Here is a 57,671-nt window from a genome sequence, read left to right on the forward strand (position 1 = left end):
ACGAGCAGTAGACGTTCACCTTGCCGGTCCGGGAATCGATATCCCCCGCCCGGGAGTTGAGCAGCGCATTCTGCGAGTGGAAATTCTTGCTCCCCGCCCAGATCCCAAACCACGCCCGCGGTGATTCACCAATCAAAATGGTATTCGACAGGCCATCTGTCACATCCCGCAGGCGAATGGGGGAACTCGCCAGCTGCATCGGACCCCGAGACCCGCTGGTTCCGTCGCCGTAAGTATCGGCGCAGTTGAAACTCCCGCTCGGTGTCGGATCGCACCGCAGCCCCCCTTCCCCGTAATTGCCCCCATAGTCATTCCGGGCATACAGCACGGTCGACTCGGTTGCGGCTGCCGGGGCGGTTCCCTCCGGCTTCAACTGCCCCGCTTCCGGATTGGAGGGACAAGAGAAGACCGGAATATTGGTCTGCGCGAGCTTCAGATTGTCGGGATGGGTGTACCACTGACCAAGGTTGAACTGATTATAAATCGCCTGCTGATCCAGATACGGGAGCAACGCGGTGGCCCAGCTGACTCGCCGGCGCACGTTGTACGCTGTCGGCAGAGGCGCCGCAGCGAGCCCGTTTCCGCCGTTGACCAGCTCCTCGTAGGTACTGCTGTAGTTGTGAACCGCCAGCCCGATCTGCCGCATGTTATTCCGGCATTGGGCACGTCGGGCCGCCTCTCGAGCCTGTTGAACAGCGGGCAGCAGCATGGCGATCAGGACGGCGATGATCGAAATCACCACCAGCAACTCGATCAGGGTGAATCCGCGCGCAGGGCGCACTTTGAAGAGACAGCGCATGAAGGAAGATCCTTTTTTCCGCTGCGAACGCATCGGCAGCGGAAAAGCATGCGCGCAGTCACCGTGCGCGGACACATACTTTCCAGGGACGCTGAGGGCCGAGCATCACAGGGAGATCCCCTCAGGCCGTGTTCTGGCTTGCGAATCAAGCAGCCCCGGACGCCTTCCCACGAATCTGAATTCGCAGTGGCATGTTGTCCGGAGACCTCTTCGCTTACAGCGGCGGTCCCGCGCCGGATTTTCACCGGCTTCCTGTTCAATCCATATTCTGGATCAAACGCCCGAGGGGGCAAGCCGCACACCTTACCGAAGCGCCGGCCCGCCAGCAATCGCCCTCAACGCGAATTACTCAACCTCTCATACCGGCAGCATTTGCGTCTTCAGCAAATCAGCTGCGTGTGTGACTTCGTGCCGAACTCACGTCGTAACCACTGACCTGATCACCCATTGACAGGATTTCGGTTTTTTTCTTGACAGCGGTCTTCCCCGGCCTGCAGGAAGTCGCTCGTTCTCCATTGACCCATTCCGACTGATCGCGAACAATCCCCCGTTGACGATTCATACCGACGCAAAGGCACTCATTCATGTTTGAGCTCAACTCTCGCCAGCACTCTCCGGTCGTGCCGCAGAATTCCGATTATCAGCGGACCCGGCAAATGACCGTCGGCGATCTGCTGCTGGAAAACCGGATCATCTTCCTCGACGGTCCGATCTACGACAACAACGCCAACGTCATTGTGATGAAGTTGCTGTACCTGCAATCTGAAAACCGACATCAGGACATTCACCTGTATGTGAACTCACCGGGTGGGTCGGTCACAGCGACACTGGCGATTTATGACACCATGCAGTTCCTGGAATGCCCGGTCGCCACGTACTGCGTCGGGCTGGCTGCCAGCGGCGGGGCGGTTCTCGTCGCCGGGGGAGCCAAAGGAAAGCGGTTCATCCTGCCGCACGCCAAAATGATGATCCACCAGCCGTACGGCCAGGTGGGTGGTCAGGTTTCGGATATCGAAATCCAGGCTCAGGAAATTCTCGAAACACGGAATGTGCTGAACCGGATTCTGGCCGCCCACACCGGTCAGACCGAAGAGCGCATTGCCAAGGACACGGAACGCGACCGCTACATGTCACCGCTGCAGGCCAAGGAATATGGCCTGGTTGACGAAATCGTCGTCCCCAAGAAGAAGGGGGCAGCCGTGGCGGCTGAAGCGACTGAAGCCTCGGAAAAGAAGAAGTAATTCCAGAGACAGCCCACGTCAGCGCGTCGAACATCCAATCCACCGCCTATCTGCGAGCGATCAGTCATGTCCAATCTTGTTCCATTTGTCGTTGAGAAGTCCGGGCGCGAAGAACGCGCGATGGATATCTACAGCCGGCTGCTGAAAGACCGCATCATTTTCCTGGGCTCCCAGGTGAATGATCAGGTCGCCAACCTGCTGGTCGCCCAGCTGCTGTATCTGCAGTTTGAGGACCCAAAATCTGACATCCACATGTACATCAACTCTCCCGGCGGATCCGTCACCGCGGGATTGGCGATTTACGACACCATGCAGTACATCACCTGCGACGTGGCGACCTATTGCCTGGGTCAGGCAGCCAGCATGGGAGCCCTGCTCCTCACCGCGGGTGCCGCCGGCAAGCGGTATTCTCTGCCGAACAGCCGGATCATGATCCACCAGCCGCTCGCTGGCATGGAAGGAACAGCACAGGATCTGGAAATTCACGCCAAAGAAGTGATCAAAATGAAGCGCAAGCTGAATGAGATCATGTTAAAGCACACGGGCCAGACGCTCGATAAAATCGAAAGAGATACCGATCGGGACAACTTCATGGCGCCCGAAGAGGCGAAAGAATACGGTCTCGTCGATCAGATTCTCGAACGGCTCCCTCACCCGCCGACCGGTGGCTGAAGCGGCAAACAGCCGTCTTAACCTGTTGTCATCATGACATTAACGCGAACATGGATGTTCCAGCTACGGACGGTTCTCATCACCGGGATGGGGACCGTCCTGCTCGGCATTCCGAGTGGCTGTGCTTCGCGCGGCAACGTCGAAGTCCTCGAAGCACAGCTCCGTTCGCAGGAATCGGTCATCCACCACTTCGAGCGTGAAGTCGAACGTCTGCAGGCAGAACTGGCCACTTCCCGCCGGGAAATCGATATCGTCCGCAGCGAAGTGGCTCTGGCTGGACACGCTGTCACCGAGGAGACCAGTCGCAGCCTCGCCCGCGTCGTGGGACTGGAGTTCAATACCCTGCTGACTGCTGCCCAGGACCGGGATGGCTCCGGAGCCGACGAGCGACTGTATGCTGTGGTTTATCCGCACGACAACGACGGCGAGATCGTCAAACTGTCGGGAGAGCTGGAGGTCGAATTGCTCGACCTGTCACGCAGCGGCCAGAAGACCATCGGACACTGGTCCTTCTCAACAGAAGAGACGCGGCGGCTGTGGCATGCCGGCTTCCTGATCTCGGGGTACGAACTCGATCTCCCCTGGGAACAGCCTCCATCCGGTTCAAAAGTGCTGCTGCTCGCCCGCCTGAAAACACCTGACGGCCGGAGCTTTGAAGCGACTCACACCGTCAAGGTCAACGTTCCTGGGCCGGAAGCCCCTCTCGTCGATGCCCAGCAGCGGAGCGGACCGTTGTCAAAAGTGAACGTTTCCCAGACCCGGTTTGAGGAAATTCCGCAGTCACGACTGGTACCCGATCTGACTCCGGCAGAGCTGCAGAAGGCGGATTCCCAGCCGGTCCCGCCACCGCGGATTCAGGAGGCGCGCCCCGCCGAGCACTCGGTTGCTCCCGCCCCCAAGCCATTCCCTTCCCGGCAGACCTCCGACAAGTGGACCGACGAGACCATTCCGCAGTGGCGCTAGAGCAGGTTGCTCTTTGCAGTCCCCCGCAGCCTGCGTTTCGTCGAGCGAAATGCTCATCTCCGCGTGGCGAGGTTGGGGAAATCAAAATGGCAAACTGCTCGGGTTGATTGCTCGCGGAACGGGGCGATGCAAAATGCGCCTTGCAGACCGATGCGAAACCCTCATCTGTGTTACAGGGCTCAGCCACGCTGCTGCCGCAGCGCTGACCGGGCTTCCTGATAGGCCCGTCGTCGCTCAGAATTGACAGCCAGAGTCACCTCGGCGCTGCTGAGTTTCATCTCTTTCGCATACCCATCGAGCAGTTTCCGCTCGTTCGGCGTGATCGTCCCATCAGACAGGACCGCTGCCGCCAGTTGCTGCAGGTATTGTCTTGCCTGATGAGAGCCGGCGGGGACAGGCAATTCGCAGTCTTGATGAACCGCTTGCGCAATGAGTTCGTCGACTTGATGCTGGCTCATGTTGCGGCGGGCACCGAGTTCATAGAGCGCTTTGCGTTCCGACTCGTGGAACTGTCCGTCGGCGAGCATCACCTTCGCCAGCACTCCCAACGAGATTCCAGCGTCCCGTGTGGGCGACAGATCGGCATTCGCCCCACCCGGCACGATTGACTGGGGGGCCGACCGCGCGAACGCCAGATTCGGATCGTACCGCTGCACGTCATTCAAGACCCAGTCATAGTCGCCGGTGGTCAGGACTGCACCGCAATAGACACAGGCTCCTTCCAGATTCACGCTGACAGGCGCTCCGCAGTTGCCGCACCCCGCGGAGGAGAATGTCGCGGCCGGGGCCGATTGCGCGGACTTGCTGCGGACGAGCGAATACACCTGCGTGTAGATCGTCTTGCCCCGGTACTCTTCCACGCGTTCTCCCTGTTTGTGCATCAGAGCGCCCGACCATCTGACCATGACCCGAAGCGTATCGAGCGAATCGGTGACCGCCGGTTGAATATCGATGGTCTCCACGGTGCCGACGGCCGGGTCTTTCCAGAAGCGGACCACTTTCTGATCGACCACGGGAGTCTGCTGACGAAACGATGGCGTCACAACCGGGTCGGAGTATTTTGAGTCGTGATAAAACTCCGCTGCGCGGAGTCTCCAGAAGATCACCGACACCCGGTCCTCCACATGCTGGAGACTGAAACCGGGATCTCGTTCCATCAGAACGGTGCTTCCGGGAAGTGCACTCTGCGCAGTCGGCACAACCCATTCCTGCTCCTGCGTAATCTCCCCCAGGACCCAATCGAACTCACCGGAGTTCACTTGGGCCCCGCAGGCAGGACACTTCGCGGTATCGACAACGTTCAGCTGTGCACCGCAGCGGGGACAGTTCCCTTCGATTGCCCCGGCACTCGCCAGCGACTTCGCTCCGGGTCGTCGATAGAACGACCAATACTCGACGAACGGACCGCTGTTTTCCGTCCCCGGGACCCTTCGCCCCGATTGCAGTTCTGCGTTGTAGTCGGTCGCAGAAGCTCTCACCCGCACGTGGATCGCCTGAAACTGTCCATCCACAAACAGCGCGACCGGTTCTTTGTCGTGCACGCTCACCTCGGTAACGACATTGCGAATTCCCTCGGCACGCTGCATCCCGATCTGCAGTTGAAACCGCTCGTGAATGCCATCACTGATGAAGGGACGAACCTGCTGCAGATTCTGCTCACTCCAGGCAGACTGGATCGCCACGAACGCGGCCTCAACCCGCTTGAGGAAGGAATCCAGGGAGAACGTCGGATCGGTCTGCACTATGGCAGCGACGGCAGCCTCGCGCTGCAGATCGGTCTGCCGTTTGATTCCCTGTCGAATCGTGCGGGCAACATGCTGCCGCTGTCCCGACGTAATGACACGATAGAAAATCCACGCCATTCCCAGCAGCAGTGGAATGCCGATCACCGGGTAACGGAAGCAAAACCGCAGAAAGAAAAAGATGACATCGGGAGAGCCGTCTGAACCGTTGCGATGGCTGGGATAACCTCCTCCCCCACCGCGGAAGCTTCCGCCGCCGCCGCCCCCTCCTCCTCCGCCGCCGCCGCTGCCTCCACCGTAACTTCCGCCTCCTCCCGCACGACCAAAGGCCTCTCCCGCCGGCCAGCACAGGATCGCCAGCAACAGCAGCAGCGAAAGCACGGACACCACGCGCAGCCTGACATGTCGCGAGCTCTGCAGAAGGCTGCGACAGAAGCGGACAAAACGCGACATCAGACCTCCGGTGTCATGCTTCGTTCGGGGGAAGGAGCCAGTCGGTGCAGCGGCTATCCACCCTGATCCTGCGAGTCACCGAGGAAGCATGATCACCCCCTCGGTGAATTGCCACCAGGGCCAGACAGCGGGTGAACTGACTGGGCAACCGCAGGCTCAGACCCGACGAAGGAACGTGATCCGTCCCGGCTCGACCCATTCCACGACGATGATGTTCCCGTCCTTGTCGAAGGCGGCATCGTGGGGATGCACGAACTTTCCCGCTTCCCACTGATCGGGACGAAGGCGAATCTTCCCTTCCGGATGGGAGTTCGAGAGCACATTCGTCGTCCATTCCTCATCCAGTCCGAGATTGGCCACGATGTGATTCTGGCCGTCGAGGAGGATGACTCGGGCATGCAGGTCGGGCAGCAGCAGCAGGTCTCCCTGAATATCAATCGCAGCGGGAAAGCTGATGCCGTAGACGTAGGTGACGGGGATTTCATGCCCCGAGGCGTCGGCGAGGGTTCCGGTCGTCCCATGTTTTTCCCGGTCAGCTTCCTTCACCCCCTGGAGAATCCGGGTCGGCTTGCCATCGAGTGTGAAGTATTGCAGGCGAGAGTTGGCCCGATCCGCCACGACCAGTTCCGGCTCTCCGGTTCCACGGGTATCCAGCCACTGACCATGCGGAGTTCGCATCTGCCCCGCTTTGGCTCCCGTTCCTCCCCACGTGCGAATCCACTTGCCATCGTTCGTGTACTGATGCATGTAGCTGGAGCCGTAGCCGTCGCCGATGTACACGTCCTGTTGCGGTCCGAAACAGACATTCGTCGGCTTAAAGCGATGTTTCGCGTCATAGACGCCCGGTTCCTTGGGAGCCTCGACGCGCCAGACGATGTCCCCTTTGGTGTCACACTTGGTGACATGCAGGTTCTGCGTGTCACACAGATACAGATACTCCTTGCCGTTCTCCTCGCGGAGATCGATGCCGTGCCCTCCCCCGGCATACTCTGCACCGAATGAGCGAACGAACTTCCCGTTGGGCTCGAACACGACCACGCAGTCGCACGGAGCCTTGGCGTCACCCCGGTGCTTGATGTAGACCAGACCATCCCGATCGAAGGTCACCCCATGTGTGGTGTTCCATTGAATGGAGTCGGGGACTTCTCCCCAACCGTGGTGACATTCATATTTGTAGTCCCCTTCCCCGATGATGACCGGCTTCGTGCCGGCCTTGTCGGTCGCGCCGACGATCGCGGGTGCAACACCGGCTGCAAACAACGAAGCGCCCGTCACTTTCAGAAATTCACGTCGCGAGGATGTGTGTTTCATGGCTGCCACTGCTCGAGGTTGGGAGAGAAAGCTGAAGGAGGGACCGCGCTGCGGAACCAGTGCATCGACACTAATTGATTCGTCATCAATTTTCATCCGGCAGGTATCACAGGGAGAATATCCGAGGAGGAATGCTGAGGTGAAGCCCGCGGCCGTAGTGGAAGTCCAGCGGGCGGGGGTTTGCAGCGGCCGACCCGGCATTCCCTGAAAACTCGATTGCCGATCGGGGGAGCGGTCGATAAAATGCACGATTCCACCGTTGGCGGCTTTGTCGAAAGTCGTTGGCCACACAAGGTTTTTGAATTAAGCGGTCGACTCATGCAAGACGGCATTCACCCCAAGTATCACCCGGTCGTGTTCTACGACATCGGCGCAGACTACAAATTTTTGACCCGTTCCACGATGTCTTCCAAAGAGACCATCAAGTGGGAAGACGGCAATGAATACCCGCTGATCACCGTTGATATCAGCTCCGCTTCTCACCCGTTCTACACGGGGAAGATGAAATACGTCGACGCCGCCGGACGCGTGGAAAAGTTCCAGAAGAAGTACGGCTGGGCCAAAAAAGCCGAAGGCTAGCCCGTTCCAATTTGAATCGCACCAGGACGCATCCCAGATCGGGGTGCGTCCTGTTGTATTGTGGATTGGTCTTATTTCCCGATGCCTGTTCTCCAGCACCTCCCCCGCCCTTCCGCTTCGCCGGGGATTTCTGATCACTGCTGAAGCCGGCATTCCGAACGCAGGTGCAGCATGTTCCCCAGTCTGGAAACAAAGCTCAAACGATTTGAAGACCTGGAGTTACAACTCCAGGACCCGGTCATTCTCAGCAACTCCGGTCGGGTTGTGGAAATCCAGCGGGAATATGGTGGCCTGCGCAAAGTGGCCACCGCCGTCCGCACCTTCAAGCAGCTGGAGGCGGACATCGCCGCAGCTCAGGAGATGATGGAACTCGAATCCGATCCCGAAACCCGGGCCTACGCCAAAAGCGAACTCAAGGAGCTGGAAGCCCAGCGAGATGTGCTGCAGCACGAACTCGAAGACATCGTGACGGCCGGAGACTCGATCACGCGCGGCGGGTTGATCATGGAAATCCGTGCCGGCACCGGGGGTGAAGAAGCCGCGCTGTTCGCAGGCGACCTCTACAACATGTACACCCGCTACGTCGAAAAACAGGGCTGGAAGACGGAGCTCATGGAATCGTATCCCTCTGAAATGGGAGGGTTTAAGGAAATCATTTTCTCCGTGACGGGGGAAGGGGCGTTCCATCAGCTGCAGTTCGAAAGCGGCGGCCACCGGGTGCAGCGGGTCCCGGAAACGGAGGCTCAAGGACGCGTGCATACCAGCGCTGCCACGGTGGCTGTGCTTCCCGAAGCGAGCGAAGTGGAAATCGAGATCCGCGATGAAGACCTGCGGATCGACACCATGCGGGCGGGCGGCCCCGGCGGACAGAAGGTCAACAAGACCGAGAGTGCGGTGCGGATCACACACATCCCCACCGGTGTCGTGGTGAAGTGTCAGGATGAAAAGAGCCAGCACAAGAATAAAGCCAAAGCCATGCGCGTGCTCCGCGGCCGCATCATGGAGGCCCGGGAACGGCAGGCAGCCGATGAGCGGGCGACGCAGCGGCGAACTCTCATCGGCTCGGGGGATCGCAGCGAGAGGATTCGCACCTATAATTTTCCGCAGGGTCGTTGTACCGACCACCGCATCGGGTTGACGCTGTACAAGCTCGATCAGATCATGATGGGCGAGCTCGACGAACTGGTTGACGCGCTGGTCGAGTTCGATCGTCAGGAACGACTCAAAGGGGGAGTCGTCTAGAGCAGGTTGCTCCCCCGCGCGGGGGTAACAGTCATTCAAGGAGGATGTTCATGTGGCCCAGCCAGCCGTGACGACCGAAGAACCATGGACAGTCCGCCGGATCCTCGACTGGACGATCCAATTCCTGAAAGACAAGGGGAGCGACACCCCCCGTCTGGATGCGGAGGTCCTGTTGGCGCACGCCCGCCAATGCCAGCGGATTCAGCTCTACACCCAGTTCGATGAACCGCTCACCGATGCCCAGCGGGCCACCATGCGGGAACTGGTGAAACGACGGGGCGCCGCCGAACCGGTCGCGTATCTGGTGGGCCATCGCGAGTTCTTCAGCCTTGATTTCATCGTCAGGCGCGGTGTCCTGATTCCACGTCCCGACACCGAGGTGCTGGTGCTGACGGCTCTTGATCTCGCCCGGGGCAACAACGTTGCAAAGATTCTCGACATCGCCACCGGGACCGCCTGTGTGCCGATTGCCATCGCGAAGAACCTGCCGCCTGTCTCGCTGCAGGCGGTCGAGATCGACCCGACCGCTCACGAAGTGGCGGCGGCAAACATCGAAAAACATGGACTGACCGAACGCATTCAATTGCATCAGGGAGATCTGTTCGCTCCTCTTGATCCATCGGACCGCTTTGGCATCATCACGAGCAATCCCCCTTATGTCGCTTCGCGGGAAATTGCGGAGCTGGCCCCGGATATCCGCAACCACGAACCCCATCTGGCACTCGATGGTGGGGAAGATGGACTCGAGATTGTGCGGCGATTGATTCATGCAGCCCCCGCACATCTTGCTGAGAACGGGTGGCTGCTCATTGAACTAAGCCCGGAACAGGCCGAAGCAGGCTGCGAGCTGCTACGGCAGCGAGGCTTCACCGCGGTTTCTGTCAAGAACGATTTATCAGGGCAGGCCCGAGTGGTCTTGGGGAGATGGCCCGGCGTGCGGTAAAGTGCTTTCCGCGAGCCAACGCGGCTGCCCCTCGCGGAGGGCTCCCGAAGATCTCGAATCAGAGAGACTCTGATCAATCGCAGCGACGAACGGATTCGCGCATGGACATGTTCACCATTCAGGGAGGAAAAGCGCTGCACGGGACCGCCGTGGTCAGCGGCTCAAAGAATGCTGCCCTGCCGATCATGGCGGCAGCTCTGGCGGCCGAAGGTCGAACGGTTCTCGACAACGTTCCCGATCTGGTCGACGTGCGGACGCTCAGTTCCTTGCTGCGGAATCTGGGTATGCAGGTTCAGAGCCACGGATCGCGGCTGGAACTGGAGGTTCACGATGACCGGCCGGACACAGCGGAATACGATCTGGTGCGCAGGATGCGGGCCAGTGTCTGCGTCCTGGGTCCGCTCCTGGCCCAGCGCGGCCGGGCGTGTGTTTCGCTCCCCGGCGGCTGTAATATCGGGTGTCGTCCGATCGATCTGCACCTGAAGGGGCTGGCTGCGCTCGGCGCGGAAATTGACGTGCGACATGGCTATGTGCATGCTCAGGCGAAACAGTTGCGGGGCGCGCGGATCAACCTGTCCGGCCCCTTCGGCAGCACCGTGACCGGGACCTGCAACGTGATGAGCGCGGCCGCGCTGGCGCGGGGAACGACCCTAATCGACGGCGCTGCCAGGGAACCCGAAGTGGTCGCGCTGGCCGACTTCCTCAACCAGATGGGAGCGCAAATCAGCGGACAGGGAACGGGCCAGATCGTCATCCATGGCGTGTCGTCCCTGCGGGCCGTGCATCACACCATTATTCCCGACCGCATCGAAGCGGCGACGCTTATGATCGCCGCCGCCATCACGCGCGGATCGATCACGCTGACGGGGGTTCGGCTCGACCATCTCGAATCGGTTCTCGACCTGCTACAGGAAATCGGCGTGCAGGTCCGGTTCATTTCCTCTCAGCAGCAATCCACCTCCATCGCCCAGATTTCAGTAGCGGACAACCTTCGACCGGTGCGATTTACCGCCGTTCCCTATCCGGGAATCCCGACGGACCTTCAGGCGCAGCTGATCGCCCTGCTCTGCACGGTGCCGGGGGAAAGCCATGTTCGCGATACCGTGTTCCCCGAACGCTTCATGCATGTTGCTGAATTGCGTCGCATGGGGGCACAGATCGAGCAGCAACTGGCCGAAGCCCGCATGACAGGTGTGTCCCGACTGACGGGAGCGAACGTGATGGCCTCCGACCTGCGGGCGAGCGCCGCGCTCGTGCTCGCCGGACTGGCAGCAGCCGGCACAACGACCATCCGCCGCATCTATCATCTCGACCGTGGCTATGAACAGCTTGAACGCAAGCTGAGTCAACTGGGAGCGACTGTACAGCGAGTCCATGATGAACCGCTCAGCCGCATCGCTCCGGCTGCCTGAACACCCCGCCACGGATTCACACGCCACAGGGGACTCTTCGCTTCCCGCTTCTGGTACGGTCACAGGCTGCTATTCCCAACCGCTTTTTTCGCTTTAAGATGAGTGGAGAAGGTTCGCTCGAACAAGTTTCGGAACCTGACGACTCTCGACGGCTTCGCCATCGACGTAGAAAACCAGACGTCACAATCGACGTTTTGATTTGCTGAAGCGGTTCGGGCCAGCCTTCTCCAGTCCCGCGTCTGCCGATCAGGGGGGAAAGTTCTTTCCACCGCTGATCAGCAAATCTTGTCCAATTGAATCGTCCGCGTGCTCTCGCAAAGGACCATTTGATGACGGGTCGAACGCTTCGGTTGCTCCTGGGAGCCGGGAGTTGCCTGCTCTGGCCGACGGTCTCTTCCGCCGGCGAAGCGGATCTGCGAATTGCTCCCATTCGCGAGTATCCGTTCGAGTGGTGGCTGCTGTTTGCTGGAATGTTGATCAGTGGCGGAGGGTTGGCCTTCGGCTACTGGATGTCGCAACGACTGGCGCGGTTGCCGGTGCATTCTTCGATGCTGGCAATCTCGGAGCTGATCTACTCCACCTGCAAAACCTATCTGCTGACGCAGGGAAAGTTCCTCCTCCTGCTGGAAGTGCTGATCGGCGGAGTCATGGTCTATTACTTCCGGGTCCTCTCGGGCATGCCGTTTGTCGATGTCCTGACCATTCTGCTGTTCAGCCTCATCGGAATTCTGGGGAGCTACGGCGTCGCCTGGTTCGGAATCCGCATCAACACCCTGGCCAATAGCCGGGCCGCATTCGCCGTGCTGCGCGGGTTCCCCTACCCCGCTTCCGAGATTCCCCTGCAGGCAGGAATCGCCATTGGCACGGTCCTGATCAGTGTCGAACTGCTGCTGATGCTGGGAGTGCTCCTGTTTCTGCCCAGCCATCTCGCCGGCCCCTGCTTTATCGGTTTCGCCATTGGAGAGTCCCTGGGAGCTTCCGTCCTGCGGATCGCGGGAGGCATCTTCACCAAGATCGCTGACATCGGCGCCGATCTGATGAAAATCGTCTTTGGAATCGAGGAGGACGACGTTCGCAATCCGGGCGTCATCGCCGATTGCACCGGAGACAACGCGGGGGACTCAGTCGGCCCGACTGCCGATGGTTTTGAGACCTACGGAGTGACGGGCGTGGCCCTGATTTCATTTATCACGCTGGCGATTCAGTCCGGCCAGGGAACAGAAGCAGCCAACCATGCCCTGCAGGTCCAGCTGCTGACCTGGATCTTTGCTCTCCGCGTGCTGATGGTGATTACCTCCGTGGGGGCCTATTGGCTGAATCAGGCCTGGACGGCTTCCACGTCGGCGAACAGCCGTCTCATGAATTTCGAAGCACCGCTGGAACGGCTGGTCTGGCTGACGTCGGCGGTCTCGATTGTGCTGACCTACGCGGCTTCGTGGTTTTTGCTCCGGGATCTGGATGGGAGTCATACGCTGTGGTGGAAGCTGGCGACGATCATCAGCTGCGGAACGCTGGCGGGCGCGGTGATCCCTGCACTGGTGCGGGCATTTACGTCGACGCAGTCTCGGCATGTGCGGGAAGTGGTCGAGTCGTCGCGGGAAGGGGGAGCCTCGCTGAACATTCTGTCCGGTCTGATTGCCGGCAACTTTTCGGCATTCTGGCTGGGGTTGGCGATTGTCGGGTTGATGGCTGTCGGCAACGCCTTCGCCTGGCAGGGCGCCCAGGAGCTGATGATCCGCCCCGAAGCGACCTCGGTCTTTGCCTTCGGCCTGATCGCCTTCGGCTTTCTCGGAATGGGACCGGTGACAATCGCTGTCGACTCCTACGGTCCTGTCACCGACAACGCTCAGTCGGTGTTCGAACTCTCCATGATCGAGAAACTTCCGGGCATCGAGCAGGAGTTGCAGCGGGACTTCGGATTCACTCCCCACTTCGCCGATGCCAAACACTTCCTCGAAGACAATGACGGTGCCGGCAACACCTTCAAAGCCACTGCCAAACCGGTGCTGATCGGGACGGCCGTGGTCGGATCCACCACGCTGGTCTTTGCGATCATCCTGATGCTCACCAACGGTCTGACCGAGGGGCTGCAGAATCTGTCGATCCTGCATGCCCCCTTTCTATTCGGCCTGATTCTGGGAGGAGCAGTCATCTACTGGTTTACGGGAGCCACGATGCAGGCGGTCTGCGCGGGAGCCTATCGCGCGGTGCAGTACATCAAGGCCAATATCCATCTCGATGCGAGCGACCGCGCTTCCGAAAGTGATACGCGGCGGGTGGTGGAGATCTGTACGCAATACGCCCAGTGGGGCATGCTCAACATCTTTCTCACGATTCTGTTTCTTACCCTCGCCTTCGCCTGTTTCGAAAACTTTCTGTTCATCGGCTATCTCGTTTCGCTGGCGATCTTCGGCCTGTATCAGGCGATCTTCATGGCGAATGCGGGAGGGGCCTGGGACAACGCCAAGAAGCTCGTGGAGGTCGAGCTGAAACAGAAAGGAACCCCGCTCCATGCCGCCACAGTCGTCGGGGATACTGTCGGCGACCCGTTCAAGGATACCTCGTCCGTCTCGCTGAATCCGGTCATCAAGTTCAGCACGCTCTTTGGTCTGCTGGCGCTGGAAGTGGCGATCCAGCTCTCCGCGCGGGGACAGGAGCAGATCCGGCAGTGCAGCGCGTGGGTGCTTCTGACCCTCGGACTCTACTTCCTGTACCGCTCGTTTTACTCGATGCGGATCCAGTCCATGAAATAGCCGGACAACCGATCTCGTCCCTAGAAAATGCTTTACGACGAGCAGGCGACCACTCACCCCCCGCCGCATCGGACCGCCAGGACAGCCCTCGGCGACGGATCAACGAACGATTATTCTCGACAACGGGGTGGGGCGGATCTAGAATCAGCAGGCTCAGCGCCTTCATAACCTCCCTGATTCATCGTGTCAGCGCCTTGTGCGTCGGCACTCCTGCCCGAAGTGAATCCATGGCGTTCCTCTCCAATCCCTCCCGAACGGGACGATCTCAGCGGTTGCTGAGCGCCGCTCTCGGTCTTGCCGCAGTGGCCTTCTGGACGGCGAACCACGCTTCCGCAGCGAACCGGGCCATCCCTCAGACGGCTGCCCCCGAGTCACTCAAACCGTTTCTCGACAGCCACTGCCTCGACTGCCATCAGGGGAAGAATGCCGAAGGGGGGCTCGACCTGCAGGCGCTCAGCCAGAACCTCGACAGCTCCGCCGCCGAACATCGCTGGATCCGTATTCTGGATCGTGTGCAGTCCGGCGAAATGCCTCCTCAAGACGCTGTCGCCCCGCCCGCTTCCGAACGTGAGGCCTTTGTCCGGACAGGGGGCGAATGGATTCGACAGGTCCAGCGGGCCCGAACCCGCGAGACGGGACGGGTGCATGCCCGCCGCCTGACTCGCAAACAGTTCGAACGCACAGTGCAGACCGTGCTGGGGATCGACATCCCTCTTGAACATCTGATTACAGCAGAACCGGATCAGACAGAGTTCTCAACGGTCGCAGCACATCAGCAGATGTCGCACTTCCACCTCGACCGGTACCTCGACGCCATCGATACCGCCCTGACGGAAGCCTTCGATCGGGCCCTGTCGCCCGATGTGAAACACGAAGTGACCTTCAAACCGGAACAGATCGCGCGCGATCCCAAGCTGAAGTTGCGGAACCGTTCTCCGGAGATGCGGGAAGGTCGGGCCATTGTCTGGAATTCCGGGCTGATTTATTACGGCCGCGTTCCCTGCACCACAGTGCAGGAGAGTGGGTGGTACCGAATCCGGTTTCAGGTTGGTGCGCTGAAGCCCCCCGAATCCGGAAGCGTCTGGGGAACCGTCAGCAGCGGACGCTGCGTCTCGAATGATCCACTGCTCAGCTGGATCGGCTACTTCGAAGCCTTCCCGGAACCCCGAATTCTGGAGTACGAGGCTTACCTGACCGAGCGCAGCATGCTGGAAATCCGGCCAGCGGACCGGGAGTTGAAGCGCGGCAAATTCAGCGGTGGCCAGGTCGGCGATGGTGAGGGAGAAGATCAGAATCTCGCCGGAATTGCGCTCGACTGGATCACCATGGAGCGGATCCACAAGGGGCCGGACAATGCGGGGCTCCGCAAACTGTTGTTCGATAACCTGCTGGTTGAGAAAGAGGATGGCCGCTTCCGGTTCTCCTCCCCGCAGCCGGAAGCGGACCTGCGACGACTGGTGCAGGAATTCGCCGAGAGAGCCTTCCGTCGTCCGATCAGTGAAAGCGAAGTCGCCCCCTATGTCTCACTGACACTCGCGGAATATCAGAAGAGCAAGCGATTTGGATCGGCACTGCAAACCGGTTACCGGGCGATTCTCTGTTCTCCCCGATTCCTGTATTTCACAGAGCAACCAGGAGAACTGGATGACTTCGCCATCGCCAACCGGCTGAGCTACATGCTGACCGGCAACGCGCCGGACAGCCAACTCATGAGCATGGCCAGCGCGGGAACACTGCATCGACCGGAAAATCTGCGAGCCCAAACCGATCGGCTCCTCGCGGGTGAATCGGGACGAACATTCATTCGTGACTTTGCTGACGAATGGCTGGACCTCGACCAGATGGATGTCAACGAGCCCGAGCCCCGCGTCTTCCTCGAATATGATCAGGTCATCCAAAAGTGCATGATCGATGAGACGATCTGCTATCTGGAGGACATGCTGCAGAACGACTTGAGCGTCTCGCATCTGATCGACTCGGATTTCACGTATCTCAACAGTCGCTTGGCCCGCTATTACCGGATCCCCGGCGTGACAGGTGACGCCATGCAGCGGGTCCCCCTTAAGCCGGAATACAATCGTGGCGGACTGCTGACGCACGGATCTGTGCTGCGGGTGACCTCCAATATGTCAGTCACCTCCCCAGTCCTGCGGGGGGTGTGGGTCTGTGAACGTCTGCTCGGCATCCCGATTCCTCCTCCCCCCAGTAATGTTCCGGCAATCGAACCGGATGTGCGGGGAGCCAAAACCATGCGGCAAATGCTGGAATTACATCGCTCGAACGCGGAGTGCGCCAGCTGCCACTCAAAAATCGACCCGCCGGGCTTTGCTCTGGAAAACTACGATTCCGCCGGACAATGGCGAGACTATTACGACAATCTCGTCGACGGAAAACGGAAACAGGGGGCGAAGGTCCATGCCGCGGATCAATTGGCGGATGGGCGAAAATTCCGTGACATCCGTGAATTTCGCTCGGTTGTGTCAGCTGATTTGAATAAACTTGCAGAGAACGTCGCAGAAAAACTGGTCGTGTACGGAACCGGCGCACCGATCTCGTATGTTGACCGGGACGAGATTCAACGCATCGCCCACCAGACCGCTGGTCAGGACTATGGGTTCCGCTCCGTCCTCCACGCTGTCGTTACGAGTCCGCTCTTCTTGAGCAAGTAATTGAAAGACCCGCCATGACTTCCCCAGTCCAGTTCAACTTTCAGAACAAGCTCAGCCGTCGTACAGTCCTCCGGGGAGCCGGTGTGGCTCTCGCGGTGCCGTGGCTGAGCGCCATGTCTCAGGCGTTTGGAGCCAGTTCCACACAGCGGGCGCCGCAGCGGTTCGTCTCCTTTTCGCTCAGCCTGGGGCTGCATGCCGAGTTCCTGAATCCGGAAGGAGAAGGTCGGAACTACAAGCCCTCCCGCTACCTGCAGTCGCTGCAGGACATTCGCGAGAAGTTCACGGTGGTCTCCGGGGCATCGCATCCCGATGTCGCGGGGGGCCACCGCGCAGAGGCCAGCATTCTGACCGCCGCTCCCATGAGCGCTTCGGCTCAGACCCGCAACACCATTTCGCTCGATCAGTATCTCGCCAAGCATCTGGGAACGGATACCCGCTTCCCTTCACTGGTGCTGGGCCTCAGCTCGGCGAGCCCGTCCTACACCGAGAACGGCTCGATGATCCCGGCCCTGACCTCGCCGTCTGCCCTGTTTACAAAACTGTTCGTCAACGAGAACAAGGAAGAACAGGCGCGACAGCTGCAGCGAGCCCGGGAAGGCCGGAGCATCATGGATCTCGTGGCGGAAGAAGCAGGCTCGCTGGAACGGAAACTCGGTGCCGGGGACCGTGATCGCCTCGATGCCTATTTCACCAGCGTCCGTGAACTGGAAAAGCGGATGATGGAATCTGAAGAGTGGGTCAGCCGGCCCAAGCCGAAAGTCGACGTCAAGAAGCCGGTCGACATCAATGACCCCAACGCCCTCATCGAACGTCAGCAGCTGATGAGTGACATGATTCATCTGGCCTTGTCGACCGACTCCACGCGGTACATGACCTTCCACATCGGGGGTGGGAACAGCAAACTTGACCTGCCGGGTGTGACGATGGCCTATCACGGTCTCAGCCACCACGGGATGGACGAAGAGAAACTCGAACAGCTCGCCATCGTGGAGCAGGCCATCATCAACTGCTGGGCCGATTTCCTGCGCAAGCTCGACAAGACTTCGGATCACGGTGGCTCCCTGCTCGACAACACCTCCGTGCTGCTGACGAGCAACCTGGGCAATGCCAGCAACCACAGCAACAAGAATATGCCCGTGCTTCTCGCCGGGGGTGGCTTCAAACACGGGCAGCATCTGGCCTTTAACAAGACCAGTAACTACGCTCTGCCCAAGTTGTTTGTCTCCGTGCTGCAGCAGAATGGGCTCGAAACCGATCAGTTCTCGACCACCAAGGGAACGATGACCGGACTCGAACCGGTCAAGGTCTGATCGCAGTCCATGTCGGTTCTTCCCGCGTATTCCGGTGCGGGAATGAACCGGCGGTGATCCGCCCGGGGACGCCCCGGTCTCAATGCATGCAGCGTCCATCCCGGCAGGTTCCCCACACCCTCCGCCAACCCAGTGAACATCACGACGCTGGGTTGACAGGGCCGCCAAAGAGTGGTTCAACTCGTCCGGACTGAGGCTGCGGCAGGTGACCGCTCCGCAATGTTCCAGAGGCGGCTTCCTCCCGGAAATCTCCAGTCCAAGAGGCGTCGCGACCGAAGATGTCGGGAGAGGGCTCCGCAGCTGACCCCGGCACTGTCCAGCAAACGACCTCGTCTCCCCCGCTCGTCCCTCTGAAAACAGGATTGACCATGTTCCGACTCGACCGGCGTAATTTCCTGCAGACGTCACTCGCCGGGCTGGCAGCCTGGAGTTCCGTGTCGTCCAGTCATCTGCTCTGGTCCGCAGAGTCGATCCACGACGGCTATTATCCGCTCCGGCCACACGATGCTCCCCCCGCCTTCAACGGGGGCAATCCGGATACCCTGTTCCTGACCTGGCAGCGCGATCCGACGACCACAATCGTAGCCACCTGGGTCGCGACAGAACTGCCGGAAGCCGATGCCATCATCCATGTCGCCAAGGTCGGGTCGACCAAGTGGAAGACCTTTAAAACCCGGCGGCGAAATTATCCGGTCCCGGGGCTGTTCGTCTTCAGTGCCGAGGCTGAGGGGCTTCGGCCGGGCACCCAGTATCTCCTGAAGATCGGCAGCGGAAGCGAAGAGCTGCGGTTCCAGACAATGCCGGACAAGCTGACCAACACCTTCCAGTTCATCTCCGGCGGGGACAGTGGACCCTCCCCGCTGGCAGAACTGAGCAATCGGGTGGCAGCCAGCCAGAATCCGATGTTCGTGCTGATGGCGGGGGACATCGCCTATGAGATCGCCAGCAACAAGGCAAAACCCTGGGCCAACCTCGAGTTCCTCAAGCACTACCGTCGGGATCTGATCGATTCCGACAAACGCCTGATCCCCATTGTCCCGGCCATCGGAAACCACGAAGTGATCAAGGTGGATGACATCGCCCGGGCCCCCTTCTTCACCGCGCTCTACGGAGATCTTTACGCCGAGAAGACCTATGCCACGCTCGACTTTGGGGATTATCTCAGCCTGATCCTTCTGGACACCGGACACATGGCCCCCATCGCCGGCGAACAGACCTCGTGGATGCAGCAACAGATCGCCGATCGCCAGGACCGACCGCACGTCATTGTCGCCCAGCATGTCCCTTCGTACCCGTCGTTCCGCACCCTCGAGGCGAGCGGAGTCGAAAGCCGCGAACACTGGGTCCCGCTGTTTGAGAAATACAACGTCGACATTGTTCTGGAGCACCACGATCACACCTTCAAACGCACGCATCCCCTGAAGGATGGGCTCGCCACCAAGGGTGGCCTGGTGTACCTCGGCGATGGCTCGTGGGGGGCACTGCGGGCTCTCAAGGAAGCGGAACTGCGGCCCTATCTGGCGACAGCATCGTCCAACAATCACGTCACTCTCCACCGGTTGGAAGGGGACAAACGCTTCCACATGGCCCTGACCCATTTCGGCCGGGTGGTCGACGTCTGCACCACCGAAAAGCGACCACGGCACCGCATGGGGCGGGGAGCTTAAGACAGCGTCAGAATCCGTTGAGAGGCGATTGCTCTTGCGGGTGCCCGCGCAGCAGGCGTTCGTCTGATGAAATGCAGACTTCCGCCTGGCGAGGAAGGGGGAATCAAAACTCCAACGGCCCGATCCGTTCAAGCGGCTGCAGGATTTCGACCTCTGCAGCCGCTTTCCCGTTGTGAAAGACTGGCACGTCGAACAGAGACTAATGCTCCTTCTTCTGCATTCCCGGCGAGACTTCTCTCCGACCGCCGCGGCGCGAGTCCTTCGTTTAATGGTCCGCTCCTTCCGGGCACTGAAGGACATCAAGGTCTCCCGTCACGTTTTTCATCCGCGTTGACTCAATCAGCGGAGAACGTCGAGAGTTGCATGGGCGAATCTTGACGCAACATGAACACTTTGTTCAAATGTGTTCATGTTAACCCATGAGCGACATCAGAAGATTCTGAAGTATCTGCAGAAGCGCCCGAGCACGAGCGTCCTCCAGCTGCAGGAGCAATTGGGGGTTTCCCGGTCCACTCTGCGGCGTGATCTGGTTGAGCTGGCGGAACAGGGAGAGATTGTCCGTGTGCATGGCGGTGTCGTGCATCGAGACTATCTCGCGGGCGAGCCCTCTTACGACCGGCGAGGTCGCGAAGCCCTGGCCGCCAAACGCCTGATTGCCGAAGCGGCTGCGAGCCTGGTTCCGCCGAACTCGACGGTTTATCTCGACGCCGGGAGCACCTGCGTGGAACTGGGTCGGCGACTCGCTCTGCGCGATGACCTGAAACTCTTCACGCATTCCGTGCGACTCCTGATGGAAATCCACGACGCGGCGGCACAGATCACCTGCGTCGGGGGAGAATACCGCGCTGTCAGCCAGGCACTGGTCGGGGGACTGGGGCTGAAGTGGCTGGATCAACTGCGCTGCCAGTTCGCCTTTCTGGGCGCTTCCGGGCTGAGTGTCGCAGATGGCGTCAGTACCACTGAGATCACCGAAGCGGGAATGAAACAGAAGATCATCGAACGCTGCGACAGCACGATCATTCTCGCCGACAGCCGGAAATGGGAAACACCGGCCGCGGTGCAGTTCGCTCCGTGGGAACAGGTGGACACGTTTATTACAGAAGAACTCGAGAACCGCAGTGCCCTCTCGACATTAAAGGACAGTGGCACGACCGTTTTGATTGCCCGCTGAATTGACCTTTTTTTACTTATTCGAATCGCAAGTCTACGCAATGAAATCTGCCCGTCTGCAACGCCTGTTTCACGCCAAATCCGGACGCCTTTTCGACGTCGCCATCGACCACGGGTTCTTCAACGAACTCCCCTTCCTCAGCGGATTGGAAGACATCTCCGCCGCCGTGCAGACTCTCGTCTCCGCCGAGCCGGATGCCATCCAGCTGACCGTGGGGCAGGCCCGCCACCTGCAGGCCATTCGCGGCCGCCAGAAGCCGTCGCTGGTGCTGCGAACCGATGTCGCCAACGTCTACGGCAAAGAGCTTCCCCGCTCGCTGTTCAGCCGGATGATCGAACAACCGGTCGTGCAGGCTCTGCGGCTCGATGCCGCCTGCGTGGTGGTCAACCTGTTTGCCATTCCGGGCGAACCGGAAGTTGCCGATCAGTGCATCCAGAACATTCTGAAGATCAAGCCCGACTGCGACGCGTTCGGCATGCCGCTGATGATCGAGCCGCTCGTTTTTCAGCCCAATGCGAAAGCGGGGGGGTATATGGTCGACGGCGATGTCAACAAGATTCTGCCGCTGGTCCGACAGGCGGTCGAACTGGGAGCCGACATCATCAAGGCCGACCCGACCGATGACCCGGGCGTTTACCACCGTGTTGTCCAGACCTGCGGTGATATCCCCGTGCTCGTTCGGGGAGGGGGCAAGGTCAGCGACGAAGAACTGCTGGCCCGCACCGTCGAAGTGATGCGTCAGGGGGCCGCCGGAATTGTTTACGGTCGCAATGTCATTCAACACCGTAACCCGGCCGGAATTACCCGGGCCCTGATGGCCATCGTTCACGACAACGCCAGTGCGGCCGAAGCAGCCCGCCTGATCCAGTAGTTCCGAGTTCCTTCTCCAATTTTCAGATTCCCCCACAAACTGGCCAGCGTGCCAGTGAGCAGTCCGGGAGAACCGGCCCCCACTTCGGGGTCAGTTCTTTCGGGCATGACTTTTCAGCCTCAGAAGCTCTGCTATGCAAACCCGTAAAGTTCTCCGGTTCGGAATCATCGGCTGTGGACTGATGGGACGCGAGTTCGCGTCCGCCGCCAGCCGCTGGTGTCATCTCCTCGAGATGAATGTGGAACCCAGAATCATCGCGGTCTGTGATCCCAATCCGCAGGCCACCGAATGGTTCCTCAAAAACGTCCCTTCCGTTCAGCGGGCGACCACCGCCTATAGCGAACTGCTGGACGACGATGAGATTGACGTCATCTACTGCGCCGTCCCGCATCACCTGCATGCCCAGATCTACTGCGACATCATCGCCGCAGGCAAGCATCTGCTGGGCGAGAAGCCGTTCGGGATTGACCAGGCAGCGAATCAGGAGATTCAGGCGGCCATCGCCGCTCATCCCAACGTGGTCGTGCGGTGTGCCTCGGAGATGCCGTTCTTTCCGGGTGCGTATCAGATTTCTCAGTGGATCGAGTCGGGACGATTCGGTCGCATCATTGAAGTTTCCAGCGGTTTCTGGCACTCCAGCGATCTGGATCCAAAGAAGCCGATCAACTGGAAGCGTATGAAAGAGTTCAACGGCGAGTACGGTTGCCTCGGCGATCTGGGAATGCATGCCCTGCACGTTCCCCTGCGATCGGGCTGGCAGCCGGCCAACGTCCGGGCCCTGCTTTCCAACATCATGACCGAGCGGCCGGGGAGCAATGGGCAGAATGTCCCCTGCGAAACCTGGGACAACGCCACGCTCGCCTGCGAGGTCGACACCGGCGAGCAGCAATTCCCCATGCTCATCTCCACCAAGCGGATCGCCCCCGGCCATGCGAACACCTGGTTTCTGGAAGTTTACGGGACCGAATTCAGCGCCCGCTTCTCAACTCAGTTCCCCAAGCAGCTCTGGTCACTCCCCTATCAGTCGGGGGGAGCCCAGTCGTGGCATGTGGTGGACGCTCCTCACAAGTCGGCCTACCCCGTGATCACCGGCGGCATCTTTGAATTCGGTTTCAGCGACTCCATCCTGCAGATGTGGGCTGCTTTCTGTGACGAGCTGCACAACGGCCGTGACGGGATGAGTCAGCGGTTCTACTGTGCCACGCCGGAAGAAGCAGCGCAGACCCATACGCTGTTTACCGCAGCCCTGGAATCGCAGGCCACAGCCTCCACGGTTTCCCTGAATGAAGGGGGAGTGGCAGCCAGTTGACATCAATGACTCTTCCCCTGGTCCCGCGAGGATGAGACTCGAACGAGGCGGGCACGACACACTCTCAGTGGGGGGAGGCATTGCACGAGAGCAGACAAGATTGACGAACCTCCCGCCACGAGCCGTGGCAATCGATCTCCGCGGAGCGGGGATTCAGACAAGACGCGCCGGTGGCCACAGGATGGTCGGAATCCGCGCGAGGCCCGTTTTCCGTTATCCGAAGCTTACGGAGTCGAATTTTGTCGGTGGTCCCTCCCCCGATCGTTGTCGCCGGCCACATCTGTCTGGATGTCATTCCGGAGTTTGCCCCGGGCGGCTCGTCGCAGGCTGCCGCCTTTCGCCCCGGTGATCTGATCCACGTCGGCCCGGCACTCACTGCAACAGGGGGTGCGGTGGCGAATACCGGTGTCGCTCTGCATCGGCTGGGCGTCCCGGTGCATTTGATTGCCCGCATCGGACAGGATCTGTTCGGCGACGAGATCCTCCGCCTGCTCAATGCCCAAAGCCCCACCCTGTCGCAGGGTCTGGTCCGACTCGCTGGAGAGACGACCAGCTACACCATTGTTCTGAGTCCGCCCGGGGTCGACCGGACCTTCCTGCATTGCCCCGGCTCAAACAACACATTCGGCCCGGAAGATGTCGAGGTCACCGACATCCGGCAGTCGAATCTCTTTCACTTCGGCTATCCTCCGTTGATGCGTCGCATGCATCAGGAGGAGGGGCGTCTGTTGGAAGAGTTGTTCCTCAAGGTCCGCGCAGCCGGTTTGACGGTTTCGCTGGACCTCTGCGTCGTCGATCCCCAGTCCGAGGCGGGCCGTTGCGATTGGCGACGACTGCTCGAGCGGGTCTTGCCCAGCGTCGATCTGTTCTGTCCCAGTGTCGACGAACTGCTGTTCATGCTCGATCGCCCCCGTTACGAGCAGATGCTCCAGCAGAGCGGCGGACGATTCCTGCACCATGTGGATCCTGACCTGCTGCGACAGTTGTCTGACGACTGCCTGCGACTGGGGGCGGCAGTGGTGCTGTTGAAGCTGGGAGATGCAGGCCTCTATCTGAGGACCAGCGCCGATCGTCACCGCTTCGATTCGATGGGCCGAGCGACGCCACGTGACCGGGAAGCATGGCTCAATCGCGAGCTGCATACACCCTGCTTCGAAGTCGATGTTGTCGGCACCACCGGTTCGGGTGACTGCACCATCGCCGGGTTTCTCGCGGCACTCCAGCGGGGAGAATCTCCGGAGCAGGCGATTGTCAGTGCCGTCGCGGTCGGAGCAGCCAGCGTGGAGGCGGCCGACGCCAACAGCGGCGTTCCCGCCTGGAATGTGCTCTCAGACCGCATCCAGCGCAACTGGCCCATGAAACCCTCCCGCTTGCAGAAATTACCGTCCACGCCTGTGGCGACAAGTCCCGGTTCCTGACCCCGCCCCACAGCACCTGCGTTGTCCTTCCATCGTTGCAGGATCCACCATGAAGCCCGCTGATCACCCGCTTCCTCCGCAGACGATTCTGAATTCACCGCCAGGTCGCGAACAGAGAACGGAGCCTCGATCGATGTCGCCGCTCTCATCACTGGTTGTCGTGCTGGCCCTCATCTGCTGCGGACAATGGGCCACTGCTGAGCCCGCGGCCCCATCGGGTTCGGCCGGTCCACTCACTCCGGCGGAGGCGCTGCAAAAGTTTGTCCTGCCCGCCGATTGCCGCATTGAACTGGTGGCTGCGGAACCGGACGTGATCGACCCCGTCGGCATGGCCTTCGGCCCCGATGGAAAGCTGTGGGTTGTCGAGTACTCCGATTATCCGAACGGCCCCGATCCCTCAGAACCGGGGCGTTCGCGCGTGCGGGTCCTGACGGACACGGATCGCGATGGCCGTTACGAGAATGCACAGCTGTTTGCCGACAAACTGCGATTCGCCAACGGTCTCCTTCCCTGGCGCGACGGCGTGCTGGTGACAACAGACGGCCGGGTCCTCTTCCTGCGCGATACCGATGGCGATGGACGCGCGGATGAGGAGCAGGTCTGGTTCGAAGGCTTCGCCCGCGAGAACCCGCAGCTCCGTTGCAGCTACCCCACCCTCGGACCCGACAACAAGATCTATATCGCCAACGGACTCCGGGGTGGAAAGATCGTCCCCGGTGCAACGAATCCGTGGGGACTCGATCCGTCGATGGAGCCCTTGTCGATTTCCGGCATGGATTTCCGCTTCGATCCCCTCACCGGCAAGTGCGAAGCCATTTCGGGCGTCGGTCAGTTCGGCCTGACCTTCGACGACTGGGGCAACCGGTTTGTGTGCGATAACCGCCACCCGTGCAAGCAGGTCGTGCTGGAAAACTCTGATTTGAAGTGGGTCCCCTGGCTGCGGACCGAACAGGTCTATTACGACGTCTCCCCCGCCGGTGAGCATTCGCGGCTGTATCCCTTGTCGAAGGCGTGGACAACATCGCTGTTGCATGCCAATCAGTTCACAGCGGCGTGTGGTCTGCTGATCTATCGCGGACAGGGATTGGGGAAGGATTACTACGGCAACAACTTCACCTGTGATCCGACCGGGAATCTGGTGCACCGGGACATCCTCGACCCCCGCGTCACAACGTTTTCATCGCATGTGGCTCACGACGGGCAGGAATTTCTGGCATCGCCCGATGAATGGTTCCGGCCCGTGGCCCTGGCACATGGTCCCGATGGGGCGCTTTACATCTGCGATATGTACCGCAAGGTGATCGAACATCCGGAGTTCATGACCAACAACATGAAGCAGCGTCCCGACCTGCTCGACGGAAACGACCGGGGACGCATCTGGCGGATCGTGGCCAAGGCCAATTCCGCAGGGTCCAAACCCGCTGCCCCGACCAATCTTGCCGACCTGTCGACGGCAGAACTGGTCGAACAACTCGGTCATGAGAACGCCTGGCATCGCGACACCGCCCAGCGCCTGCTACTGACCCGCAATGACCCGCAAGCGGTCGCGCCGCTGCAGAAGTTCGTCAGCACGGGAGCTTCGGGGGACCAGTTCGGCACGGCCGCCGCGCTCAGCCTGCTGCAAACGCAGGGGGCCTGCTCCTCCAGCATGATTCGCGCCGGGCTGAAGAATCCGGTCGGGGCTCGTCGCGCCCTCGATTTGAGCGTGCAGCAGGGAAGCTTCTCCAGCCAGTTCGAAGACAAAGAGGCCCTGCTACTCGGTGTGATCGCCGGACTTCTCGAGGGCAACACTCCCGCACGGCAGGATCCCCAGTTGCTGTCGCAACTCCTCCTGAAGACACGTTGGCAGAACTGGGCTCCCCTGAGTGACAACGACACTCCCGAGACCTCTCCTCGTCTCGCGATTCTCCAGGCGCTCGGGCAGTTTCAACACGAACCGTTCTTCCCCGCCAGTCTTGTGATCCACGCCGGCGACGATCTCGCCAGTCTGACGCAGACGATTTTCCTCGCGCAAAGCGGAAATCAGTACCCCCTGACCGCTCCGCCCAGTCTGGACTGTGTCCGCTTCTTCAGCGAGGCCCTCGCGCGCAAGAACGACTCCGCCGAAATCGGCAGCTATCTCGAGACCGTTTTCGCCGGCGAAGCTTCCCCCGGATTCACCGCAGAAAGTGCCGCGTTGACCGGACTGATGCGGGGCTGGCGACTGTCACCCGCCGAATTCCGAAAGCTCCTGACACAGGCCTCACCTGCGGTACGTGACCGACTCCAGACCGGTCTCGCGGAGTTGCAGGGACTCTTCTCCGCCGGGGGAGAAGACGCCCGCGAGCGGATTGCCGATCTTCAGCTGCTGCAGCTGGGCGATCCACAGCAGGTCATCCCCTTGTTGCAGAAACTCGTCCTCGATGGCGACAGCACGCTGACGCCGCAGGTCATTGAAGTATTGAGCTTCTGTGCGGCCCCCGCTTCCGACAAGGCACTGGTGGAACTGTTGACTGTTCCTTCGCCGCAATCCCGTCGTCAGGTCATCGCCAGTCTGGTGACTTCCCCTGCGCGGATCGGCTTACTGCTCAACGAACTCGAAGCCCAACGGATCTCGCCGCTCGAGATCGATGTCGGCGCTCAGAAACGCCTGGAGAACCAGAAAGATCGGGAGTTGAAAGCCCGTGCGAAGAAGCTGCTGACGGTGGCTGCTCCCGCGGACCGGGCGGAGGTGATTGCCCAGTACGAGAGCTGTTTGAATATTGCGGCGGACCCGCAGCGAGGGCGCCTCGTGTTCGAGAAGAACTGTTCCATGTGCCATCGGATCGGTGCGGTCGGCGTGAATGTCGGTCCCGACATCTCCGACTATCGAAACAAGCCTGACAGTTTTCTGCTGACGAATATTCTCGATCCCAACCGGGCCATCGACAACAACTACTTCAGCTACACGGTCTTCGATACCTCCGGACTGGTCCACACCGGTGTGCTGGGAAGCGAAACGGCAACTGCCATTACGCTCAAACAGCCTGAAGGCAAGATGGTCACCATTCCCCGTCAGGATATTGAAGAGCTCAAGAACAACGGCATTTCACTCATGCCCGCCAACTTCGAAAAAATCCTTTCTCAACAGGAAATGGCTGACCTGATCCGGTACATCCAGGACTGGCGTACACTCCCTTCCCCTTAAGCTGACGGTCAGAACGAAAGTCCCCGCGAGGGACACAGGCCCTTGATCGCCCCCCCCTTTTACAACCCTCAGGAGATGACATGCGATTTGCGCTGCCCATGTTGCTGGCTCTGGTTCCTCTCATCGTTCATGCAGAACAACCTGCCCCAGCGGGCGCACCGATTACTCCGAAAGAAGTGATCAAGCTGTTCAACGGAAAAGATCTGTCCGGCTTCTACTCCTGGTTGAGCACGACCGCCTACGACGATCCCAAAGAAATCTTCAAAGTCACGGATGGGCAGCTGCACATCACCGGCGAAGAGATCGGATATCTGGCGACGCGTGACTCGTTCCGAGATTACCGGCTGATCGTGGAATTTAAATGGGGCCCGCGCACCTGGGGTCGACGCAAAGACCGGACGCGCGACAACGGCCTGATCGTTCATTGTCTCGGTCCTGATGGGAGCCATAGCAAGACCTTCATGGCCGGAATTGAAGCCCAGATCATCGAAGGGGGAGTGGGAGATATACTCGTCGTGGGGGGCAAGGATGAAGCCGGCAACAAGCTGGACCTCAGCCTCACCTGTGCGACCGGTAAAGACCGCGACGGCGAGAAAGTGTGGGACAAGACAGCCCCCCTGCAGACCCACACCGGCGGTCGCATCAACTGGTACGGCCGTGATCCGGATTGGGCCGATGTTCTCGGCTTCCGGGGGCCCGTGGATGTCGACAGCCCGGTCGGCGAATGGACGACAATGGAAGTGGTCTGCGACGGCGGGCACATCACGATTTTTGTCAACGGCAAGCTGGTAAATGAAGGCTTTGATTCCAAGCCTGACGAAGGGCGGATTCTGATTCAGTCCGAACTGGCGGAGATCTTCTTCCGCAAGGTTGAGCTGCATCCGCTGAATCAGGCGGACAAGAAGAACGTGGACCAGGGAAAGTAACGGCCCAGCCGATCCGCGCCGAATGCCGGCTCGTACGGACATGCAAAGACTGTTTCAGCACCCAGAAAGGCCGAGGACATTGGGGGAAGCATCGTGACTCTCGTCTCGTGTCCTGATCTTGCTCCCTGTGCTCCCTCACTCTGGAATGACTCCCGCCCCTGGTGTGGATCACATTCCCGGCATCGGGGCTCACCGGTCCCGCTCTCTTCCCGTTCCAGCGTCATCGCCCCAGGAGTTCGCGAATGCTTCCACGTCTTCTGACACTGACTGCCTGTTTCCTCTTTCTGCTGACAAACTCCCCGCTCCGGGCGGAATTCCGCGCCGGTGCTGTCGCTGTGGATGTGACACCGGAGCAATTCCCCGTCATCGTGAACGGGGGGATTCTCAGCCGCACGGTCTCTGAAGTTACATCCAGGCTGCACGCCCGGGCTCTGGCTCTCGCCGATGGGAAGGAAGAGATTGCGATCGTGGTCGTCGACAGCTGCATGCTGCCGAAAGATTTGATTGATGACGTCAAGCGGCTCGCTTCCATCTCGACCGGCCTGCCGACCGACCGGATTCTGATCTCGGCCACACATACTCACTCGGCAGGCTCAGCAGTGAGCTGCCTGGGGACCGAGGCCGATCCGAACTATGTCCCGTACCTGCGTGCCAAACTGGTCGAGGCGATTGAATCGGCCCGCAAGAATCTGACTCCCGCGAAGGTCGGCTTTGGTTCCGTCCCGGCGGAGGACTTCACTGCGATTCGCCGCTGGATCCGACGGCCTGACCGTGTCGCCAAAGACCCCTTCGGCAATCCGACCGTTCGCGCCAATATGCATGCGGCCCGCAATCCGGATGACGTCGTGGGGGAATCGGGACCGGAAGATCCGGAACTGGCGCTCATTTCCATTCAGTCTTTGGATGGAAAGCCACTGGCGGTCCTCGCCAACTTCTCGATGCATTACTTCAGTGGCGAACAAGGAATCAGCGCGGATTACTACGGACTTTTCTCGGAAGGACTGAAGGCTCGATTGTCGACCGACGGTTCATCCGCAGCGGTTCCATTTGTGGGCATGATGTCTCATGGCTGCAGCGGCGATATCTGGCGTCAGGATTATGCTCAGCCCGATCTGCCGGTGAACAAATTCAACATCAACCAGTTCACAGAAGGCCTGCTGGATCTGGCGCTGCAGGCTTACAAGAACATCGAGTATCAGGCAGATGCCGACCTGGCGATGGAGGAAGCCCGGCTGAAGCTGAACTATCGCGTGCCCGACGAACAACGCCTGCAGTGGGCCAAGGGTGTTGTTGCGGCAATGGGAGATCGCCAGCCGAAAGATCTCGTGGAGGTTTACGCACGTGAGCAGATTCTTCTGCATGAGAAGCAGTCCACGGAAGTCGTCGTGCAGGCCATCCGCATCGGCAACATTGCGATCGCGACATCTCCCTGCGAAACCTATGCGCTGACCGGGCTGAAGATCAAACGTCAAAGTCCGCTTCCCCAGACGATCGTGATCGAACTGGCGAACGGCGGCGATGGCTATATTCCTCCCCCCGAGCAGCATTTGCTGGGCGGCTATAACACCTGGCCCGCCCGCTCTGCCGGACTGGAAGTGCAGGCCGAACCCAAAATTGCCGCAGCAGCCCTCCGACTGCTCGAAACCGTCACCGGAAAAACGTGTCGGCCTCTCGACAGCGGAAAGGCCAACCCGCCAGCTCTGGCAAGCCTCAAGCCTCACGCCTGGTATCGGCTCGACGAGATGTCCGGCCCGCGCGCGCGGGATGCCTCAGGAGCACACCGCGACGGCATTTATGAACCCCGGATTGCTTACTTTCTGACCGGTCCTGAACTGGGAGATGCAACACACGAAAACCGGGCGGTTCATTTCTCAGGTGACCGTCTGCGGTCGCAACTACCAGCCGAGCAGGGGAACTATTCGATCGCCTTTTGGTTCTGGAACGGCATGCCGGTCAACGGACGCGACGTCACCGGCTGGATGTATTCACGCGGCCGTGAACACACGCTGGCTCCTTACGGGGAACACCTGGGGCTCGGTGGGAAATCCGCGTTTGCCGGAAAGCTCGTCTTCGTGGAAGGTACCGGGAAAGAACTCGTCGGGGGTCGAACCGAAATTCCACGTTGGTCGTGGAACCATGTCGTCCTCGTTCGCGAGGGAAATCAGGTCCGCGTTTACCTAAATGGGCAATCCGAACCGGAGATCACCGCCACGACTTCGACCAAGATTCCCGAGGACCTCACGGAGATCTTCTTCGGAGGTCGCTGTGATCATGACTCGAACTGGGAAGGCCGCCTCGATGAAATCGCCATTTTCGACCGGGTCCTGTCCCCGGCAGAGATCAGCCGGCTTCAACCCTCCCCCACTCAACAGAAATAACTCCGCAGCCGCGAAAGAGTGTGCAGTGTTTTTACGACCTTCCGGTGAATTTCGTATCCGGAGTGGAATCTGAAGTCAGGCTGATTTCTCACCTTGCAGAAGAGTTTTTCCCGAAACGATTGCCTCGCAAGAAGAGAAAATCACACCCTGTTCTCCCTCGCTCCCATCCGTCCCACCTGAACTGACCTTGGAGGCCTTATGAGTAGAATGAATCGACGGTCCTTCCTCGAAACTGCCACAGTCGCCGGCTCCTGCCTGGCATTCGGCGGTTTCCGTCCCGTATCCGCCGCCGCTGCGGGCCGGTTGAATGTTGCTGCCGTGGGCGTCGGTGGCAAAGGGGCGAGCGATCTCAAGCAAATTGCCGCCAGTCCCTACGTCGACATTGTGGCGATCTGCGATGTCGATGATTCGGAGGGGATTCTCGGCCGGGCTGCGACCACCTTCCCCAAGGCGAAGCACTACACAGACTGGAGGAAGATGCTGGAGCAGAAGGATATCGATGCGGTGCAGGTGTCGACGCCAGACCATATGCACGCACCGATTTCTCTGGCAGCCATCGCTCTGGGAAAGCATGTGTACTGCCAGAAGCCGCTGTCGCACACCATCTTTGAGGCCCGCGTTATGACGCAGGCCGCAGCCAAAGCGGGTGTCGTGACGCAGATGGGAAACCAGATTCAGTCACATCCGGCTTACCGCACCGCGACGAAACTGGTTCATGATGGAACGATCGGCAAGGTAAAAGAAGTTCACTCGTGGCAGAGCGGTTCACCCGCCTGGCGAAAGTGGAAGGATCGTCCCACAGGGCAGGATCCTGTTCCCGCTTCTCTCGACTGGGATGGCTGGCTGGGTGTCGCCGCAGAACGCCCCTTTGTGAAAGATGCCTACCACCGGTTCAACTGGCGGAACTGGCAGGATTTCGGAACGGGCCAGCTGGGGGACTTCGGCTGCCATATCTTCGATCCGGTCTTCACCAGTCTGAAGCTGACAGCCCCGTTGTCCCTGACCAGCCACAGTACCCCCTTCAACGGCGAAGTCTGGCCGGACGCCGCCACCGTGGAATACATTTTCCCCGGAACAGCACACACGGCCGACTCGACGATCAAGGTCACGTGGTATGACGGCGCTGGCACGTTCCCGCCCCGCGAAAAACTGGGGGTGCCGGACGACTACAAGCTCCCGAACGCGGGTTCCGTCCTGATCGGTGAAGAGGGGGTCATGGTCATTCCTCACTATGCGACACCTCAACTCTTCCCACGCGAAAAGTTCCCGCAGCCGACGGTTTTGCTGGAGAACAACCGCGATCATTATCTGTCCTGGGTCAACGCCTGTCGCGGTGAAGACAAAACGACCTCCGCCTTTTCCTATTCGGGTCCTCTGACGGAAGCGGTCCTGCTCGGCACGATTGCCAACCGGTTTCCGGATCAGAAGCTGGAATGGAACTCCGCCGATCTCCGCATCACCAACGTGGCCGATGCGAATCAGTGGCTCTCCAAGCCTTACCGTCGCGGCTGGGAACTGCCGGTGATTTAGAGCATCTTGGCTGTTGATTGCCCCATCCTCGCCACGCGGATGTCCGCATTTCACCAGACGAAACGCCTGATGCGCGGAGACTGGAAAGAGCACCTGCTCTCCACGTCCCATTGCAGATCGATTCAGGATCTCTTTCCGGAGCGGTAAGGTGAACGCCTCACCTCCGCTCCGGAAGGCTCTCCTCGACACTCTCAGTCGGTCGTCCGGACGCTCCCGGTGCGATATGCTCTCTGCTGCGAGCCCCTCTCCTGTGAAACCAACTCAGCCCTGAGTGGTGCAAGCCTCCGCGGCGGCCACGGTGTCGCCTGCCCGCCCTTGCACCGTGATGGGAAACCAGCAATGAGGAGGGCTGCGCACAATGGAGACTGAATCGATGGACTTGTCAGCATTTCACGACCGGGACAACCTGTTGGCCCCCGCAACTGCATCCGACGGACAGCGGGAGCTCGGGACACTCTGCCCGGTGATGAGCCCAACGGCGTTATCACGTGTTCTGCTTGCCTGCGTCCTGTTTGCCTGTGTCCTGCTGGTGACCTGTGGGTCCGCAGTCTCCGCCGCTGAGCCGAAGCGTCCCAACATCCTCCTGATTTTCTCCGACGACCTCGCCTATCAGGCCATCAGTGCGTACGGGGACCCCCGAAAACTCCTGCAGACGCCCCAGATGGATTCGCTGGCGGCCAGCGGAATGCGGTTCGATCGCTGCCTGGTCACCAACTCGATCTGTGGCCCCAGCCGGGCAGTCACGCTCACCGGCAAATACTCCCATCTGAACGGCTTTTACAACAATTCCAACAGCCGGTTTAACGGAGCCCAGGAGACCTTCCCCAAGCTGCTGCAGCGCGCGGGGTATGCGACAGCGCTGATCGGTAAATGGCACCTCGTCAGCGACCCGACCGGCTTCGATCATTGGGACATCCTGCCGGGACAAGGGGTCTACTACGATCCGCCCATGATCGCGAATGGCCAAAGGTCAAAACGCACCGGTTACACCACCGAAATCCTGACCGATCTGTCGATCGACTGGCTCAAGCAGCGGGACAACTCCAAGCCCTTTCTGCTCATGCTGCAGCACAAGGCGCCGCATCGTCCGTGGGAACCGGCGATTCAGGATCTGGGATGGGATCACGACCGGTTCTATCCGGAGCCTCCCACGCTGTTCGACGATCACCGCGGTCACAGCCGGGCCGTGGCGGAAGCAGCCATGAGCCTCTCCGACCACTTTACACCGGTGGATGCCAAACTCACCCCGTTCAGTGGCGGAAATGCGGAGCAGAAGCGAGCCTGGGAGGCCTTCTACGGTCCCCGCAATCAGGAATTCGAAAAACGGAAACTGTCGGGAGAGGAGTTGGTCCGCTGGCGCTACAACCGCTATCTGCACGATTACCTGGCCTGCGTGAAAGCCATCGACAACAGCATCGGTCGGGTCTTGCAGACGCTGCACGAGATGGGCGAAGCGGACAACACACTCGTCGTCTGCACTTCGGATCAGGGGTTCTATTTGGGAGAGCATGGCTGGTTCGACAAGCGCTGGATCTTTGAAGAATCACTGCGCACGCCGCTGCTCATTCGCTGGCCGGGTGTCGTCCAGCCGGGACAAGTCAACAAGGACATTGTTTCGCTGATTGACCTGCCGGAAACGTTTCTGGAGGCCGCCGGCATCCCTGTTCCGACCGACATGCAGGGAAGCAGCCTGATCCCGCTGCTCAAGGGAGAGACCCCCGCAAACTGGCGCAAGAGCTTTTACTATCACTACTACGAGTACCCTGCCCCGCATCAGGTGCGGCCGCACTACGGGGTCGTCACCGACCGGTACAAGCTGTTCCACTTCTACCAGTCCGATCTCGACGAGTGGGAGCTGCTGGATCGCGAACAAGATCCTCTCGAACAGCGGAACTTCTACAACGACCCAGCCGCCGCGGAGACTATCGTCGCCCTCAAGGCCGAACTGAGAAGGCTGCGAGAAGAGCTGAAGGACACCGACCAGCCACCACGGGCTGCTCATGGCAACAAGCCGTTTCCGACCGAGAACACGGGCCGCAACTGAACGGGCCGCATCGGAACAGGCGACATCGTCGCCGACGCCCGCTTAACGCACGTCTCCAGAATCGCCGCTTACGGAACGGCCCGGTTCAGAAATACGAACGTCCCCAGTTTGGATACGGTCAGAATGTCGGGGCGGCCATCCTTGTTGACGTCCACCACGGTCAACTGCGTCCCGACTCCGGATTGATCATCGATCTGATACGGAACGAAGCGGGTGCTTCCCTGGCCGTCTGACTGTGACCGAAACCAGTAGAGAACAGGGGGGGCCATCGGCTCTTCATCTTTATAAGGCCCGTGAGCCCACATCCGTTTGCCGGTGACGAAATCGTTGCGGCCATCCCCATCGAGATCGGCCAGCGCCAACGCATGCGGCTGTGAAAACGCGACCCCATAATGGGCTTCTTCGCTGCGATCTCCCATCAGCAGGTGGCGCAGGAACAGCCGGTCACCAATGCGGATGGCCCCCTCCTGATCAGCAGCGTCAGCAGCGAGTTGTTCAAACCAGGCCAGCCCCCACGCATGGGCGTGCAGCGACGAAATCAGGTCGATATCCCCATCCCCATCAACATCGTCGAGCAGGATCTGCGCTCCCCCCTTCGATGCCAGTTGTCCCTCATGAAATTTCCAAAGCCCTGCAGTTCCCGGAGGAGGCTGCTCATACCAGCCGTCGTTCAGGACGATATCCATTCGCCCATCGCCATTGACGTCGCCAATCCCTTCGCCGTGGTAAAACTGATTCCAGTCCCGCTGCTCGCCCACGGCGTGGAAGGCCCAGGGAGCTGTCGGCTGTGACCAGTCGGGTGCCAGCCATCCCCATTGGCCCTCCCAGTGACAGAGGAGTTCCGGTTTGCCATCTCCATCGATGTCAGCGAATTCGGGCGACTCACCCCGCACCCGCTCAAACACCCGATGCTTCCGCCACGGCCCCTCCTCTTTCCCCGGATTCTGGTACCAGTAAGCGACATGAAAGTGAATTCGCCCCAGGACGAGGACATCCAGCCAGCCGTCACCGTCAAAGTCATACACGAAGCTGAACATGCTGTCGGAGGGTGACTTCTCCGGCGGAAGCGGCACCGGCGGATAGATCTCGTGGGACGCCTTGAAATCGGGACCGGCGTACCAGAAGGGCCCCGCGACGATGTCGATGTCCCCATCGCGGTTGATATCCCCTGCAGCAATGCCGTCGCAGTAGTAACGGTCGGTCAGCGTCAGTTTTTCAAAGGTAATGGGAGCGAACGCCGGCTCAGTCGCGACAGCGTCCCTGGCCGTCGGCAGGCTGGTCAGTATCCCCACCACCATCAGGCGCATCACGCACGAGCACGACATCGTCAGGTTCCTTCGAGAGCAAGGCAGCAGAAGCAGGGTTCCGCTCAAGCATACCGCTCTTCCGATGGGTTCGCGAGACTTCCCGAGTGGAGGCGCTCCAGAGCCGCGGGATGGTGCAACATGTGCAGATCTCTTTGGGGACGGTGTTCATCCCTTCCCGCCACGTGGAAGTCAGCCATTCCTCACACGAAACGCGTGCTGCGCGGGGACCGACAGGGGCAGAAGCACTAGGGTCCGCTGACCTGCGATTGTGAACGGAAGTTCCGGCCACGATTGATCAGACTCGACTCCTCGTCAATCGGCGTCACGCGCGGTGTCAGCCGATACGTGAAGTCATGCCGGTCCGTGACATGCACGGGTGAAAAGTGATTCGAGAAGAAGTCGAACGGGAAAGTCTGATAGCAGGGACGGGGAACGGGCTGCTGGACCGTCAGCGTCTCGTAGCCCGGCATCGACAACGTAATTTCACGTGTTCCGTAGTACGTAAAATCGGTGGAGACCGGCGTCTGCCCCAACCGCTTTCCATCCACTTCCACCAGTGCCCCGGGAGGATCCGAACGAATGGTCAATCGACGACTGACGCAGCCGGACTGGGCTGCCAGTGCGAAGACGCAGACAGGGATCAGGAGGAATCGACTCAGGGGAGTCATCGGACCGGGACGGATAGGGGGACGCCCGCGGAAGGGGATGGAATCGGTGCGGGCTGGGGAATAGTAACCCGCCAGTCGCCGATCCACCAAGACGACTTTACCCTGAAGCGTAACCTCAGCAGGGGATCTACTTTACATTGAACGAACACAACAGGGCACGACCCCGCTGTCGCTCGCGAAGGGCATCTGAGTCGACTGCCTCTATTTCGTCGGGGCGGGAGGAGCTTCATCCGGGTCCCGCACCGGCTGCGCGGGCTTGTCGGTCTTGGCGGGGGCAGCTTTGTCAGCCTTCGGCTTCTTGGCCTTCTTCGGCTTGGCAGCCGGCTTCTCGACCGCCGCTTTGTCCCCGTCAGTGGGCTTGGCGGCCGCTTCCGCTTTCTTCGCGTCTGCCTTCGCCTCATCCTTCTTTTCAGGGGCTGCGTCCTTCTTGGCCGGCTCTTCCTTTTTCTCCGCAGCGGGGGTCATGGGCTGTTCTTCCGCAGCGGGGGGAATGACGACCACAAGTTTCGCAGCCCGAATGATTTCTACTCCCGGAATCGCCTGTTTGAGAGCGTCTGCACCGGCATCGGTCACTCCGGTTTCCCAGAGGAAGATCCGCTTGAGACTTTTAAGATTCCCGAGGTGCTTGAGCCCGGCGTCGGTCACTTTGGTCCCGTACAGGTTCAGGTACGTCAACTGCTCCAGTCCGGCGAGATGAGCCAGTCCCGCATCACCGATTTCCGTTCGTTCCAGATGCAGTTTTTCCAGAGTTTTCAGCCCCGAAATCTTGGAAAGCCCGGCATCGGTCACCTTTGTTCCCGCCAGATTCAGCCAGACCACATCCGGGAGCTCGGCGACGGCACCAAGTGCCTCATCCGTCACGTTTTTGCTCAGATAGAGCGATACATCGAGCCGCGGGTCATTCGCAGCCAGAGGGAGCACCTGGGCATCGAATTTCTTCAAAACTGCCATCGGCTCAGGCGGCAATTTTGGTTCCGCAGCTCCTGCCGTACCGGCGAAAAGAACAGTGCTGAAAATCAATCCTGCCAAAGCGTTGAGTCGCATGATCGTCCTCTTGAGTCCCCGTTGGCCGGGGTCAGCTGGCCTTTGGTCTTTTCCTCTGTCGTTGAGCATAAACAACCGGCCCGCGGAAGCAACAGAAAGCGACAGAACTCGCCGGTGCCGCACGTCAGGTCCAGACTATTCGATTTCCGCGAATTCCCCCTTCGCACGGGGCCGGTAGAAAGCTGTCCGCAGCAAAAAATCTCCGGTGCGATAGAGTATTTTCCCTGCATTTTGGGCGTTTCCAGGGATTTGACTGCAGCCCATTCGGCGGAACCGCCAAGTCATCACCAAACGCACCAAGCCACCCAGACCATCCATGCCGCTCGACACGCACAGTCTCCTTAACTCTCGCGCGTGACGCAACATTTTTGCAATTCTGCTCCTCTGTCCCAGAAAATATTGAAGTAATTGGCGGCGACCGTGAACATACCTGCATGGAGACACGAATGACCTTTCGCGTCTCCCGGCTGTGGAATCAAGCAACAGGAATCCCCCATGTTCACTCCCGAACTCGCGTGTGTCGACTTTCAAGAATGCAGCAAGCTTCCGCCGAACACGCTCGTTGCGACGGTTTCCATCCTCCGGGAGATCCGGTGTGCTCTCGGTCCGACCAAACTGAACCTGATCATCGGTGATCAGGAAGCGGTGCTGGTCTCCTCCGACCTGTTCGCTGCCTTCACCGCCTGGGAAGAGCAGAATGTCGAAGACGAGGGAGACGCCGGCGATAACAACGCCTGGCTGAACTGATTTCCGCGTCGCTTCCGGTGGAATCTCCTTCGCGATTGACGTGTGCGGATGGCTCGATGAATCGCGAAGACCTGCTGCGACAGACGTTCCTCGAAGATGTCGTCTGGTACGAGGAAATCGATTCGACCAACAGTCGGGCTCTCCAGCTTCCCGGCCAAATTGAAACCCCGTTTCTGATCGGTGCCGACGCCCAGACGACGGGGCGTGGCCGGGGCAGAAATGCCTGGTGGGCTGCCTCCGGGGCCTTGACCTTTTCGGTGGTTCTCGACCCCCTCCTGTTGGGTGTCCAGCCCGCACACTGGCCGGCACTCTCACTGACGGTCGGACTGGCGGTCTGCCTCGCCCTGGAAGAACAGGTGCCTCCCGCGCAGGTTCAGCTCAAGTGGCCGAATGATGTCTTCCTCGGAGGCCGCAAAGTCTGCGGCATCCTGATCGAAACAGCCGCCGGACATCCGGGGCGGCTGGTGATCGGCATCGGGCTCAACGTCAACAACTCCCTCCAGTCGGCCGCTCCAGAGCTGCAGCACACAGCGACTTCACTGTGTGATGTCCTGGGAGAGGCTGCCGATCGCCAGCAGGTGCTGATCTCAATCCTGCAGCAGCTGGAGAGGACGCTGAAATCACTCGGCGGGGATGACCCCGCCCTGCTGCACGAATGGCGTCGACGCTGCTACCTGACTGGCTACACGGTGCAGATTTCCGATGTCGCGGGAGAAACGACCGGACTCTGTCTGGGAGTCGACGGCGATGCCGCACTTCGGTTACAAACGTCGTCCGGACCGAAGCGATTCTTCTCGGGAACCGTACGACTGCTCAGCGATCAGCCAATGGCCTGAGAGGTTCCCGGTAACGCGTGACCTCGTCGCTTGCCTTCCATCAGTCGCACGGATTGTCAGGCAGTGTCACCTCTTGAACGTCGACAGACCGGGAAGCAGACCATCGTGACGACCAAACCGGAAATCCGCCGACAGGTGCGACAGCTGCGTGCCGCATTGCCTGACCGGGAAGAGCGGACCGCACAGATCCTGCAGCGTCTGACGGAGTCTGCCTACTGGAACAAGGCCGCGGTGCGGCTGTATTACGTAGGTGCCCGTGATGAGGTCGGCACCCTGCCTGCTCTGGAAGCCGACCTGAAACAGGGGCGAAGTGTCGTCGTTCCCTATTGTCGGCAGAATGACCTGCTGCTGTCCCGCATTGTGGCAGCGTCAGAACTCTCCCCGGGATCGTTCGGGATTCCCGAACCGTTACCAGGGATCCAGTCGAATCCTACCCGCAATGTCGCCCCGCAGCAGATCGATGCGATTCTGATTCCCGGTGTCGCTTTCGACCGGCAGGGAAATCGCCTGGGCTACGGGCGCGGCTATTACGATCGGCTGCTGCAGCAACTCCCTCCCGCTTGCCTGCGCATTGGACTGGCCTTCGACGTGCAACTTGTCGAGGACGTTCCCGTTGAACCGCATGATGAGCCGGTTCACCTGCTGATCACGGAGAACGAGTGCATCGAGGTTCATTCCCCCAGCAGCCCGAACTTCCCGGGAAGGAAACCCGGATTGCCATGAGAGAGTTTGCGGGTTAGCAAAACTTCTCGGAAATCTCTGCAAACGACATCACCCCCGCAATTGCTTTCGTGAAATCGGTCCGCTGCAGGGGCATATTTCGGCCGGTCGCTGCGCATGTGATAGCGTTGCCTGCTGGCGTGGCAACTGGACGTCAGCTCTCAATACAGTCGAGAGAGGGAGCACTCCATGTTCGGATTCAAGATGTTTGTCGGCGGACTCCTGCTGGGTGGAGCCACTTCGTATGTCGCCATGCAGTACCACGTGATCCGCACCGCTGAAGGACCGGTTATGGTCCCCCGCTCCCATCAAGTTCGTCTGCGCAGTGCCTACGTCGATATCCGCGAGTGGACACCCGCCACGTGGAAAGATTTCCCCGAGGTGACGGAAGCGGTGGTGAAGTCGGGTCGAGGCGAACTGATCGTCAGCCAGACGCTCGACACTCTGATCCCCGGCGAGGTCGATCAAAAATCCGGCAAGTCAACCGACAGCCTGGCACGTCAGGCGCTCGATACTCTGGTACCGATCCGATTCACAAATCCCGCCGGGGCGGTCGAGGCGGAAGTGCTTCCCTCAACGACTGCCGCCGAAACGGCTACCAACCAGCCGTTTGCTCCGCGCGTGGTGACCGCCAGTTCGGCGAGCGGACTCCCCGTCCTGGAACGACCTGTTCCGATTCCCCAGGACGCGGTAGCAACACCCCCTCCCGTCGCTTCGGCTCAGACAAACGCAACCACAACCGTGGTGGCCACTCCCAAGGCCGCACCCGTGGCGGCAACGCCCACCCAAGAACAGAAGACAAAAACACCCGACAGCGCCGGAGAACAGCCTAAAAAATCGGAATGGGTTCAGAACCTGTTCAAGTCGATGCTGACGCCTGCCAAGACCGAGGCTGCTCCGGCCGCGGAAACACAGGCGAGTGTTGCCCCCGCAAGTCCAGCGAAGACACCGTCGATTCCCGTGGCGGACGACTTCTGGGGACGACCGAATCCGGGAACCGCTGGCACGGCGCAGTAACCTCAACCACCTTGCGCGGGAGGCACCGGCCTCACAGCAATCGTTGACGGAGAGTCTCCGCGAACTTCCTGCCGGTGACAGGCATCGGCAGCTCTGCAAGCTCAGACGGGTTCACCCACCGCAACGTTTCATCCCGCAAAGAAATCTTCCCCATAAGTTCTGCCGTCAGACAGAGGAGCCGAATCCGGTAGCGAGTCACGCTATGCCGGAATTCCGTAGCGAGTTCCTCTCCGGTGATCCGCAGAGCCGTTAATTCAAAAAAACGTTCTGCGACTTCCCGCAGCAAGGGAGCCTGCAGTTCAATCTTCCCCTCGTGCGCGGCGGACTCGACCGGAAACCGGGGAAAGTCCCACATCCCTGCCCAACGCTCCTCGGGACCTCGCTGCCGGATCAACAGCTTCCCATCGCGTCGAACAGCGACAGTTGCCTCCACAACCTGTGTGACTTTCGCGCGGGCCGCCTTGCGGGGAATCTCGTCCTGTTTGCCTGCGGCAAAAGCCCGGCACCATCGACTCACAGGACATGCCTCGCAGCGCGGAGCCACCGGCGTACAGAGCAGTGCCCCCAGTTCCATCAGCCCCTGATTGACGACACCTGCTGCCTGCCGAGGCTGCAGCCGCTCCGCAAACTCCCAAAGCAGTTGCTGCCCTTCCCGGCTCCGCGAGTCTCCCTCGTAACCCAGCAGCCGGCAATACAGCCGCAGCGTGTTGGCTTCCACAATAGGAGCCGGGAGATCAAACGCGAACGAGCGGATCGCACCGGCGGTATAACGTCCCACTCCCGGAAGGGACTGCAGCGCCGTCAAATCGTCCGGGAAGCTGCCGGCGTGAATCCCACACACGACCTGTGCCGCGAGCCGGAGGTTGCGTCCCCGGCTGTAATAGCCCAGTCCTTCCCAGTACTGCAGAACTTCTGCCTCCGTAGCGGCCGCGAGTAACTCAACCGTGGGGAAGCGTGCGAGGAAGCGCTCGTAATAGGGGATCACCGCCTTGACCGTGGTCTGCTGCAGCATGATCTCGCTGATCCAGATCCGATAGGGATCGCGCGTCTCCCGCCAGGGGAGCGACCTCCGCTGCTGCTCATACCATTTGACGAGTGCGCGCCGGACGGCACGGGAGGTGTTGGAATCCCAGGGTTCAAGCAAATTCAGCGACATGGGTTCCTGCCGACTCCCCTGCTTTCTCTGCTTCGAATCCGAGAGCAGGTTGCTCTTTCCAGTGCCCGCACAGCCAGCGCGACGCAGGGTGAAATGTTGAGATCCGCGCGGCCAGGATGGGGAATTCAATCATCCAATGTTCTCGTCCTTTCGGAACAGCACACCGCCGCACGGAAAAGCAGAGCGTCGTTCGCGCATAAAAAAACGGGTGACCGCAAAAACGGCCACCCGTGTGAATTCGCATTCGATTACCGCGACAGGAACGCGACGACGGCACCGACGTCGACCCGCAGACTCACGTCATCGACGGTGGGCAGCGAGGTGACGATCGCCTTCAGGTCTTCCTTGTCGAAGTTAATCCAGCTCGCACCTTGATCGGCACCGGTTCCGAGTCCGGCATACATCGCCTTCAGGTTGGAGCGGTTCTTCACGGTGATGACGTCACCGGCACTCACCTGATAGGACGGGCGGTCGACGCGACGACCGTTCACGAGGAAGTGACCGTGCACGATCCCCTGACGGGACTGCGGACGGGTCAGCGTGAAGCCGGCACGACGCACGACATTGTCCAGGCGGCGTTCGCAGAGGATCATCAGGTTGGCCCCGGTGTTCCCCTTCATCCGCTTGGCTTTGTCGAAGTACTTGCGGAGGTTCTTCTCACGCAGGCCGTAATAAAACTTGATCTTCTGCTTTTCGGTCAGAGCAGCGCCGTAGATGCTGGTCTTGCGGCGCTTCTGGGCCATCCCCGGTGGATATTCCTTCCGCTCCAGCGCACGGATTGCCCCCGAATTTTCAAAAACCTGAAATCCGAGACGGCGATTGATCCGCGCCTTTGGTCCGGTGTAGCGACCCATCGACTCTGTATCCTGCAGACTTCATTGACAATATAAGACAACACTTTCCCCACGTCTCCGAGGGGAACGGAACATCATGACGACTGAAGTGCAGACCGTCAAGTGCATGGGCCCGGATGAAAAATCCCCGGAAATTCCCCTGATCTTAGGGATCCGGATGGTCGGAAAGGATCTTTCCCGTCTCGGCCGCCACGCGCAGGTTCCGTCGAGAAAGATTTCGGCGAGCTTCTGCCTCCCATTCACCCGAATTCCATTCTAGTTCTGTAACGGGGCTGTAACCCGCATCCTCCAAGAGCTTTACAATTTCCGATGCTTTAAGCGATCCGACGCCGGGGCGGGAATCCTGCGAGTCGGCATGCTCCCGGATGACCCTCAGCGTGCGGGGATCGACATGGACCTCCACTCCCCTGTCGCTGCGAATCCCCTCGACCTCCCAGACCCCGTCATCAAATGACGCTTCCACCACCAGTAGCCCCTGCTGCTCCAAGCTTGTCAGCACCTCAGAAAGGGGACGAGCCCCTGCGGGGGGGTGTTCCGCCATTGCCAGCAGCCCGCCGCTCGCCAGCAGCATGACGACCATCCCAATCATCCGTTTCATGTTTCTGCACTCCGATCTGGGTCATAAAGGGGGCCGCGACACCACAGCCCCCTCCAGGCACTTTGGCAGATCCACATAAAGGGAACCTGATGCGGAGATGAAGTTGTCTTTATCTGCACCAGAGAACTCGTCCTCCCTAGGCACCGTCAGGTGCGATTCGCAGCAAATCCGGCTGAAACTGCCGAATCCCTTCCGCGGGCGGAAGGACCTACAATCCGGTTTCCGAGGAACGCCATATTCAGAGAATCACAAAAGACTTAGAGAGATTTTGAAATCTTCAGAATCAGGCTCAAGTCGGCACCGTTTCGGATTTGCAACGAGGGAACTTGAGCAAAAGCACTAGGCCCCCGAAAAAATTCCTCATAGAACAGATTCCCGCAGCGGTCGGATTCGCCGGTCGATTGCCCCCCTCAAAAATTCCCCCCTTGGCGTTCGTCAAACCCCTTCCGGGCCAGATCGCTCGCCGATTGTTATTCCCCATCAGATTCAGGAACTCTTCGATGTCCAGGGACATGCGAAAGCTGTTCGCCCTTGCGGCCCTCGGCAGTCTGGCCGGCTGCTGTCACCAGTACGTTCCCCAGTCGCAACTGCGGCAGGCCCAACTCCGGACGTATCAGGTTTACCGGCAGGGGGAAATGTATATGGCCCAGCTGGGCGAAGCTCAGCAACTGGCTTCCCAGATGCAGACGGAAAAGCAGCTGGCGGAGCAGCGGGCTTCCGAACTGGAGAAGAACCTCGCCGTGGCGAATTCGCGCCTGAACAACCTCGCTCAGGAGCGATCCAAACTGCACAACGAATACAAAAACCTGCTGACCAGTCTCCCCTCTCCGGGAAGTCCGGCCAACGGATCAATCAATGCCAAGCTGCAGGATCTTTGCCGCAAATATCCTCAGTTTGAATTCGATCCGATCAGCGGTGTCTGCCGGTTCAATGGGGATCTGCTCTTCTCCTCGGGCAGCAACCAGATTCGTCCCGAAGGGCTGAAGGTGCTGCAGGAGTTCACCGGCATCATGAACAGCAGTGACGCCAAGCAGTTCAACATCCTCGTCGTCGGACACACCGACGACCAGCCGATCGTCACTCCGGCGACTCGGGCCAAGCATGAAACCAACTGGGAACTCTCCGCACACCGGGCCACCGCGGTGGTTCGTCAACTCGGCAAGTACGGTGTCGCCGAACCGCGGATGGGAATCGCCGGCTACAACAAGTTCCAGCCTGCCGCCTCCAACGTCAGCGATTCCACCCGTCAGAAGAACCGCCGCGTCGAGATCTTCATTCTCGGTGCCGATTCATCGATCGCCAGCAAAGAAGGCAAACCGATTCAGTAGCGGGCAGCGGACCGTGCAGTCGGCCCGTTGCGTGGTAGACTGCACGGAACATGCTCAACGACTGGTTTGCTGAACTGAAATTCGAGCTGCCGTGGGAGACCTTTCGGGGACTGCCACGGCATCCTGCATATCGGTATGAGTACCGTGCCGGCACCGTGAGCATCCGCGGAAATCCGCGTTACTACCACGCGCTGCTCGACCTGCAGTGCCTCCCCAAGCAGCCTGCTGGACTGCGGGAATCTTTCGGGCCGCTGTCGTTTCGTTCCGTTACCGAACAGGATTGGCCGCCGCTTCGCCTGCTGTTCGCCGCAGCCTTTGAGGATCATGTCCCCTTTCAACAGGCCGATTCCCACCGACTCGAGCAGGCCGCGTCCCGGCTGCTGCAGCGGTTGCGTTCCGGCGAAGATGGCCCACTGGTGAGCGCGGCGAGCATCGTCGCATTGAAACCCGACGGCACAGTCGCCGGAGCCAGCCTCATCACTCTGGTTCCTGCGGGAGACCTGACCGATTTCACCCATGAGGAGTGGGGGTCCCCTGCTCCCCCTGATGCGGAGAAGCAATGCTGGGGCCGACCTCACTTGACCTGGATCTTCGTCGCCCCGCATTGCCGTCGACAGGGAGTCGCAAGTGCCCTGCTCCGGCAGTCGGCTGAAGGGCTGCGAACAGCGGGATATTCCACCCTCGCCAGCACACTGCTGCTGGGTGATCATACCAGCCTGCTGTGGCACTGGAAGCAGGGGTTTCGCCTGCTGAGTTATCCGGGGCGCTGAATTCCTGGTGTACCGGGATTGCAGGCCGCACAACGGACGCCCTGTCCCCCCGGTTTGATGCCCGGAGACGGAATCGATACAACGGGGGCTGACGATCTTTCTTTTTGGCTTTCAGTACAGATGGTAGACGGAAACATGTCGAAACCAATTCGTATCGCAATCACAGGAGCAGCAGGAAATATCGGATATGCGCTCGCCTTTCGCATCGCCAGCGGTGAGGTTTTCGGCAAGGATCAGCCGGTGCACCTGCACCTGATCGAAGTGCCGCCGGTGATGAAGTCGCTGACCGGCGTGCAGATGGAGATGGATGACTGTGCGTTTCCCACGCTGGCCGGGGTCAGCACCTTCGACAGTGATCACCTGCAGGATGCTTTCGGCGATGTGAACTGGGTGCTCTGCGTCGGCAGCATTCCCCGCAAGCAGGGGATGGAACGGGGCGATCTCATCCGCATCAACGGCCCGATCTTTACCAACACCGGCAAGGCGATTCAGGCCAGCGCCGCCAAAGATGTCCGCGTCGTCGTCGTCGGCAACCCGTGTAACACGAATTGCCTCATCGCCATGAACCACGCTCCCGATGTCCCGCGGGACCGCTGGTTCGCCATGACCATGCTCGATGAAAATCGCGCCAAATCTCAACTCGCCATCAAAGCAGGCCGTCCTGTCAAAGCCGTCAAGCATGTCGGCATCTGGGGCAATCACTCCGCCACGCAGTTCCCGGATTACTTCCATGCCACCATTGATGGCCAGCCGGCTGCCGACGTTGTGAAAGATGACGCCTGGCTGCAGAACGAATTCATTCCCATCGTTCAAAAGCGAGGTGCCGCAGTGATTGAAGCCCGCGGCGCCAGCAGCGCGGCATCCGCAGCGAACGCGGTCATCGACACGCTGACCGGCATTGTTCGTCCGACCGAACAGGGTGACTGCTTCAGCGCCGCCGTCTGCAGCGACGGCAGCTATGGTGTCGACGAAGGGCTGATCTTCGGCTATCCATTGACCAGCGATGGCCAGCAAGTGAAAATTGTTCAGGGACAGAAGCACAGCGACTTCGCCCAGCAGAAGATCGATATCACCCTGAACGAGCTGCGTACGGAGCGGGACACCGTCAAAGACCTGCTCCCGTAGAGCAGGTTGCTCTGTCCTTTGCCCGCGGACATGAAAAGCGAATGTGCTTTCATCAGTTCGCGGCAGCTCGCCGATTTCGGCGGCGCCGTTCGAATCTCACACTCGTCCCTGAACCGTGACGTCCGGTTCGGGGACGCTTTCTTTTGCTGACCTGCAAATCCACGGCGAATCACTCAAAACCGCCGGCTCTCGGCATTGCGATTGCACCCTCTTCCGGGGTTCTGAACGTCCCTCAGTTGGAGAGGTGTCAACATGAGCTATCGTCGCGAAGCGAAAGTGAATGCGTCGATGTGGATTCTGGTGGCGGACGGCGCACGGGCGACCGTTTACCGCACAACCTGGCCGGAAGCCAAGCAATTCGAGACAGTTGAAAGTCTGGTGCATGCCGAAGGAGCAGCCCAACCCCACGAGGTATTAACCGACAGACCCGGCAGGTTCGCGGGCCCGGGGCATATGCACCAGTCGGGTGACCCCGACGTCAATTTCCGTCGACAGACGGCCATTGATTTCGCCATCCAGATTGTCGAAACGCTGGAACGAGGCCGCAACCAGAACGAGTTTGGCCGAGTGATGCTGGTGGCGCCCCCGCTGCTGCTCGGGATCCTTCGTGAAAAGATCTCTGCCCCGCTGGCGAAACAGATTGTCGGTGAGATCGGCAAGGATTACGTCCACCTTCCTCCCCACGAACTCAAGTCGACATTGCAGGAACTGATTGCCGAACAGTCCGCCGCAGTGCTGTAACCATTTCTGTTTCACACTCTGCGCAACAGCAGGCCTCCCCGCGAGCGTCTGCTGTTTTCGTTTCCAGAGAGACCGCACTTTGCGATTGATTCCAGCAATCGTTCAAACATATACAGAGAGGGAATTGTCACTCCGAGTCATTGCGCCTTTTCAAGATCCGGCGCCCGAGTTGAATGGAAACGCACGATGCCCATTCCGTTTGTCATCGCTCACCGCGGCGCCTCTGGCTACCTTCCGGAACACACGCTGGAAGCCAAGGCGCTCGCCTACGCACAGTTGGCCGATTACCTCGAGCAGGATCTGGTGCTGACCAAGGACAATGTTCCCGTGGTGCTGCACGACATTCACCTCGACACCGTCACCGATGTGGCCCAACGGTTCCCAGGCCGGCAGCGTGACGATGGACGCTACTACGCGATCGATTTCACGCTTGCCGAGGTTCAGTCCCTGCGAGTCTTCGAACGTTTTCACCCGAAGACCGGGAAGGCGGTTTTTCCCGGGCGTTTTCCCACTCAGACCGGCAATTTCCGGATTCCCACGCTGGTGGAAGAGATTCAATTCGTCCAGGGATTGAATCGCAGCACCGGCAGAACGGTCGGCATCTATCCCGAACTCAAGCAACCAGAATTCCATTTCAAAGAAGGAAAAGATCTGACCGCTGTCGTCCTCGACATCCTGACAGCCCACGGCTACCACGAAGCGACCGACCCCGTCTTCCTCCAGTGTTTCGACGCGAAAGAACTGCAACGGGTCCGACACGGATTTCACAGCCGTCTGAAGCTGATTCAGCTACTGCACGGCGATCCCTGGAATGCGAAAGCGACGCTGGAGGCCCAGATTCAGGAATGTCGGAAAATCGCCGGCTACGCTCACGGGATCGGCATTCCTCTAGGCGCACTTTTCCCGACGAAGGCCCCCGAGGGAATTGAAAAAGCCAGCCGACTCGTCTCCGCAGCACATGCCGCCGGGCTGGCGGTGCACCCCTGGACCTATCGGGCAGATGACCTGCCCAAGTCGTTCCCGACGTTTGCGGAACTGCACAGCGCATCCGTGGCTGCCGGAATTGACGGTCTCTTCAGCGACTTCCCGGATCAGAGTCGGACGCTGCTTCGGGAGGCAGCTGAATCGCGGAAGTAAGGAAACGAGTCCCCGACCCGCAGGAGGCGAATCGGTCCGGTCCGTGGCTGGGACGACTTGTATGCAGCAGCCTGTCAGCGCGGGAGGCAGTCTCCTCCCGCGCGACCCGAATGCGAGAGACAGGACTTGAACCTGCACCCCTTGCGGGACTGGAACCTAAATCCAGCGCGTCTGCCAGTTTCGCCACTCTCGCGGACGTTGCAGGATAAGGGGTTATGAAAATCTGAGCAAGAGTCGACGCCCAAAGGCAGGATTTCAGTTGGCCGTCACCCCTCCCGCCCGGATGAATCGAGTCGGCGACTCATCCCCCAGTCTCCTCACACTGGGGGGCCGTGTCCCCCTCTCCGAGCCACAGTTCCTCGCAGCCATCCGTGGAATTCGATCGCCTGAAGCAGACTGCTCTTTTTCAGTCCGCGCGTCGCAGATGTTTTACATGAAGAAACGCTGACTTCCGCGTGGGGAGCAGGGGGATTCAAAAAGTCGAACTGCTCTAAATGAGATTGGCCTCGATCAGACAGTTGCGGTCTCCCGACGGATCGGCGACGTCTTCGATGGCCGTTCCGTTGGCTTTGGCGAAACTGTTGTTGGAAACGATCACCCCGGTGAGTGTTCCGGAGAGACGGAGACCCGCCTGGAAGCTCCCCGTCACAATGTTGCCAGTCACGATCCCCGTGGAGGCGTCGGTGATGTCGATTCCCACTCCGACCGGTGCCGTCGAGCCGTCGACAAATTCGATGATGTTATTAGAGACCAGAAAATTCCCGCTGTTCCCGAGCATGATTGCGGACAGGTTGCGCGGAGCCTCCATGCGGACCCGGAGATGGTTCCCCTGAATCCGGACATGGGAATCGTTGGAGCAAAAACTGATCAAGGCACCGATGCGTCCGACAGCTGTTTCTGGAATTGTGGTCTCGATCAGATTTCCCGTAACGACAAGATCCTGATTCAGCGGCCCGACCTGCCTCCCCACCGACCCGATGGCCGTCAGCGTCGCTTCGGAGCAGTCGGTCGCTTCGCAATAGAATCGGCTATTGGTGCAAGAGAAGCGTTTCGACCCGTCAAATGGCTTGATCACAAAGCCGGATCCGATTTTCCCACCCAGCAGATGAAAATCGCAGTTCTCAATCATCAATGTCCCGCAGTGAGCACAGATCCCGTCGCCGGCATTTCCCCCTTTGAGCACAAAGGTGGAATTCAACAGCTTCAGTTGAGGCTGTGAAGACTTGCCTTTGTAGGGGATTTTATCGTTGTGGACCTCCGCGAACGCATGCGTCTGAAAAGGGACATCCGCGGTAATGCGTCCGTTCTGGAAGAGAATGTCCTGTGATCCATAAGAGACGGAGAGAGGACGATACCCCGAACCGACGAGCGAGCACCCTTCCATCAGGCCATGCCACGAGTTCGAGAACATCACGCATTCGCAGCGGAAGTCATGCGTTTGACGAACAAGGGGGTGATCCGACGGCCAGCAGTTGAGAAAATGAACCTGCTCGAGACGACAGTTGTCCGTACTGTCCATCAACACGCAGCTACTGCCGTAGCTCCCCGTCGGACAGTGATTCCAGTCGATCGTCAGGTTCATGAGACCGCTGTCGGCCACAATCTCCTGCCGGAGTTTTTCCACGCTTTTCGTCGTGACCATCGCCCGACGCTGGCGTTTGACATGGGTCCCCGGATGCGGCTTGAACAGCGGGAAGAGGGTCCCCGGAACTGCGCGAAGTGTCGACAACCCCGGCCCGGCCCCGACCAGAAAGAGGTTAGAGGGAAGTCGCAATACATCGGAGATCAGGTAGGTCCCCGCAGGGAGCGCGACCACTCCGATCCGTTCCTGCTCCGCATACTGGATCGCTTCCTGAATCGCCCGGGTGTCATCCGCTACTCCATCCCCCACCGCTCCCCAGGATTGGACATTCACAGCAGGGAGGGATGCGGCAGCTTGCTCTCGGGAGGGACCGGACGCTGTCCCCAGTGCTGCGTTGGTTGATCGCCCCCAGCCCAATGCCACGCCAGCAGTCACCAGCGATCCTCGCTCGAGAAAATTCCGACGGGAGTGTTGCATCACAGACGCTTCTTCATTTTGAGAGCGAAGGCTCATGAAAGGGGCTTTCAGCATTTCAACGAAAGGACCGAGTTCCACGAAAACAGAAACGACCCGAGTTGGTGATGAGAGGTTGTGCTTGTGATCGAGCGACCGACGCGCAGCGCGGGGGTCACCGCGTTCCGAGTTGTGATTGCCCCGCCCCGCAGAAGCGAACCTCGCGTCACTCGAAGCGCATCCTGCCCTGGCGGGAACCAGCCAATTGAATCCGCAGATTCCACGAGACGGCTCTCGCACTGCGCGTCTGGCTTGCCGCCGCACACCGCCGGCTGTCAGAGGTCATGCCAACGAGTCTGCCATGGATCACACGCGCCGCCGACCGCAGTCGACAACCATCGTCCGGCGAGGGACAGGAGCAACTGCGGTGAGGGATCAATCAGCAGATCAATCCTTGAGATCAAAAGTAAAGGTGTTCGGCTTGTTGTCGTGCGTCACCTGGACCGACAGCCCGCTGCTCTGCTGGTTGTTGTACTTCTTGGGGATTAAAGAGCGGCGGACGGCAGCCAGTTGCTGGGCCGACATCGAATCGAGTTCTTCGGCAGTCAACACCCGGGAGTCGACGACGGCAACAATTGTCACCCCGTGAGTTCCCGGAACCGCGCCGTTCTGGCCCTGCGTCCGGAGCGTAAACTCTCCTGTGGCATTCGTGGTCCCCATGGCTGGCAGAGAGCCGTCCTGGGGAATGAACATGACTGTCGCGTTGGGGACAGGTTTCCCCTGATAGCTGACGTCACCTTTGACATCGGCCAGGCTCAGCGAATCCGAGGAGCCGCAGCCAGCCAGGCCCCAGCAGAACCACGCAGACGCCAATGCCAGGAACGCCCCGCGCACCTGCCGGCAGGGCCTACCGGTCTGACCCGAAGTCCCCTCCGACTTCCGTGGCGACACGCTCGGAGGAAGGTTGGCCATCGCACCACTTCCAGAACTTACTCGATGACTCTTCACAGAGGCCTCACTTAATGGGAGCAGATTGCTCTTTCCAGTACCCGCGCCGCTGGTGTTTCGCGTGGAAATACGCTTCGTGCACTTGGCGACAGCGGGGAAATCCAAAGTCAAAACGCCCCGGAGCTGATGGATGATTCCGGAGCCCGGAGATCAAGCGTCGCGGTTCACGAGACGCTTGATCCCACATGGCTGCGAGTGAACGAACTCAAGCCAACTCTCTTAGTAATCACCCACGACTTTTCCGTCGGCGCGACCCCCCAGAGACTGGAACAGGGCGTGGTTGATGTTCTCGCTGACAAACCGGACAGAGCCGTCGACCAGCAGAAACTGAGCGCCACCCACGTGCTCGGACTTGAAGCCGTAGCTATACGTGTAATTGGTTCCAGCGGTGCAGGCGGGGCTGGTGATCCGATTCGAACCCGGGCAAGTCGTGAAGTCATTAATAGGAGTGATTGTTGTGGCATAGGAGTTATTCAGGCTGTCGGCGAACCACCAGCTGCGTGCGGCGACTTCTGCAGTACATCCCGAGAGGACCTCCCCAACATGAATCGTGTTCGATGTTCCATCGGTGACGTCGCGGATGCCGATCGCGGCTCCTTTCCGGGAGAACATTCCGGAGATCTGGGCCAAGTTCAGTGTGTCGCCATTTCGAGGCAAGTCGATTTCCGCGTAGGCATTGTAGGAATCGCAACCGGCTCCGCCGTTTGTCGACGTCGAGCCTGTTGATCCTCCGTAGGATCCTTGAGCGCCGACGGTGGATGATTCAGGAAAAGTCCACGTCGCAGACGGGCAGAGCGCGACCGGAATCTGGTGCCGGTAAGCCTGCCGTCCGGTTGACAGATATTGAGCCGGAACGATTCCGAGGTTGGTGGCACTGGAACCGGTCGTATAGGCGCTCAAGGGGAGCCGGGTTGAGAAGTCCAGCTCATTGTACAAGGCGGCCTGTTCCAGATAGGGGAGCAGACGGACCTGCCAGCTGACTCGCGGGATCGCCTGTCGATCCCCCGCCGCAGCGATGGGAAACATCATGAAAGTATCGTGGTAATTGTGCAGCGCGAGACCATACTGCTTGAGGTTGTTCTTGCACTGCGAACGTCGTGCGGCTTCCCGGGCCTGCTGGACAGCAGGAAGCAACAGGGCGATCAGAACTGCAATGATGGCGATGACCACCAGCAGTTCAATGAGGGTAAATCCTGGGCGGCACCATCGACGAACATTCATCTGCACAGACTCCGAGTTGAGGTGAAGATCGAGACATAAGAGACAGGCAAAAACGAAATTTAAACAGTGGTCGTTATTCCACTGGCGGTAACCCGGCAATGAACACCGGGTCGACCATATGGTCGTGGGATTCGTCCGATTCGAAGAACAAGCCCTCAACTTCCGCCCCCGGGGGATAACCGAGATCGCTCAGATCAATCCCGACAGCCAATGCCTTGTAAGGCAAGGTCACGGACTCTGTTCTCCGGATCACGTGATGGCGACGGTCCATCTGCTCCAGGGAGAGCGGATAGCGGCCCAGAAACGTGATCAGTTTGTAGGGTGCGACCGGCAGCGCTTCCGCTGAAGACATCGTGATGTCGAATCGGGTCACATGATGGCTGTGGCGTCCCGATTCAGGAGTGAGCGGACTGACCCAGAAAGGGTCCCCTTCGAGCGGGTAGACAACGGACTGCAGCTCAAAGAGGACGACATCAGGCCCGGGGCCATTGATCACCGGTTGACGGAAACGAATCCCCATTCCCCGTCGTGGTGCTCCATCAACCCTCTGCTGCTCATCACGGGAATCCCAGCGACCTCCGAAGTTGAACAGCCCCGTGTTCAGGGCCACGTCTCCCGTGAGAGACACGGCCGGGTCATCGGGAAACTCGCCATCCCAGGCCAGGCAATTGCGGGTCCTGCCTGCGAGAAAACTGACGACGTCGATGCCGATTAGATCGTCGACCGGGTAATCGTGTGTGACTCCGTTCCTCTGGACGGTGACACGTTGAAGATTCCGGACCGCTCCCCCCTGCCCGACCTGCTCTGCCTGATAGGAGACGACACGGTCCGGAAGGCGGTTCCGATAATGACGCGAATCGAAATCGATTGGAGCCAGCCCGGATATTTCGCCCACCCGCTGGGCGTCTCCGTGGAACAGCGTCAGAGAAGCTTCGGGCTGTGTGGAGGGGCGGAGTTCCGCTGCTCCTTCAATCACATGCAGATCGGAATTGCCCCCCTCATCGACGGTGACAAAGAATCGCGTCCCGAGATCGGTCACCTTGCAGCTGGGGGTGACCACCTGAAAGCCCTCTGCGCCGGGGGGGGCGTAAACGGAACAGCGACCGACCCCAATGGAAAGCTTTTCGGAATTATTGATCTCAAAAATAGCGGGACCTTCCAGCACGACCAGCGCCCCGGCCGGAAACTCGAGTTCCAGCATCCCCCGACACAAGACATATTGATGTTCGTTCTTCAGGTGAGACTCAAGCGGGGGCAACAGTTCACCCAGGAGTTCCGCATTCGCCACTTGCTTCAGTCGGGCTGAGAATTCGGGTACCCGATCTGAAGCATTCGCTGTGACAGCGGGAACAGAAGACGCACGGCCAGTGTCGACCGGCAGAGCTGCGACCGGAGCCTCGCCCACCGGAGCGTGCCGCTCCACGCGACCTGCACGTAATGAAAATGCGGCAACAAGCGACAAGGCAACGGCAGAAAGGATGATTGCCGCCACGACCTGGCTGCGGTGACGCTTCGATTGCTGGACGATGGTCTCAGCCCGCTGCGTCAGTCCCGCCAGCGTCTCTTCCTCCTGAGCACTGTTCAGACGGCTCAGGCCGACATGATGATCGATGTAGGCCAGATATTCTGTTCGAGCATCGTGGCTGTTGAGGAGCACTCCTTCCAGCTTTTGATGCTCCTCCGGTGTGATCACACCATCGATCAGGCGATCGAACAACTCGACAAGCTCGCCCCCCCGGAGCGAAGGGTGGGAACCGGCGCCAGAGGGACTCGTTGGAACTGGATTGTCAGGCATGCGTTCCTTCCTCCAGCGTCATCTTTTTCCGGACACAGGCTAGAAGCTGTCTCCTGAGCTTCCACAAACGATTGTAGAGAGACCCCAGCACCACCCCCTCGGCCTCGGCGAACCTGCTGAGACTTTCAGTTTTCGCGTAGGCAGCACGGATCAACTCCTGATCCGCCGGCTTCAGCAGCCGCAGGCAGGAGCGCAGCAACGCGAGCTGATTGCGAGGGGGCCCCGCATCCTCCAACCGCTGATCCGCGATCCGCTCCATCAATTCCGTGCTGAACTGCAGCCTGTCGCGCCGGGTTGAACGGAGGAAATTACAGACCTCATAGAAGACGACGCCGAAAGCCCAGGCACGAAAACTTCGCTCGCCGTCAAACTGATCGAACTTCCTCCACAGCAGCAGACTGCATCTCTGCAGCACATCATCTGCGTCATCCGCATGGGGGAGCAGAGAATGGATGTACGCTGCAATCGCATCCCGCTCCCGCGAGAATTCCCGGAGGAATTGCTCACAGTGATCGTTCGACGGAACCTCCCGACCGCTCGCCGGAGGCAGACCGCCCTGATTTTGGGTTTCTAACGTCATGGAATTGGGAAATGGGCGGTAAACGTAGAGGTCACTACCGTATATCGTTCGCCCCGACTTGAACCTCATCCCAGAAATTCTGAAATTCGCTGCCGCGCACTCTTCAACTGAAACTTCTCGCATGCAACCCGCTCGATTTCAATACCTTACGAGTTCACGCTGCCCCGCGCGTCCAGTGGGCGGGCACGACTGAAAGCGGATAAGCGGAGCCCCTTTCACTCAGAGGGTCAATGACGTGTTGCCGCGAGCGACTCGCTTCCGTGAACATGCTGCAGCCGGTAATCAGAAGGGCTGCTCCCCAGATACTTCCGGAAGACATGGCTGAAGTACTGGCTCGTCGAAAAGCCGCAGTCCATGGCGATTTGAGTGATCGGCAGGTCGCTTCCCGCCAGTGCCAGCTGCGCCTGCTTCAATCGCAGTCGCTGGAGGTAATCGTTGGGACTCATCCCCATCGCCTCCTTGAAAACATGAAACAGACGAGCCCGACTGCAGCCCGCAGCGGCCGCGACCGCGTCCATAGAGAACTTTTCCGCGGAATGCTTCTCCAGAAACTCCACTGCCTGCTGCGCTGCCCGCGACGGGAGCGAACTGCGCTTCGCCTGAATCTGCCGTCCCGCTTCCATGAGGGCTGCGCACAATTGCACACGAAGCGAGACATGTGCCATCGGTTCCGAAAAACAATTCGCGGTCACCGCCTTGGCCAGCGTTCTGACACTCCGAGCCAGTTCGACGCTCATCCGGAAGACTTTCTGCCCCCCTTCCAGACAACGTGCGTGCAACCACTCCAGATCCTGCCGCTGAAAGGGAGTGTTCTGCCTCGCATTCGGCGACTGAAAATTCATCATCACGCCGCAAAGCCGGACCGGATGACGGGTCTCGAACAGCCCACGATGCCGAACACGTGGGGGGACGACAAGAAAGTGCCCGCCCAGAAGCTCAACCGTCTGGCCGTCGGCAAACTCGTACGACGTTGCCCCGTCGAACAGAAACAGGACTTCGAACAATTCATGCGCGTGCCACACAATGCGGGAGGCCTGCTGCGATTGAATCACCGCCACCCGCTGAACCAGCGGCATCTGAATCACCCCGGCCCCGACAGACTGTTCGGGAAACGAGCAACCCGCTTTCGGCGACAAGTCTGTTCTCCCGGTGAAAAGAGACCGCTCTCATTTGCAAAATCGTCTTGCCGACAATCTTGAAAGACAGGAGTGAACATACATCGGGATGATCGTTCCGTCCAGAAGCGACCCGTTGTTCCTCCCCCCATTGAACTGAAAGCTCATGACTGCGCCCCGTTTCCGCGGTATCGTCCCTCCCCTTGTCACGCCCCTCTGTGAACGGGACCAGCTCGACCTGCAAGGGCTCGATCGACTTCTCGACCACCAGTTGCAAGGGGGCGTCCACGGGCTGTTTATGCTCGGCACCACTGGCGAGGCACCAAGCCTGAGCTATCAACTGCGACGGGAACTGATCACCCGGGTCTGTCGCCGGATCGCCGGTCGCATCCCGGTGCTGGTGGGGATCACGGATACCTCCTTTGTGGAATCAGTCCACCTCGCGAAACACGCTGCGGACGCTGGGGCCGATGCTTTGGTCCTGACAGCCCCCTATTATTTCCCGGCAGGCCAGACAGAGCTGCTCGGCTACGTGCAGCGGCTGGTAGCGGAATTGCCGCTCCCTCTGATGCTGTACAACATGCCGGGCCTCACCAAGATCTGGTTCGAAGTCGACACGGTGCGAAAGCTCGCCGACATCGATCAGGTTGTGGGAATCAAGGACAGCAGTGGCGACATCGACTATTTCCGGGCGTTGCTGGAACTCCGCGCACAGCGGCCGGACTGGTCCTTTCTGATTGGACAGGAAGCCATGCTGTCCACGGCCATCGAGCTGGGTGGTCAGGGGGCCGTCGCGGGCGGAGCCAATGTCATCCCGGCCCTGTTTGTGGAGTGCTATCAAGCCGCTGTGGCGGGCAACGTTGAGCGTGTCCGCAAACTCAATCAGACGATCGGAGAATTTCAGAAGATCTACGAGATCGGCAAATACGGCTCGCGGTTCATCAAAGCGACGAAGTGCGCCCTGTCCGTGCTGTCCATCTGCGACGACTTCATGGCGGAACCGTTCAATCGCTTTCATCCGGCAGACCGTGAAAAGGTTCAGAGGATTCTCGGATCACTGGCGATCCGATCTGCGGGACACTCCGCGCAGCATCCTGTTCCTGACCTCACCAGCCTTCCCACCTGATCGCGTTTGAGAAACCAGCCCCACATGCACGAGTCTCCCTCCCGTTCCTTCATGCGAACTGCCTGGCTGACCGTCATCCTGCTGATGCCGGTCGCGCTGCTGAATTATCTGGATCGGCAGATGTTGGCGACGATGAAGTCGGCCATCGTCGACGACCTGACCGATCTGGACACT

Annotated in this window: 46 protein-coding genes, 1 tRNA gene and 1 riboswitch (2 of these 48 cut by a window edge); of the genes, 31 read left to right on the forward strand and 16 right to left on the reverse strand. The window is 59.8% G+C overall.

Translation table 11 applies throughout. The features are described from left to right. Nucleotides 1–799: the 5' portion of a DUF1559 family PulG-like putative transporter gene (locus SH664x_RS16550; RefSeq protein ID WP_437202761.1), read on the reverse strand. 188 nt of this gene lie to the left of the window's left edge; 799 of the gene's 987 nt are visible here — the first part of the coding sequence; its start codon is at nt 797–799; its stop codon lies beyond the left edge, outside the window. A gap of 107 nt (nt 800–906) precedes the next feature. Beyond that, nucleotides 907–1,099: riboswitch (cobalamin riboswitch) on the reverse strand. A 284-nt stretch (nt 1,100–1,383) separates the two neighbouring features. On the opposite strand from SH664x_RS16550, the gene SH664x_RS16555 reads away from it, so the two are divergent. The 3 genes from SH664x_RS16555 to SH664x_RS16565 all read left to right on the forward strand — a co-directional run bounded on the left by SH664x_RS16555 (nt 1,384) and on the right by SH664x_RS16565 (nt 3,675). Beyond that, nucleotides 1,384–2,040 carry a ClpP family protease gene (locus SH664x_RS16555; protein WP_437202763.1) on the forward strand — a complete coding sequence of 219 codons (657 nt, stop codon included), beginning with the start codon at nt 1,384–1,386 and terminating at the stop codon, nt 2,038–2,040. 66 nt (nt 2,041–2,106) lie between these two features. Next, on the forward strand, nt 2,107–2,712 hold the full coding sequence (clpP, locus tag SH664x_RS16560; RefSeq protein ID WP_437202765.1) for an ATP-dependent Clp endopeptidase proteolytic subunit ClpP: 606 nt from the start codon (nt 2,107–2,109) through the stop codon (nt 2,710–2,712). A gap of 33 nt (nt 2,713–2,745) precedes the next feature. Further along, the gene (locus SH664x_RS16565) at nt 2,746–3,675 is read left to right on the forward strand and encodes a hypothetical protein (RefSeq protein ID WP_437202767.1); all 930 of its coding nucleotides are present in this window, start codon (nt 2,746–2,748) and stop codon (nt 3,673–3,675) included. A gap of 179 nt (nt 3,676–3,854) precedes the next feature. On the opposite strand, the gene SH664x_RS16570 is transcribed toward SH664x_RS16565, so the two are convergent. Then, nucleotides 3,855–5,870, reverse strand: a complete 2,016-nt coding sequence (locus SH664x_RS16570) for a TIM44-like domain-containing protein (protein WP_437202769.1) — start codon at nt 5,868–5,870, stop codon at nt 3,855–3,857. Nucleotides 5,871–6,026: 156 nt separating this feature from the next. Beyond that, nucleotides 6,027–7,181, reverse strand: coding sequence for a peptidase (locus SH664x_RS16575; protein ID WP_437202770.1), 1,155 nt, complete (start codon nt 7,179–7,181; stop codon nt 6,027–6,029). A gap of 318 nt (nt 7,182–7,499) precedes the next feature. On the opposite strand from SH664x_RS16575, the gene SH664x_RS16580 reads away from it, so the two are divergent. The 17 genes from SH664x_RS16580 (at nt 7,500) to SH664x_RS16660 (ending at nt 34,569) form a co-directional block, all read left to right on the forward strand. Beyond that, the gene (locus SH664x_RS16580) at nt 7,500–7,760 is read left to right on the forward strand and encodes a type B 50S ribosomal protein L31 (RefSeq protein ID WP_437207247.1); all 261 of its coding nucleotides are present in this window, start codon (nt 7,500–7,502) and stop codon (nt 7,758–7,760) included. A gap of 171 nt (nt 7,761–7,931) precedes the next feature. Continuing rightward, on the forward strand, nt 7,932–9,002 hold the full coding sequence (gene prfA / locus SH664x_RS16585) for a peptide chain release factor 1 (protein ID WP_437202772.1): 1,071 nt from the start codon (nt 7,932–7,934) through the stop codon (nt 9,000–9,002). Between the two features lie 52 nt (nt 9,003–9,054). Next, nucleotides 9,055–9,945, forward strand: a complete 891-nt coding sequence (gene prmC, locus SH664x_RS16590) for a peptide chain release factor N(5)-glutamine methyltransferase (protein ID WP_437202773.1) — start codon at nt 9,055–9,057, stop codon at nt 9,943–9,945. Nucleotides 9,946–10,046: 101 nt separating this feature from the next. Beyond that, the gene (gene murA / locus SH664x_RS16595; protein WP_437202775.1) at nt 10,047–11,357 is read left to right on the forward strand and encodes a UDP-N-acetylglucosamine 1-carboxyvinyltransferase; all 1,311 of its coding nucleotides are present in this window, start codon (nt 10,047–10,049) and stop codon (nt 11,355–11,357) included. 329 nt (nt 11,358–11,686) lie between these two features. After that, nucleotides 11,687–14,110, forward strand: a complete 2,424-nt coding sequence (locus tag SH664x_RS16600) for a sodium-translocating pyrophosphatase (protein WP_437202777.1) — start codon at nt 11,687–11,689, stop codon at nt 14,108–14,110. 227 nt (nt 14,111–14,337) lie between these two features. Next, on the forward strand, nt 14,338–16,779 hold the full coding sequence (locus SH664x_RS16605) for a DUF1592 domain-containing protein (RefSeq protein WP_437202779.1): 2,442 nt from the start codon (nt 14,338–14,340) through the stop codon (nt 16,777–16,779). Nucleotides 16,780–16,793: 14 nt separating this feature from the next. Then, entirely contained in the window at nt 16,794–18,089 is a 1,296-nt protein-coding gene (locus SH664x_RS16610) for a DUF1552 domain-containing protein (RefSeq protein WP_437202781.1), read from the forward strand. A 368-nt stretch (nt 18,090–18,457) separates the two neighbouring features. Beyond that, the gene (locus tag SH664x_RS16615) at nt 18,458–19,756 is read left to right on the forward strand and encodes a metallophosphoesterase (RefSeq protein ID WP_437202782.1); all 1,299 of its coding nucleotides are present in this window, start codon (nt 18,458–18,460) and stop codon (nt 19,754–19,756) included. 409 nt (nt 19,757–20,165) lie between these two features. Continuing rightward, nucleotides 20,166–20,927 carry a DeoR/GlpR family DNA-binding transcription regulator gene (locus tag SH664x_RS16620; protein ID WP_437202784.1) on the forward strand — a complete coding sequence of 254 codons (762 nt, stop codon included), beginning with the start codon at nt 20,166–20,168 and terminating at the stop codon, nt 20,925–20,927. 40 nt (nt 20,928–20,967) lie between these two features. Then, nucleotides 20,968–21,798, forward strand: a complete 831-nt coding sequence (locus SH664x_RS16625) for a class I fructose-bisphosphate aldolase (protein WP_437202785.1) — start codon at nt 20,968–20,970, stop codon at nt 21,796–21,798. Nucleotides 21,799–21,931: 133 nt separating this feature from the next. Then, entirely contained in the window at nt 21,932–23,107 is a 1,176-nt protein-coding gene (locus tag SH664x_RS16630; RefSeq protein WP_437202786.1) for a Gfo/Idh/MocA family protein, read from the forward strand. 245 nt (nt 23,108–23,352) lie between these two features. Further along, nucleotides 23,353–24,525 carry a carbohydrate kinase family protein gene (locus SH664x_RS16635; RefSeq protein ID WP_437207249.1) on the forward strand — a complete coding sequence of 391 codons (1,173 nt, stop codon included), beginning with the start codon at nt 23,353–23,355 and terminating at the stop codon, nt 24,523–24,525. A 133-nt stretch (nt 24,526–24,658) separates the two neighbouring features. Beyond that, nucleotides 24,659–27,691, forward strand: coding sequence for a PVC-type heme-binding CxxCH protein (locus SH664x_RS16640; protein WP_437202788.1), 3,033 nt, complete (start codon nt 24,659–24,661; stop codon nt 27,689–27,691). Nucleotides 27,692–27,771: 80 nt separating this feature from the next. Continuing rightward, a complete protein-coding gene (locus SH664x_RS16645; RefSeq protein ID WP_437202790.1) occupies nt 27,772–28,617 on the forward strand; it encodes a 3-keto-disaccharide hydrolase in 846 nt (281 codons plus the stop codon). Nucleotides 28,618–28,859: 242 nt separating this feature from the next. Then, nucleotides 28,860–30,995 (forward strand): LamG-like jellyroll fold domain-containing protein, encoded by a 2,136-nt coding sequence (locus tag SH664x_RS16650; RefSeq protein WP_437202791.1) that lies wholly within the window; start codon nt 28,860–28,862, stop codon nt 30,993–30,995. A 207-nt stretch (nt 30,996–31,202) separates the two neighbouring features. Further along, a complete protein-coding gene (locus tag SH664x_RS16655; protein WP_437202793.1) occupies nt 31,203–32,525 on the forward strand; it encodes a Gfo/Idh/MocA family protein in 1,323 nt (440 codons plus the stop codon). Between the two features lie 466 nt (nt 32,526–32,991). Further along, on the forward strand, nt 32,992–34,569 hold the full coding sequence (locus tag SH664x_RS16660) for a sulfatase family protein (protein ID WP_437207251.1): 1,578 nt from the start codon (nt 32,992–32,994) through the stop codon (nt 34,567–34,569). A 68-nt stretch (nt 34,570–34,637) separates the two neighbouring features. Here the strand turns inward: SH664x_RS16660 and SH664x_RS16665 are convergent, their stop codons facing one another. The 3 genes from SH664x_RS16665 to SH664x_RS16675 form a co-directional block, all read right to left on the reverse strand. Continuing rightward, nucleotides 34,638–35,894, reverse strand: coding sequence for an FG-GAP repeat domain-containing protein (locus tag SH664x_RS16665; RefSeq protein ID WP_437202795.1), 1,257 nt, complete (start codon nt 35,892–35,894; stop codon nt 34,638–34,640). 227 nt (nt 35,895–36,121) lie between these two features. Next, the gene (locus SH664x_RS16670; protein WP_437207252.1) at nt 36,122–36,631 is read right to left on the reverse strand and encodes a PEGA domain-containing protein; all 510 of its coding nucleotides are present in this window, start codon (nt 36,629–36,631) and stop codon (nt 36,122–36,124) included. A 114-nt stretch (nt 36,632–36,745) separates the two neighbouring features. Next, nucleotides 36,746–37,495 (reverse strand): leucine-rich repeat domain-containing protein, encoded by a 750-nt coding sequence (locus SH664x_RS16675; protein ID WP_437202797.1) that lies wholly within the window; start codon nt 37,493–37,495, stop codon nt 36,746–36,748. A 588-nt stretch (nt 37,496–38,083) separates the two neighbouring features. On the opposite strand from SH664x_RS16675, the gene SH664x_RS16680 reads away from it, so the two are divergent. The 4 genes from SH664x_RS16680 to SH664x_RS16695 all read left to right on the forward strand — a co-directional run bounded on the left by SH664x_RS16680 (nt 38,084) and on the right by SH664x_RS16695 (nt 40,908). Continuing rightward, complete coding sequence (locus SH664x_RS16680; RefSeq protein ID WP_437202798.1) at nt 38,084–38,335, forward strand: hypothetical protein; 252 nt, start codon at nt 38,084–38,086, stop codon at nt 38,333–38,335. 56 nt (nt 38,336–38,391) lie between these two features. After that, nucleotides 38,392–39,171 carry a biotin--[acetyl-CoA-carboxylase] ligase gene (locus tag SH664x_RS16685; RefSeq protein ID WP_437202800.1) on the forward strand — a complete coding sequence of 260 codons (780 nt, stop codon included), beginning with the start codon at nt 38,392–38,394 and terminating at the stop codon, nt 39,169–39,171. Nucleotides 39,172–39,234: 63 nt separating this feature from the next. Further along, nucleotides 39,235–39,894 (forward strand): 5-formyltetrahydrofolate cyclo-ligase, encoded by a 660-nt coding sequence (locus tag SH664x_RS16690; RefSeq protein ID WP_437202802.1) that lies wholly within the window; start codon nt 39,235–39,237, stop codon nt 39,892–39,894. A 186-nt stretch (nt 39,895–40,080) separates the two neighbouring features. Next, complete coding sequence (locus tag SH664x_RS16695) at nt 40,081–40,908, forward strand: hypothetical protein (protein WP_437202803.1); 828 nt, start codon at nt 40,081–40,083, stop codon at nt 40,906–40,908. 31 nt (nt 40,909–40,939) lie between these two features. On the opposite strand, the gene mutY is transcribed toward SH664x_RS16695, so the two are convergent. The 3 genes from mutY to SH664x_RS16710 all read right to left on the reverse strand — a co-directional run bounded on the left by mutY (nt 40,940) and on the right by SH664x_RS16710 (nt 43,516). After that, nucleotides 40,940–42,064 carry an A/G-specific adenine glycosylase gene (mutY, locus tag SH664x_RS16700; protein WP_437202805.1) on the reverse strand — a complete coding sequence of 375 codons (1,125 nt, stop codon included), beginning with the start codon at nt 42,062–42,064 and terminating at the stop codon, nt 40,940–40,942. A gap of 248 nt (nt 42,065–42,312) precedes the next feature. Further along, a complete protein-coding gene (rpsD, locus tag SH664x_RS16705) occupies nt 42,313–42,918 on the reverse strand; it encodes a 30S ribosomal protein S4 (protein ID WP_437202807.1) in 606 nt (201 codons plus the stop codon). Nucleotides 42,919–43,063: 145 nt separating this feature from the next. Beyond that, nucleotides 43,064–43,516 carry a PepSY domain-containing protein gene (locus tag SH664x_RS16710; RefSeq protein ID WP_437202809.1) on the reverse strand — a complete coding sequence of 151 codons (453 nt, stop codon included), beginning with the start codon at nt 43,514–43,516 and terminating at the stop codon, nt 43,064–43,066. A gap of 500 nt (nt 43,517–44,016) precedes the next feature. Between SH664x_RS16710 and SH664x_RS16715 the strand changes: the two genes are divergently transcribed. The 5 genes from SH664x_RS16715 to glpQ all read left to right on the forward strand — a co-directional run bounded on the left by SH664x_RS16715 (nt 44,017) and on the right by glpQ (nt 48,617). Further along, on the forward strand, nt 44,017–44,844 hold the full coding sequence (locus SH664x_RS16715; RefSeq protein WP_437202810.1) for an OmpA family protein: 828 nt from the start codon (nt 44,017–44,019) through the stop codon (nt 44,842–44,844). Nucleotides 44,845–44,894: 50 nt separating this feature from the next. Continuing rightward, nucleotides 44,895–45,614: a GNAT family N-acetyltransferase gene (locus tag SH664x_RS16720; protein ID WP_437202812.1), complete on the forward strand. Its 720-nt coding sequence runs from the start codon at nt 44,895–44,897 to the stop codon at nt 45,612–45,614. Nucleotides 45,615–45,749: 135 nt separating this feature from the next. Beyond that, nucleotides 45,750–46,739 (forward strand): malate dehydrogenase, encoded by a 990-nt coding sequence (locus SH664x_RS16725; protein ID WP_437202814.1) that lies wholly within the window; start codon nt 45,750–45,752, stop codon nt 46,737–46,739. A gap of 252 nt (nt 46,740–46,991) precedes the next feature. Then, nucleotides 46,992–47,480, forward strand: coding sequence for a host attachment protein (locus tag SH664x_RS16730; protein WP_437202816.1), 489 nt, complete (start codon nt 46,992–46,994; stop codon nt 47,478–47,480). Nucleotides 47,481–47,666: 186 nt separating this feature from the next. Further along, a complete protein-coding gene (gene glpQ / locus SH664x_RS16735; protein ID WP_437202818.1) occupies nt 47,667–48,617 on the forward strand; it encodes a glycerophosphodiester phosphodiesterase in 951 nt (316 codons plus the stop codon). Between the two features lie 111 nt (nt 48,618–48,728). Here the strand turns inward: glpQ and SH664x_RS16740 are convergent. The 7 genes from SH664x_RS16740 to SH664x_RS16770 form a co-directional block, all read right to left on the reverse strand. After that, nucleotides 48,729–48,810 (reverse strand) — tRNA-Leu (locus SH664x_RS16740). A 297-nt stretch (nt 48,811–49,107) separates the two neighbouring features. Continuing rightward, the gene (locus SH664x_RS16745) at nt 49,108–50,676 is read right to left on the reverse strand and encodes a glycosyl hydrolase family 28-related protein (protein ID WP_437202819.1); all 1,569 of its coding nucleotides are present in this window, start codon (nt 50,674–50,676) and stop codon (nt 49,108–49,110) included. A 423-nt stretch (nt 50,677–51,099) separates the two neighbouring features. Then, a complete protein-coding gene (locus SH664x_RS16750) occupies nt 51,100–51,624 on the reverse strand; it encodes a carboxypeptidase-like regulatory domain-containing protein (RefSeq protein WP_437202821.1) in 525 nt (174 codons plus the stop codon). 255 nt (nt 51,625–51,879) lie between these two features. Further along, a complete protein-coding gene (locus tag SH664x_RS16755) occupies nt 51,880–52,881 on the reverse strand; it encodes a DUF1559 family PulG-like putative transporter (protein WP_437202822.1) in 1,002 nt (333 codons plus the stop codon). 73 nt (nt 52,882–52,954) lie between these two features. Continuing rightward, nucleotides 52,955–54,676 carry a hypothetical protein gene (locus SH664x_RS16760; protein WP_437202824.1) on the reverse strand — a complete coding sequence of 574 codons (1,722 nt, stop codon included), beginning with the start codon at nt 54,674–54,676 and terminating at the stop codon, nt 52,955–52,957. Continuing rightward, nucleotides 54,669–55,325 carry a sigma-70 family RNA polymerase sigma factor gene (locus SH664x_RS16765; protein WP_437202825.1) on the reverse strand — a complete coding sequence of 219 codons (657 nt, stop codon included), beginning with the start codon at nt 55,323–55,325 and terminating at the stop codon, nt 54,669–54,671. The genes SH664x_RS16760 and SH664x_RS16765 overlap by 8 nt, the downstream gene beginning before the upstream one ends. Nucleotides 55,326–55,483: 158 nt before the next feature. Further along, nucleotides 55,484–56,392, reverse strand: a complete 909-nt coding sequence (locus tag SH664x_RS16770; RefSeq protein ID WP_437202827.1) for an AraC family transcriptional regulator — start codon at nt 56,390–56,392, stop codon at nt 55,484–55,486. Between the two features lie 145 nt (nt 56,393–56,537). Between SH664x_RS16770 and SH664x_RS16775 the strand changes: the two genes are divergently transcribed. After that, the gene (locus tag SH664x_RS16775) at nt 56,538–57,497 is read left to right on the forward strand and encodes a dihydrodipicolinate synthase family protein (RefSeq protein WP_437202828.1); all 960 of its coding nucleotides are present in this window, start codon (nt 56,538–56,540) and stop codon (nt 57,495–57,497) included. 24 nt (nt 57,498–57,521) lie between these two features. Further along, a protein-coding gene (locus tag SH664x_RS16780; RefSeq protein ID WP_437202830.1) for an MFS transporter crosses the window boundary here: on the forward strand, nt 57,522–57,671 show its start. Its footprint extends 1,116 nt past the window's final position; the window shows 150 of its 1,266 coding nt (coding positions 1–150); the start codon lies at nt 57,522–57,524; its stop codon lies off the right edge, out of view.

Origin of the sequence: Planctomicrobium aquicomposti (genome assembly GCF_051466325.1) — a bacterium.
In the GTDB taxonomy this organism is placed as follows: domain Bacteria; phylum Planctomycetota; class Planctomycetia; order Planctomycetales; family Planctomycetaceae; genus Planctomicrobium.

What these genes read in the sequence shown, in the direction of transcription:
- SH664x_RS16640 (WP_437202788.1), top strand. Translation starts at nt 24,659, where the DNA reads ATGTCGCCGCTCTCATCACTGGTTGTCGTGCTGGCCCTCATCTGCTGC.
- SH664x_RS16745 (WP_437202819.1), bottom strand. Translation starts at nt 50,676, where the DNA reads ATGCAACACTCCCGTCGGAATTTTCTCGAGCGAGGATCGCTGGTGACT.
- SH664x_RS16715 (WP_437202810.1), top strand. Translation starts at nt 44,017, where the DNA reads ATGTCCAGGGACATGCGAAAGCTGTTCGCCCTTGCGGCCCTCGGCAGT.
- SH664x_RS16725 (WP_437202814.1), top strand. Translation starts at nt 45,750, where the DNA reads ATGTCGAAACCAATTCGTATCGCAATCACAGGAGCAGCAGGAAATATC.
- SH664x_RS16765 (WP_437202825.1), bottom strand. Translation starts at nt 55,325, where the DNA reads ATGAGGTTCAAGTCGGGGCGAACGATATACGGTAGTGACCTCTACGTT.
- glpQ (WP_437202818.1), top strand. Translation starts at nt 47,667, where the DNA reads ATGCCCATTCCGTTTGTCATCGCTCACCGCGGCGCCTCTGGCTACCTT.
- SH664x_RS16675 (WP_437202797.1), bottom strand. Translation starts at nt 37,495, where the DNA reads ATGGCAGTTTTGAAGAAATTCGATGCCCAGGTGCTCCCTCTGGCTGCG.
- prfA (WP_437202772.1), top strand. Translation starts at nt 7,932, where the DNA reads ATGTTCCCCAGTCTGGAAACAAAGCTCAAACGATTTGAAGACCTGGAG.
- SH664x_RS16645 (WP_437202790.1), top strand. Translation starts at nt 27,772, where the DNA reads ATGCGATTTGCGCTGCCCATGTTGCTGGCTCTGGTTCCTCTCATCGTT.
- SH664x_RS16660 (WP_437207251.1), top strand. Translation starts at nt 32,992, where the DNA reads ATGAGCCCAACGGCGTTATCACGTGTTCTGCTTGCCTGCGTCCTGTTT.
- SH664x_RS16720 (WP_437202812.1), top strand. Translation starts at nt 44,895, where the DNA reads ATGCTCAACGACTGGTTTGCTGAACTGAAATTCGAGCTGCCGTGGGAG.
- SH664x_RS16750 (WP_437202821.1), bottom strand. Translation starts at nt 51,624, where the DNA reads ATGGCCAACCTTCCTCCGAGCGTGTCGCCACGGAAGTCGGAGGGGACT.
- SH664x_RS16655 (WP_437202793.1), top strand. Translation starts at nt 31,203, where the DNA reads ATGAATCGACGGTCCTTCCTCGAAACTGCCACAGTCGCCGGCTCCTGC.
- murA (WP_437202775.1), top strand. Translation starts at nt 10,047, where the DNA reads ATGGACATGTTCACCATTCAGGGAGGAAAAGCGCTGCACGGGACCGCC.
- SH664x_RS16760 (WP_437202824.1), bottom strand. Translation starts at nt 54,676, where the DNA reads ATGCCTGACAATCCAGTTCCAACGAGTCCCTCTGGCGCCGGTTCCCAC.
- SH664x_RS16580 (WP_437207247.1), top strand. Translation starts at nt 7,500, where the DNA reads ATGCAAGACGGCATTCACCCCAAGTATCACCCGGTCGTGTTCTACGAC.
- clpP (WP_437202765.1), top strand. Translation starts at nt 2,107, where the DNA reads ATGTCCAATCTTGTTCCATTTGTCGTTGAGAAGTCCGGGCGCGAAGAA.
- SH664x_RS16685 (WP_437202800.1), top strand. Translation starts at nt 38,392, where the DNA reads ATGAATCGCGAAGACCTGCTGCGACAGACGTTCCTCGAAGATGTCGTC.
- SH664x_RS16565 (WP_437202767.1), top strand. Translation starts at nt 2,746, where the DNA reads ATGACATTAACGCGAACATGGATGTTCCAGCTACGGACGGTTCTCATC.
- SH664x_RS16650 (WP_437202791.1), top strand. Translation starts at nt 28,860, where the DNA reads ATGCTTCCACGTCTTCTGACACTGACTGCCTGTTTCCTCTTTCTGCTG.
- SH664x_RS16730 (WP_437202816.1), top strand. Translation starts at nt 46,992, where the DNA reads ATGAGCTATCGTCGCGAAGCGAAAGTGAATGCGTCGATGTGGATTCTG.
- SH664x_RS16695 (WP_437202803.1), top strand. Translation starts at nt 40,081, where the DNA reads ATGTTCGGATTCAAGATGTTTGTCGGCGGACTCCTGCTGGGTGGAGCC.
- SH664x_RS16630 (WP_437202786.1), top strand. Translation starts at nt 21,932, where the DNA reads ATGCAAACCCGTAAAGTTCTCCGGTTCGGAATCATCGGCTGTGGACTG.
- SH664x_RS16625 (WP_437202785.1), top strand. Translation starts at nt 20,968, where the DNA reads ATGAAATCTGCCCGTCTGCAACGCCTGTTTCACGCCAAATCCGGACGC.
- SH664x_RS16570 (WP_437202769.1), bottom strand. Translation starts at nt 5,870, where the DNA reads ATGTCGCGTTTTGTCCGCTTCTGTCGCAGCCTTCTGCAGAGCTCGCGA.
- SH664x_RS16680 (WP_437202798.1), top strand. Translation starts at nt 38,084, where the DNA reads ATGTTCACTCCCGAACTCGCGTGTGTCGACTTTCAAGAATGCAGCAAG.
- SH664x_RS16575 (WP_437202770.1), bottom strand. Translation starts at nt 7,181, where the DNA reads ATGAAACACACATCCTCGCGACGTGAATTTCTGAAAGTGACGGGCGCT.
- mutY (WP_437202805.1), bottom strand. Translation starts at nt 42,064, where the DNA reads ATGTCGCTGAATTTGCTTGAACCCTGGGATTCCAACACCTCCCGTGCC.
- SH664x_RS16605 (WP_437202779.1), top strand. Translation starts at nt 14,338, where the DNA reads ATGGCGTTCCTCTCCAATCCCTCCCGAACGGGACGATCTCAGCGGTTG.
- SH664x_RS16755 (WP_437202822.1), bottom strand. Translation starts at nt 52,881, where the DNA reads ATGAATGTTCGTCGATGGTGCCGCCCAGGATTTACCCTCATTGAACTG.
- SH664x_RS16620 (WP_437202784.1), top strand. Translation starts at nt 20,166, where the DNA reads ATGTTAACCCATGAGCGACATCAGAAGATTCTGAAGTATCTGCAGAAG.
- SH664x_RS16610 (WP_437202781.1), top strand. Translation starts at nt 16,794, where the DNA reads ATGACTTCCCCAGTCCAGTTCAACTTTCAGAACAAGCTCAGCCGTCGT.
- SH664x_RS16710 (WP_437202809.1), bottom strand. Translation starts at nt 43,516, where the DNA reads ATGAAACGGATGATTGGGATGGTCGTCATGCTGCTGGCGAGCGGCGGG.
- SH664x_RS16615 (WP_437202782.1), top strand. Translation starts at nt 18,458, where the DNA reads ATGTTCCGACTCGACCGGCGTAATTTCCTGCAGACGTCACTCGCCGGG.
- rpsD (WP_437202807.1), bottom strand. Translation starts at nt 42,918, where the DNA reads ATGGGTCGCTACACCGGACCAAAGGCGCGGATCAATCGCCGTCTCGGA.
- SH664x_RS16665 (WP_437202795.1), bottom strand. Translation starts at nt 35,894, where the DNA reads ATGTCGTGCTCGTGCGTGATGCGCCTGATGGTGGTGGGGATACTGACC.
- SH664x_RS16555 (WP_437202763.1), top strand. Translation starts at nt 1,384, where the DNA reads ATGTTTGAGCTCAACTCTCGCCAGCACTCTCCGGTCGTGCCGCAGAAT.
- SH664x_RS16775 (WP_437202828.1), top strand. Translation starts at nt 56,538, where the DNA reads ATGACTGCGCCCCGTTTCCGCGGTATCGTCCCTCCCCTTGTCACGCCC.
- SH664x_RS16600 (WP_437202777.1), top strand. Translation starts at nt 11,687, where the DNA reads ATGACGGGTCGAACGCTTCGGTTGCTCCTGGGAGCCGGGAGTTGCCTG.